This is a genomic window from Spiribacter onubensis (assembly GCF_040838425.1).
In the GTDB taxonomy this organism is placed as follows: Bacteria; Pseudomonadota; Gammaproteobacteria; order Nitrococcales; family Nitrococcaceae; genus Spiribacter; species Spiribacter onubensis.
This window is the reverse complement of the sequence record NZ_JBAKFI010000001.1, coordinates 453,099-508,921: the sequence shown is the minus strand read 5'-3', so window position 1 is coordinate 508,921 and position 55,823 is coordinate 453,099. Positions and strand designations below refer to the sequence as shown.

The 55,823-nt window shown below is 65.0% G+C and carries 49 protein-coding genes and 11 tRNA genes (2 of these 60 cut by a window edge); 41 read left to right on the top strand and 19 right to left on the bottom strand.

The annotated features are described in order from the left end of the window. The 9 genes in view from iolB to V6X63_RS02520 are tightly spaced (at most 15 nt apart) and all read right to left on the bottom strand, a layout consistent with a single transcriptional unit that may run on beyond the window. Window positions 1-507, bottom strand: the 5' portion of a protein-coding gene (gene iolB, locus V6X63_RS02560) for a 5-deoxy-glucuronate isomerase (protein WP_367978025.1). Its footprint begins 300 nt before the window's first position; the window shows 507 of its 807 coding nt (coding positions 1-507); it begins with the start codon at window positions 505-507; its stop codon lies beyond the left edge, outside the window. A gap of 2 nt (window positions 508-509) precedes the next feature. Further along, window positions 510-722 carry a hypothetical protein gene (locus V6X63_RS02555; protein ID WP_367967021.1) on the bottom strand — a complete coding sequence of 71 codons (213 nt, stop codon included), beginning with the start codon at window positions 720-722 and terminating at the stop codon, window positions 510-512. 8 nt (window positions 723-730) lie between these two features. Next, complete coding sequence (locus V6X63_RS02550) at window positions 731-2,641, bottom strand: bifunctional 5-dehydro-2-deoxygluconokinase/5-dehydro-2-deoxyphosphogluconate aldolase (protein ID WP_367978024.1); 1,911 nt, start codon at window positions 2,639-2,641, stop codon at window positions 731-733. After that, window positions 2,641-3,672 carry an inositol 2-dehydrogenase gene (gene iolG / locus V6X63_RS02545; RefSeq protein WP_367978023.1) on the bottom strand — a complete coding sequence of 344 codons (1,032 nt, stop codon included), beginning with the start codon at window positions 3,670-3,672 and terminating at the stop codon, window positions 2,641-2,643. The genes V6X63_RS02550 and iolG overlap by 1 nt, the downstream gene beginning before the upstream one ends. Next, window positions 3,645-4,547, bottom strand: a complete 903-nt coding sequence (locus tag V6X63_RS02540) for a MurR/RpiR family transcriptional regulator (RefSeq protein ID WP_367978022.1) — start codon at window positions 4,545-4,547, stop codon at window positions 3,645-3,647. Before V6X63_RS02540 ends, iolG begins: the two co-directional genes overlap by 28 nt. A 6-nt stretch (window positions 4,548-4,553) precedes the next feature. Beyond that, entirely contained in the window at window positions 4,554-5,678 is a 1,125-nt protein-coding gene (locus V6X63_RS02535; protein WP_367978021.1) for a Gfo/Idh/MocA family protein, read from the bottom strand. Beyond that, window positions 5,671-6,642, bottom strand: coding sequence for a hydroxyacid dehydrogenase (locus tag V6X63_RS02530; RefSeq protein WP_367978020.1), 972 nt, complete (start codon window positions 6,640-6,642; stop codon window positions 5,671-5,673). Before V6X63_RS02530 ends, V6X63_RS02535 begins: the two co-directional genes overlap by 8 nt. Beyond that, window positions 6,642-7,451, bottom strand: coding sequence for an HpcH/HpaI aldolase family protein (locus tag V6X63_RS02525; protein ID WP_367978019.1), 810 nt, complete (start codon window positions 7,449-7,451; stop codon window positions 6,642-6,644). The genes V6X63_RS02530 and V6X63_RS02525 overlap by 1 nt, the downstream gene beginning before the upstream one ends. Window positions 7,452-7,466: 15 nt before the next feature. Then, window positions 7,467-8,903 (bottom strand): NAD-dependent succinate-semialdehyde dehydrogenase, encoded by a 1,437-nt coding sequence (locus tag V6X63_RS02520; RefSeq protein WP_367978018.1) that lies wholly within the window; start codon window positions 8,901-8,903, stop codon window positions 7,467-7,469. Window positions 8,904-9,088: 185 nt separating this feature from the next. Between V6X63_RS02520 and iolD the strand changes: the two genes are divergently transcribed. From iolD to V6X63_RS02490, 6 genes are all read left to right on the top strand, one after another. Beyond that, window positions 9,089-10,948 carry a 3D-(3,5/4)-trihydroxycyclohexane-1,2-dione acylhydrolase (decyclizing) gene (gene iolD / locus V6X63_RS02515; protein ID WP_367978017.1) on the top strand — a complete coding sequence of 620 codons (1,860 nt, stop codon included), beginning with the start codon at window positions 9,089-9,091 and terminating at the stop codon, window positions 10,946-10,948. After that, window positions 10,945-11,850 (top strand): myo-inosose-2 dehydratase, encoded by a 906-nt coding sequence (gene iolE, locus V6X63_RS02510; RefSeq protein WP_367978016.1) that lies wholly within the window; start codon window positions 10,945-10,947, stop codon window positions 11,848-11,850. Before iolD ends, iolE begins: the two co-directional genes overlap by 4 nt. Continuing rightward, window positions 11,847-12,662: an SDR family oxidoreductase gene (locus V6X63_RS02505; RefSeq protein ID WP_367967011.1), complete on the top strand. Its 816-nt coding sequence runs from the start codon at window positions 11,847-11,849 to the stop codon at window positions 12,660-12,662. The genes iolE and V6X63_RS02505 overlap by 4 nt, the downstream gene beginning before the upstream one ends. Before the next feature lie 109 nt (window positions 12,663-12,771). After that, window positions 12,772-13,683 carry a substrate-binding domain-containing protein gene (locus V6X63_RS02500; protein ID WP_367978015.1) on the top strand — a complete coding sequence of 304 codons (912 nt, stop codon included), beginning with the start codon at window positions 12,772-12,774 and terminating at the stop codon, window positions 13,681-13,683. A gap of 112 nt (window positions 13,684-13,795) precedes the next feature. Then, on the top strand, window positions 13,796-14,932 hold the full coding sequence (locus V6X63_RS02495; protein ID WP_367978014.1) for an ABC transporter permease: 1,137 nt from the start codon (window positions 13,796-13,798) through the stop codon (window positions 14,930-14,932). A 1-nt stretch (window position 14,933) separates the two neighbouring features. After that, window positions 14,934-15,716: an ATP-binding cassette domain-containing protein gene (locus V6X63_RS02490; RefSeq protein WP_367967008.1), complete on the top strand. Its 783-nt coding sequence runs from the start codon at window positions 14,934-14,936 to the stop codon at window positions 15,714-15,716. Window positions 15,717-15,747: 31 nt separating this feature from the next. Here V6X63_RS02490 and V6X63_RS02485 read toward each other — a convergent pair whose 3' ends face one another. The 3 genes from V6X63_RS02485 to V6X63_RS02475 all read right to left on the bottom strand — a co-directional run bounded on the left by V6X63_RS02485 (window position 15,748) and on the right by V6X63_RS02475 (window position 18,166). Next, a complete protein-coding gene (locus tag V6X63_RS02485; RefSeq protein WP_367967007.1) occupies window positions 15,748-16,572 on the bottom strand; it encodes a hypothetical protein in 825 nt (274 codons plus the stop codon). A 35-nt stretch (window positions 16,573-16,607) separates the two neighbouring features. Next, window positions 16,608-17,987 carry a glutamate decarboxylase gene (locus tag V6X63_RS02480; RefSeq protein WP_367967006.1) on the bottom strand — a complete coding sequence of 460 codons (1,380 nt, stop codon included), beginning with the start codon at window positions 17,985-17,987 and terminating at the stop codon, window positions 16,608-16,610. Window positions 17,988-18,079: 92 nt separating this feature from the next. Further along, window positions 18,080-18,166 (bottom strand) — tRNA-Leu (locus V6X63_RS02475). 119 nt (window positions 18,167-18,285) lie between these two features. Between V6X63_RS02475 and rnr the strand changes: the two genes are divergently transcribed. From rnr to radA, 10 genes are all read left to right on the top strand, one after another. Beyond that, on the top strand, window positions 18,286-20,583 hold the full coding sequence (rnr, locus tag V6X63_RS02470) for a ribonuclease R (RefSeq protein WP_367978013.1): 2,298 nt from the start codon (window positions 18,286-18,288) through the stop codon (window positions 20,581-20,583). Further along, on the top strand, window positions 20,580-21,341 hold the full coding sequence (gene rlmB / locus V6X63_RS02465; RefSeq protein WP_367978012.1) for a 23S rRNA (guanosine(2251)-2'-O)-methyltransferase RlmB: 762 nt from the start codon (window positions 20,580-20,582) through the stop codon (window positions 21,339-21,341). The genes rnr and rlmB overlap by 4 nt, the downstream gene beginning before the upstream one ends. 102 nt (window positions 21,342-21,443) lie before the next feature. Continuing rightward, the gene (rpsF, locus tag V6X63_RS02460; RefSeq protein ID WP_367967003.1) at window positions 21,444-21,920 is read left to right on the top strand and encodes a 30S ribosomal protein S6; all 477 of its coding nucleotides are present in this window, start codon (window positions 21,444-21,446) and stop codon (window positions 21,918-21,920) included. Continuing rightward, a complete protein-coding gene (gene priB / locus V6X63_RS02455) occupies window positions 21,917-22,234 on the top strand; it encodes a primosomal replication protein N (protein WP_367967002.1) in 318 nt (105 codons plus the stop codon). The genes rpsF and priB overlap by 4 nt, the downstream gene beginning before the upstream one ends. A 12-nt stretch (window positions 22,235-22,246) precedes the next feature. Further along, on the top strand, window positions 22,247-22,471 hold the full coding sequence (gene rpsR, locus V6X63_RS02450) for a 30S ribosomal protein S18 (protein ID WP_367967001.1): 225 nt from the start codon (window positions 22,247-22,249) through the stop codon (window positions 22,469-22,471). Between the two features lie 30 nt (window positions 22,472-22,501). Then, entirely contained in the window at window positions 22,502-23,368 is an 867-nt protein-coding gene (locus tag V6X63_RS02445) for a hypothetical protein (RefSeq protein WP_367967000.1), read from the top strand. A 35-nt stretch (window positions 23,369-23,403) separates the two neighbouring features. Beyond that, entirely contained in the window at window positions 23,404-23,853 is a 450-nt protein-coding gene (gene rplI, locus V6X63_RS02440; RefSeq protein ID WP_367966999.1) for a 50S ribosomal protein L9, read from the top strand. Between the two features lie 16 nt (window positions 23,854-23,869). Continuing rightward, a complete protein-coding gene (gene dnaB / locus V6X63_RS02435) occupies window positions 23,870-25,654 on the top strand; it encodes a replicative DNA helicase (RefSeq protein ID WP_367978011.1) in 1,785 nt (594 codons plus the stop codon). Then, entirely contained in the window at window positions 25,651-26,745 is a 1,095-nt protein-coding gene (gene alr, locus V6X63_RS02430; RefSeq protein ID WP_367966997.1) for an alanine racemase, read from the top strand. Before dnaB ends, alr begins: the two co-directional genes overlap by 4 nt. Continuing rightward, window positions 26,732-28,123: a DNA repair protein RadA gene (gene radA, locus V6X63_RS02425; protein ID WP_367978010.1), complete on the top strand. Its 1,392-nt coding sequence runs from the start codon at window positions 26,732-26,734 to the stop codon at window positions 28,121-28,123. The genes alr and radA overlap by 14 nt, the downstream gene beginning before the upstream one ends. Here the strand turns inward: radA and folD are convergent. Continuing rightward, window positions 28,120-28,974 (bottom strand): bifunctional methylenetetrahydrofolate dehydrogenase/methenyltetrahydrofolate cyclohydrolase FolD, encoded by an 855-nt coding sequence (folD, locus tag V6X63_RS02420; RefSeq protein ID WP_367966995.1) that lies wholly within the window; start codon window positions 28,972-28,974, stop codon window positions 28,120-28,122. The genes radA and folD overlap by 4 nt on opposite strands. Window positions 28,975-29,038: 64 nt before the next feature. On the opposite strand from folD, the gene V6X63_RS02415 reads away from it, so the two are divergent. Then, window positions 29,039-29,115, top strand: a tRNA-Arg gene (locus V6X63_RS02415). 15 nt (window positions 29,116-29,130) lie between these two features. On the opposite strand, the gene V6X63_RS02410 is transcribed toward V6X63_RS02415, so the two are convergent. After that, window positions 29,131-30,255: a DEAD/DEAH box helicase gene (locus tag V6X63_RS02410; RefSeq protein WP_367978009.1), complete on the bottom strand. Its 1,125-nt coding sequence runs from the start codon at window positions 30,253-30,255 to the stop codon at window positions 29,131-29,133. A gap of 113 nt (window positions 30,256-30,368) precedes the next feature. Between V6X63_RS02410 and V6X63_RS02405 the strand changes: the two genes are divergently transcribed. From V6X63_RS02405 to V6X63_RS02395, 3 genes are all read left to right on the top strand, one after another. Continuing rightward, window positions 30,369-30,445: transfer RNA gene (locus tag V6X63_RS02405), tRNA-Pro, on the top strand. Between the two features lie 26 nt (window positions 30,446-30,471). Continuing rightward, window positions 30,472-30,547, top strand: a tRNA-His gene (locus tag V6X63_RS02400). Between the two features lie 10 nt (window positions 30,548-30,557). Continuing rightward, window positions 30,558-30,633: transfer RNA gene (locus V6X63_RS02395), tRNA-Lys, on the top strand. A gap of 71 nt (window positions 30,634-30,704) precedes the next feature. Here V6X63_RS02395 and V6X63_RS02390 read toward each other — a convergent pair. Continuing rightward, window positions 30,705-31,295, bottom strand: a complete 591-nt coding sequence (locus V6X63_RS02390) for a YceI family protein (RefSeq protein ID WP_407826366.1) — start codon at window positions 31,293-31,295, stop codon at window positions 30,705-30,707. Between the two features lie 149 nt (window positions 31,296-31,444). Between V6X63_RS02390 and V6X63_RS02385 the strand changes: the two genes are divergently transcribed. The 11 genes from V6X63_RS02385 to V6X63_RS02335 all read left to right on the top strand — a co-directional run bounded on the left by V6X63_RS02385 (window position 31,445) and on the right by V6X63_RS02335 (window position 43,319). Next, on the top strand, window positions 31,445-31,996 hold the full coding sequence (locus V6X63_RS02385) for a DUF427 domain-containing protein (protein WP_367978008.1): 552 nt from the start codon (window positions 31,445-31,447) through the stop codon (window positions 31,994-31,996). A 21-nt stretch (window positions 31,997-32,017) separates the two neighbouring features. Beyond that, complete coding sequence (locus V6X63_RS02380) at window positions 32,018-34,714, top strand: cation-translocating P-type ATPase (RefSeq protein ID WP_367978007.1); 2,697 nt, start codon at window positions 32,018-32,020, stop codon at window positions 34,712-34,714. A 74-nt stretch (window positions 34,715-34,788) separates the two neighbouring features. Continuing rightward, window positions 34,789-34,876 (top strand) — tRNA-Leu (locus V6X63_RS02375). A gap of 19 nt (window positions 34,877-34,895) precedes the next feature. Next, window positions 34,896-36,221, top strand: a complete 1,326-nt coding sequence (tig, locus tag V6X63_RS02370) for a trigger factor (RefSeq protein ID WP_367978006.1) — start codon at window positions 34,896-34,898, stop codon at window positions 36,219-36,221. 20 nt (window positions 36,222-36,241) lie between these two features. Next, window positions 36,242-36,877: an ATP-dependent Clp endopeptidase proteolytic subunit ClpP gene (gene clpP, locus V6X63_RS02365; RefSeq protein WP_367966990.1), complete on the top strand. Its 636-nt coding sequence runs from the start codon at window positions 36,242-36,244 to the stop codon at window positions 36,875-36,877. Window positions 36,878-36,949: 72 nt separating this feature from the next. Then, complete coding sequence (gene clpX / locus V6X63_RS02360) at window positions 36,950-38,230, top strand: ATP-dependent Clp protease ATP-binding subunit ClpX (protein WP_367966989.1); 1,281 nt, start codon at window positions 36,950-36,952, stop codon at window positions 38,228-38,230. A gap of 38 nt (window positions 38,231-38,268) precedes the next feature. Then, a complete protein-coding gene (lon, locus tag V6X63_RS02355; RefSeq protein WP_367978005.1) occupies window positions 38,269-40,686 on the top strand; it encodes an endopeptidase La in 2,418 nt (805 codons plus the stop codon). A gap of 210 nt (window positions 40,687-40,896) precedes the next feature. Then, the gene (locus tag V6X63_RS02350) at window positions 40,897-41,169 is read left to right on the top strand and encodes an HU family DNA-binding protein (RefSeq protein WP_367966988.1); all 273 of its coding nucleotides are present in this window, start codon (window positions 40,897-40,899) and stop codon (window positions 41,167-41,169) included. Window positions 41,170-41,182: 13 nt separating this feature from the next. Beyond that, window positions 41,183-41,258 (top strand) — tRNA-Val (locus V6X63_RS02345). Window positions 41,259-41,269: 11 nt separating this feature from the next. Beyond that, a tRNA-Asp gene (locus V6X63_RS02340) sits at window positions 41,270-41,346 on the top strand. 59 nt (window positions 41,347-41,405) lie between these two features. Further along, the gene (locus V6X63_RS02335; protein ID WP_367978004.1) at window positions 41,406-43,319 is read left to right on the top strand and encodes a SurA N-terminal domain-containing protein; all 1,914 of its coding nucleotides are present in this window, start codon (window positions 41,406-41,408) and stop codon (window positions 43,317-43,319) included. A gap of 61 nt (window positions 43,320-43,380) precedes the next feature. On the opposite strand, the gene V6X63_RS02330 is transcribed toward V6X63_RS02335, so the two are convergent. Beyond that, window positions 43,381-44,175 carry an enoyl-ACP reductase FabI gene (locus tag V6X63_RS02330; protein ID WP_367966986.1) on the bottom strand — a complete coding sequence of 265 codons (795 nt, stop codon included), beginning with the start codon at window positions 44,173-44,175 and terminating at the stop codon, window positions 43,381-43,383. A gap of 97 nt (window positions 44,176-44,272) precedes the next feature. Here V6X63_RS02330 and V6X63_RS02325 point away from each other — a divergent pair, with 97 nt between their 5' ends. From V6X63_RS02325 to V6X63_RS02300, 6 genes are read left to right on the top strand one after another with little or no spacing between them, the layout of a single operon-like run. After that, the gene (locus V6X63_RS02325) at window positions 44,273-46,102 is read left to right on the top strand and encodes an extracellular solute-binding protein (protein ID WP_367966985.1); all 1,830 of its coding nucleotides are present in this window, start codon (window positions 44,273-44,275) and stop codon (window positions 46,100-46,102) included. 27 nt (window positions 46,103-46,129) lie between these two features. After that, window positions 46,130-47,200: a microcin C ABC transporter permease YejB gene (locus V6X63_RS02320; protein ID WP_367978003.1), complete on the top strand. Its 1,071-nt coding sequence runs from the start codon at window positions 46,130-46,132 to the stop codon at window positions 47,198-47,200. A gap of 6 nt (window positions 47,201-47,206) precedes the next feature. Further along, a complete protein-coding gene (locus V6X63_RS02315; RefSeq protein ID WP_367966983.1) occupies window positions 47,207-48,247 on the top strand; it encodes an ABC transporter permease in 1,041 nt (346 codons plus the stop codon). Beyond that, complete coding sequence (locus tag V6X63_RS02310) at window positions 48,244-49,842, top strand: ABC transporter ATP-binding protein (protein WP_367966982.1); 1,599 nt, start codon at window positions 48,244-48,246, stop codon at window positions 49,840-49,842. Before V6X63_RS02315 ends, V6X63_RS02310 begins: the two co-directional genes overlap by 4 nt. Window positions 49,843-49,883: 41 nt before the next feature. Then, window positions 49,884-51,338, top strand: a complete 1,455-nt coding sequence (gene der, locus V6X63_RS02305) for a ribosome biogenesis GTPase Der (protein ID WP_367978002.1) — start codon at window positions 49,884-49,886, stop codon at window positions 51,336-51,338. Next, entirely contained in the window at window positions 51,335-51,898 is a 564-nt protein-coding gene (locus V6X63_RS02300) for a hypothetical protein (protein WP_367966980.1), read from the top strand. Before der ends, V6X63_RS02300 begins: the two co-directional genes overlap by 4 nt. A 2-nt stretch (window positions 51,899-51,900) precedes the next feature. Here the strand turns inward: V6X63_RS02300 and V6X63_RS02295 are convergent. Beyond that, window positions 51,901-51,977, bottom strand: a tRNA-Arg gene (locus tag V6X63_RS02295). A 140-nt stretch (window positions 51,978-52,117) separates the two neighbouring features. Here V6X63_RS02295 and V6X63_RS02290 point away from each other — a divergent pair. Beyond that, window positions 52,118-53,389, top strand: a complete 1,272-nt coding sequence (locus V6X63_RS02290; protein ID WP_367966979.1) for an MFS transporter — start codon at window positions 52,118-52,120, stop codon at window positions 53,387-53,389. A 5-nt stretch (window positions 53,390-53,394) separates the two neighbouring features. Here the strand turns inward: V6X63_RS02290 and V6X63_RS02285 are convergent. Continuing rightward, window positions 53,395-53,470: transfer RNA gene (locus V6X63_RS02285), tRNA-Ala, on the bottom strand. A 108-nt stretch (window positions 53,471-53,578) separates the two neighbouring features. Here V6X63_RS02285 and V6X63_RS02280 point away from each other — a divergent pair. Beyond that, a complete protein-coding gene (locus tag V6X63_RS02280; protein WP_367966978.1) occupies window positions 53,579-53,731 on the top strand; it encodes an entericidin A/B family lipoprotein in 153 nt (50 codons plus the stop codon). 13 nt (window positions 53,732-53,744) lie between these two features. Here V6X63_RS02280 and V6X63_RS02275 read toward each other — a convergent pair. Further along, window positions 53,745-53,831 (bottom strand) — tRNA-Leu (locus V6X63_RS02275). 27 nt (window positions 53,832-53,858) lie between these two features. Here V6X63_RS02275 and queA point away from each other — a divergent pair. Together queA and tgt are read left to right on the top strand one after the other, a co-directional pair. Further along, entirely contained in the window at window positions 53,859-54,902 is a 1,044-nt protein-coding gene (gene queA / locus V6X63_RS02270; protein WP_367966977.1) for a tRNA preQ1(34) S-adenosylmethionine ribosyltransferase-isomerase QueA, read from the top strand. Next, window positions 54,899-55,823 carry the 5' portion of a tRNA guanosine(34) transglycosylase Tgt gene (gene tgt, locus V6X63_RS02265; RefSeq protein ID WP_367966976.1) on the top strand. It continues 185 nt past the right edge of the window, so only the first 925 of its 1,110 coding nucleotides appear in the window; its start codon is at window positions 54,899-54,901; its stop codon lies beyond the right edge, outside the window. Before queA ends, tgt begins: the two co-directional genes overlap by 4 nt.

Below are 55,823 nucleotides of genomic sequence, written 5' to 3'. Positions count from 1 at the left end.
CGGGTAGGAGGACCAATTGCCCGCGGGCGTGAAGACTTCCGTGACGAGCAGGCTGTCGCAGTAGTCCTCGTGCTCCATGGCGATGTTGTTGATGAACCGGAGGTTCTGGCCCTCGCCACGTTGCAGCAGTTCAATCCCGTCCGGCCCGATCCGTCTTGGCGTATGGCCGCCCCGGCAGGGGGCTGCGCAGACGGCCAGCGTGCAGTGTGTCTCCGCTTGTGCAGTCCATTCCGATCCGCCGGGCAGATAGAGCGAGTGGGGCGGCGTTTTCTCGAAGACATTCATACGCTCGCCGAGCACGCCCCAGTCCTGTCCCGCGCCGCTGATGCGGGCCTTACCCTCAACGAGCACCAGGATCACCTCAGTATCGCCCGTGTGGTCATGGGCGATCTCCCCGGGGCTCAGGCGATAGAGTGAGAAACCGACGTAGGACCAGCCGGCGCTCTGCGGCGTGACGTGGTGCACGCGGCCGCTGCCGGCGCTGGGTTTGATGAGCAGGTCAGACATGGTCAGGCGGCCTCGTCCTTGTCACGGGGTGGCTGGTCTTCCCAGACCACCAGGAAGTGCCAGGCGGTGTAGGCGGTGAGCGCCCCGAAGAAAACCGCCCATCCGATATTGCGCTGCCAGAGATCGAAGATGGTCCAGGCGCCGCAGGACGCGACCACGGCAAGGCGACGCCAGCGTGGGTTGAATACCGGATCCTTGAGCTGCTTGCTGAGCATGTCGGGTTTCAGTCCTTCCTCGCGGCGTTGCGGGCCCGGTCCCAGCATAGGCAGAGTCGGGCGAAGTTCGCCTGCACCGCCGCCGTGGCTTCAGCGTCATCGATTTCGTTGCGCATCCATGCTCGGGCGGCAGCCATGAACACCGTACGGCCTACCGCAAAGCCTTTCACGAGCGGTTGGCGAGCGGCACTGGCAAAGCTGCGGGAGAGGGATTGCTCCGGTGCGTCGAGGCCGAGCACCAGGATGCCCCGGGTCCGGGAGTCGTTGCGCTCAATGGCATTCACCGCCATCTGCCACTCGTGGTCGGTTTCGAAGGGCTCGAGTTTCCACCAGTCGGGATAAACGCCGATCTCGTAGAAACGCTCGATCAGCGTGGCCGTGGTGGTCGGTGTCACGGGCCCCACCTGCGAGGGCACCAGCTCGAGCAGGAACTCCAGTCGGTTGCGCCTTGCGGCATGAAAAAGGCGATGCACCGTGGCCTCCTGCTCCGCCTGCATCGCGGCGTCATCGTCGGGATGGGCAAAGCAGAGGCATTTGACGACCTGGCCGTCAGGCCAGCGCGAGAGCCCACCGAAGTCGGGCCCGAGCTCGGGCTCAAGCGCGAGTGGACGGGATCCCGGCCACTCCACCGGTCGACCTGTCCACAGGTGGGTCTCGGCGGCTTCGTGCAGGGCCTCGCGGCCAAGCCGTTCATCGCAGAGCACGCCATAGCCGGCGGCGCCACCCGCCACGGCCTCCGCCGCGCGAAGGCAGAGGCGTTTGAAATGACCAATGCGCGCCGGTGTGGCGCCAGGCAATGCCTCGAACTGTGCCCGATGGTCGAAGGCCAGCACCCTGAGTACAGCGATCTCGCCCGCCCGATTCGTGCTCCAGTGGACCTGCTCCAGGGCCTCGTCATTGCGAAGATCCGGCCGCCGAACGCCCTCGTGGAGAAAGTAATCGAGCTCCGCTGCGCTGGGATAGGCGGGCGTGCATCCATGGCGACTGACTGCCAGGGCGCCGCACGCGTTCGCTGTCTCAAGCGATGCCGACCAGTCGGCGTCACTCAGCCAGCCCTTGAGCAGGCCGGCCATGAAGCCATCGCCGGCACCCAGCACATTGAATACCTCGATCGGGAAACCCGGCCCGCGCTCACCCGCCTCGATGTCGGCCGGAATGGCGCCGGGGAATGCCACCGCACCGGCGGCGCCACGCTTGCAGACAAGGGCTGCATCGGTGCATTCACGAACCGCGCGGAGTGCGGCAAGGGTGTCGGTCGTGCCGCCGGCGATATGGAATTCTTCCTCGGTGCCCACGATCAGGTCGAACCGGTGCAGATGGCTCTGAAGACGGCTCGTGACCGCGCTGCTCGCGATATAGCGGCTCTCGCCGGCGCCATGGCCGGCCAGCCCCCAGAGATTGGGCCGGTAGTCGATATCCAGCGCGGTTCGCCCTCCACTCTCGCGGGCTGCGGTGATGGCCTTGAGTACGGCGGCCTCGGTCTGCGGGTGGCTCAGATGTGTGCCCGTGACGACGAGGGCCCGGCTGGTGGCGATATACGCCGGGTCGATATCCGCCGGTGTCAGGCCCATGTCGGCGCAGTTCTCGCGGAAGAAGATGAGCGGGAAGCGCACATCGTCGCGAATACCCAGCAGTACCAGGGCGGTGAGGCGTTCCGGATCCACTTTGACGCCGCGCGTATCAACGCCCTCTCGGTGCAGTTGTTCGATGATGAAACGGCCCATGTGCTCGTCACCGACACCGCTGATCAGACCGGAGCGCAGGCCCAGACGGGCCGCCCCGCAGGCAATGTTCGTCGGCGATCCCCCGATATACTTGTCGAAGGTCCGCATGTCCTCGAGGCGACCGCCAACCTGACCACCGTAGAGGTCGATGGACGATCTGCCGATGGCAATGACGTCGAGCGGCTTTCCGGCCATCAACCGGTCTCCTGCGCGTTGATCGCCGTAATGGCGATGGTTTTCTGCTCTGCCAGTGAATGCATGGCCGCTTCAGCGAGCAGCAGCGCATTGACGCCATCGCGTACTGTCACCGGCATCGGACCGCCACTGAGCAGTGCCTCCCTGAAGGCCCGCCACTCTCGATCGAACGCCGTCATGTAGCGCTCGAGAAAGAAATGAACCGGGTTGCTATGGCGAGAACCGGCGGCGCTTCGATGGATGAGCGTGGATTCGGTCACATTCCCCACCTCAATCAGACCGGTGGCGCCCAGCAGTTCGATCCGCTGGTCATAGCCATAACTCGCACGCCGGGTGTTGCGGATCGTCGCCAGTCGGCCATCGGCGTAGTGGAGAATCACGATCGCCGTGTCCGTGTCGCCGGCCTCTCCGATCGCGGAGTCCACCATGCAGCTACCTGTCGCTGTGACGGCGTCGGGCATTCCCCAGAGCCAATTGGCGATATCGAAGTCATGGATCATCTGATCGCGGAACTGACCGCCGGAGGCGGTGATGTAGGTGAGCGGCGGTGGTGCGGGGTCAAACGAGGTGATCATCAGCATCTCGCCCTGACCGATTTCCCCGTTGACGTAGGCCTCCCGGAGCGCCTGGAAATTGGGGTCGAAACGGCGATTGAAACCGATCATCACCCGCTCGCCGGTTGCCTCGACCCGTGTCGCGCAGGCCTCGGCCCGGGCGAGTGCCAGATCCACCGGTTTCTCGCAGAAAACGGCCTTGCCGGCGGCGGTTCCCCGCTCGATGAGATCGGCGTGGGTGTTTGTCGAGGAGGCAATGAGAATGGCATGGATCGCCTCGTCGGCGAGGACAGCCTCGACGTCGCGTGTCTCGACCCCCATCTCTTCACCCAGTGCCCGGGCGGCCTGCGGATCGGCATCGGCGATGGCGGCCAGCCGGGATCCGGCATCGGCACTGATGGTTCTGGCATGAAGCCGACCGATACGGCCTGCCCCGATCAGCGCGACATTCATCGATTGGACGCTTCGGTCACCCATGGTATGCGCGGGTCCTTTTCGTTTTTCTGGAGCTGGGCTGCGGTGGCGACGACCAGTGCCTGGGCCAGGCAGATGGGCGCGGCCAGTGATCGGGCAACACTCTGACGGTGTTCCGGAACAGGGAAGATGACCGTGGCGGAATTCGCCAGTGGCGAGAGGGTGGTGTCGGAGATGGCCACAACGGGAATGCCTGCCTCATGCGCCTCATCCACGATGCTGACGACCTCGGTCGCGTAATAGCGAAAGGACACGCTGAACAGGAGATCGTCGGGAGTCATGGTGCGTGCGATGTGCGTGGCGAGGCCACCGCTGGAATCAAGCAGCACACAGCGCTTGCCGATCATCGTCAGCAGGTAGCGCACGAGAGTGACCACCGGCGCCGAGCGATTCTGCCCGACGAGGTAGATCGTCTCCGCGTCCTTCATGAGCTGAACGGCGTGCGCGAGGTCTTCGGCCGGTATGTCGTCGAGCAGGCCCTCCAGCGAGGCAATATCCTGTACGACGAGTTCGTGTAGAAACCCCGTTTCCGAGAAATCGTCACGGTGGCGCATTCCCTCCCGTAATGCGCGCACTCGGGCACTGAAACCCGGGGCGGCGGTCTCCAGTCGTTTCTGATAGAGAATCTGGATCTCCTTGAATCCGGAATACCCCAGTGACTGCGCAAAACGGACCAGCGATGAGGCATGCACGCCAATGGTCTCGGCAATGGCACTCACCGAGCGGACGGGGATGTCGTTCGGATTCTGGGTCAGGTAGACCGCGATGGCCTGATAATTCCGCGACATCTGCTCGTAGCGATCATGAATGAGGGTGATGAGTCCCTCATAGTCCGCCGGAGGCATGCCGTTGCACGCGTTCGGGTGCCCTGTTTCCATGTCTGTTTACCGTGGTACGTCCAGCCACTTCCCGGCGATGGCGGATTGCTGAATGGTCTCGACCAGGGTCTGAATCCGCAGCCCTTTGCGGAAACCGAAGGGTTCCGGGATATGGCCGGCAATGGCCCTGACAAAGCCGGCGACTTCGATTGCTTTCAGATCATTGAAACCGATCTGATGCCCGGGTGCCACGCAGAATTGCCCGTAAGGCGGGTGTTCTGGCGCGGCCTCGATGCGTCGGAAGCCGTGGCGTCCAGTGCGGCTGGCGGTCTCGTAGAAGTGCAACTCGTTAAACCGTTCCCCGGTATAGAGAATTGCGCCTTTCGAGCCATAGACTTCGAAATCGTGCTGCATCTTTCGGCCGGTCGCCAGCCAGTTGGCTTCGATCGAGCCACTCGCGCCGCTGTCGAACCGCAGGAAAGCGCGTCCGATGTCATCAACCTCGATACGCCGGCTACCGTTTCCGCCGTCCGGTCGGGTCGGAATGTGGGTCACGCAATCGCCCATCACGCGCTCGATCGGCCCGAGCAGGCATTCCGCGGTGGCCAGTGCATGGGAGCCGATATCACCGAGGGCGCCACCCCCGGCCGGGTCATGCCGGAAGGTGAACGGATCCATGGAATCGGCCATATAGTCCTCGGCATGGACACCACGATAGCTGCGGATCTCACCGAGTTCGCCGGCGGCGATCATCTCCCGCGCGAGGCTGAGCATGGGATTGCACAGGTAGTTGAAGCCGACCTGCGTTCTGACGCCGGCGGCCTCCGCGGCCTCGGCCATTTCGCGGGCGTCCGCCGCCATCGGCGCCAGGGGCTTTTCGCAGTAGACATGTTTGCCGGCGGCAATGGCGGCAAGCGCCATTTCCTTGTGCAGCGCATTGGGCGCCGTGATGTCGATCACGTCGATGTCGGGGTCGTGGAGCAACTCACGCCAGTCGCCGGTCGCCTCCGAGAACCCGAAGTCCTCGGCCGCCTGACGAGCCGTTTCGAGGTCGACATCGGCGAGCTTCGACAGCTCGAGTCGGTAGGGCAGATCAAAGGCCCGGTCGGCCGTGGAGAAGCCGAAAACGTGGGCGCGGCCCATGAAGCCCGAGCCGATCAGGCCGATACGCAGGCGGGGTTTGTCAGGCATGGATCGCCTCCCGGTTGACAATGAGGTCGGGGTTGATGGACCCGTCGAGGTAGTCGATGGCGTTGCGTAGACAGGCGATCGCCATGCGCTCGGCCGCCTCGTCGGTAAGCCCGCCGATATGTGGCGAAAGCAGTGTATTGTCGCTGCCGACGAGCGGATGGCCGTCCCCGGGCGGCTCGGTGCCGAAGACGTCGATGCCCGCGAAGGCGACGTCGCCGCGGCTCAGTGCTCCGGCCAGCGCGGCTTCGTCGATGACGCCACCGCGCGCGGTGTTTGAGAGGACGACGCCCGGCTTCATGGCGGCGATTTCCTCGGGCCCGAGCAGGGGTGAGGGGGCCGGGGGCATATGCACCGAGATGAAGTCGGCCGCGCCGAGCGCCTGCCGTAGTGAATCGACGGGCGTCGCCAGGTCTTCCGGCCAGCGACCGACGGGCAGGTAGGGGTCGTAGCCGATCACCCGCATGTCGAATGCGCCGGCCATGCGCGCCAGGCGCTGACCGATACGGCCGAAGCCGATGATCAGCAGGGTCTTGCCCCAGAGCTCCCGCGCCTCCAGTGCATTGCGCCAGCCCCAGTGGCCGGATTCACGCACCGCATGATCCGCTGCCACCGCCCGCTTGGCACCGGCCAGGAGTTGCATCATCGCGTGCTCGGCCACCGAGACAGAGTTGACGTCACCCACCACAGTCAATGCGATATGCCGCTCGTTGAGAGCCTCGACATTCACCGCGTCATAACCGACACCATGACGCGAGACAACGCGTAGCCGGCCTGCGCTTGCGATCATCCCGGCATCGAGTGGCTGCGTCCGGATGGCGAGGGCGTCGGCCTCCGGCAGATAGGGAACGAAGGCCCGCTCGTCCTGGTCCGGGACATAATCCACATGATGCCCCGCCTCGCGCAGCGAATCGATCATCGCCTCGCCGGCAGGATGCAGTTTCCCTGCCACAAGAAGTCTCGTCATCAGTACGCTCCTTCGGTGCTCGTGGCGTGATCGCGTCCGGTCTGCTCACGCCAGTTGGCAACTGCGGTACCCGCCGCGGCGGCCAGGAATCGGGAATCGCCGCTGACTGTGGTCAGCCGATAACCCCACGAGATCGCGCCTGCGGCATAGTCCGCTGAGCCGCAATGCAGGCAGGCAGCGATGCCATGCGCGTTGCAGACACTGGCAATATGCTGAATCAGCTCGATCATCTCGGGCTCCTGGCGGTCGAAACCAGGCGCCAGGCGTCCTTCCTGTGTTCCCAGCGTGAGGTCGGCGGGGCCGACGTAGATGCCATCGAGACCCGGGGTGGAGGCGATCGCCTCGAGGTTTTCGACACCATCGGCGGTCTCGATCATGGCAAGTGCCAGGATCTGCGAATTCGCATCCGGGACGTTGTACCCGGGCAGTCCAAAGGCGGCCCGGGTTGGACCGAAACTGCGCTGGCCCAGTGGGGGATAGCGCAGGTAGCTGACGAACTCCTCGGCCTCGGCCCGGCTGTTGATCATGGGGCAGATGATGCCCTCTGCCCCAGCGTCCAGCGTCTTCATGATCCAGCTCGGATCGCGCCATGGTACCCGTGCCATCAATGTCGCGCCGGATGCCTTCATCGCCTGGAACATCGGAAGCAGGGCGGTGTAGTCCAGCGCGCCGTGCTGAATATCCACAGTGACGCTGTCAAAGCCCTGGGCCGCCATGATTTCGGCGGTCAGCGGATTTCCAATCGAACACCAACCATTCAGGGCCGGCCGTTCCGCCTCCCACAGGGCTCTCAGTCCATTCTTCCTCATCCTTCCTTCCCCCGGTCAGAAAACGATCTGCGCAAGCTTGGTATCGAGGTAGTCCATGATCCCCTCGACACCGCCTTCACGCCCCATTCCCGAGAAGTTTGTGCCACCGAACGGCGCCTCGCTGGCGGCCAGGGCGAACGAGTTGATGCCGACCATGCCGGCATTGAGTGCCGATACGGTGTGGCGGGCACGCTCAGCATCGCGGGTGAAGGCGTAGGCGGAGAGCCCCATCGGCGAGGCATTGGCACGCTCTATCGCCTCGGCCTCCTCACGGAAGGCCGTGATCGCGGCAATCGGACCGAAGTTCTCCTCGGCGAACACCCGCATATCATCCGTGACGCGGGTGAGGACGGTGGGCTCGAAGAAGTGACCGCGCTCGAACGCCATGGCCCGCTGACCTCCACATTCGACGCGGGCGCCTCCGTTGAGCGCGTCGGCCACGATGTTCTCCATTTCCGTGACGCGATTCGCATTGATCAGCGGGCCCATGCCGATGTCTGTATCAAGCCCGTTTCCTAGCCTGATGGCGCGGGTGCGGGCGATGAACCCATCAACGAAGTCGTCGTAGAGGGACTGGTGGACGAAAAAGCGATCCGGTGTCACGCAGACCTGCCCGGCATTGGCGAATTTCGTAGGCACGATGACGTCCAGCGCGGAATCCAGATCCGCATCCTCATACACAATGAGCGGTGCATTGCCGCCGAGCTCCATGGAGACCTTTTTCACGGTGTCTGCGGCATCGCGGATCATTTGCTGGCCGACTCGAGTGGAGCCGGTGAGCGAGACCTTACGGACCCGCGCATCCGCCATCACGGGGGCATAGGTATTCGCCGTCGGGCCTACGATGAGACTGACCGCACCGGCCGGCAGGCCGATCTCATGCAGGCAGTCCACCATGATCATGGCGGTGCCCGGCGTCTGGGAGGACGGCCTGAGAACGACCGGGCAGCCTGCAGCCAGTGCCGGGGCGAGTTTACGGGCGGGTAGGGCAGCCGGGAAGTTCCATGCCGTAAAGGCGCCGACGACGCCGACGGGCGGGTGGTGGACCTCGAAGCGGCCGCCTGGTACCCGGCTGTCGATGATCCGCCCGTCGATGCGACGCGATTCCTCGGCGTACCAGCGGAACTGATCGCAGGCGAGGCCCCACTCCCGAGTGGACTGTGCAATCGGCTTACCCGTCTCGAGGGTGATGATTCGGGCGGCCTCGTCACGACGGTCGACCATGCGATCAGCAGCCCGATGCAATGCATCCGCCCGCGCGAACCCGCCCATCACCTCGAGCGTCTCGCGGGCGGCCGCCGCGCCCTCCAGCGCTGCAAGCGTGTCCTCGATGCTGGCCACCGGAGCGGCGCCGATGGCGGCTTCCGTGACCGGTGAGATGACATCTACCGTCGTGGAGCAGGCTCTCCACCCGCCCTGTGAATAGATGCCGTAATCGACATAGATCGACATCGTCTCTCCTTCCTCGCTGTGTTGCGGCGCTTTGCTCGCCCACTCTCCGGCGCCTAAACCGGTGTGGCGAAAATCTGTTGCAAAGGCCATCGGCTATCTGCAATGATCTTTGCACAACAACGAATATGTCAATAAATGTTTTGCATCCGGTATTTCGCGGATGCAGAGGAAACGAGGAGGCGGAGATGAGTGAACGGACCGTGCGGCTGACCATGGCGCAGGCCCTTGTCCGGTACCTGACCCGGCAGTTCACCGTGATTGACGGCGAGGAGGTGCCACTTTTCGCCGGGGCATTCGGCATCTTCGGTCACGGCAATGTGACCTGTCTTTCCGAGGCGCTGGAGGCCGTGCAGGACGAGCTGCCGACCTGGCGCGGTCAGAACGAGCAATCGATGGCGCTCGCTGCGGCGGGTTTTGCCAAGGCCATGCGTCGCCGGCAGCTCATGATCGCCACCTCATCGATTGGCCCGGGTGCACTGAATATGGTGACGGCGGCGGGCACGGCCCATGCCAACCGTCTGCCGATGCTGCTCATCGCCGGCGACACCTTCACCAACCGGTTGCCGGATCCGGTCCTCCAGCAGGTGGAGCACTACGAGAATCCCACCGTGACGGTGAATGACGCGTTCAAGGCGGTGACCCGCTACTGGGATCGGATCAGCCACCCCGCGCAGATCATCGCCTCGCTGCCTCAGGCCATTGCGACGATGCTTGATCCGGCCGATTGCGGTCCGGCCTTTATTGCGTTGCCGCAGGATACCCAGGAGCTCGCCTTCGACTACCCCGAGGCATTTTTCGAGAAGCGCGTGTGGACCATTCCGCGTCCGCGGCCGGATCGGGATAGCGTCATTCGGGCGGCGGATTTGCTCAGAACCGCTCGCAAGCCACTCATCATCGCCGGCGGCGGTGTCCGTTATTCGGGTGCCGGCGAGACGCTGGCGCAGTTCGCCCGGGAGCGTGGCATCCCGGTGGTTGAGACCGTGGCGGGCAAAGGCACCCTGACGCATTACGATCCGGTTCATGCGGGTCCGATCGGCATCATCGGTTCCACCTCCGCGAACGAGCTGGCCGGTGACGCCGACGTGGTGCTTGCCGTCGGGACGCGCCTGCAGGATTTCACCACCGGGTCGTGGACGGCTTTCGACCATGAGGCCCGGTTCATTGGCGTCAACGCCGCCCGGTTCGACGCCGGCAAACACCGCGCCGTCGCGGTGGTCGGTGATGCCCGGGAGGCGATGACCGAACTGGATGCGGCGCTGGGCGACTGGCGTGCGGACGCGGCGCGCATGGCCCAGGCCAGTGAACTGTTCCGCCACTGGGATGCCGTTGTCGACGAGCATCAGCAGCGCAGCGATACACCGGTTCCCACCTACGCCCAGGTCATCGGCATCGTGAACCGGTCAGCGGATTCTGCCGATCACCTGATCGCGGCCGCCGGCGGCATTCCCGGCGAGGTCCAGAAGGGCTGGCGGGTGAAAAACCCCGACACCTACGACCTCGAGTTCGGCTTCTCCTGCATGGGCTACGAGATTCCCGCCGGCTGGGGGCATGCCATGGCCATGAAGGGCGAGGGCACACCGATCGTGATGATTGGTGATGGCACCTACATGATGATGAATTCGGATATCTACTCGTCGGTGATCACGGGTCACAAGTTGATCGTCGTGGTCTGTGACAATGGCGGATTTGCCGTGATCAACCGCCTCCAGGAATTCAAGGGCACCCCCGGATTCAACAACCTGCTCAAGGACTGCCGCGTGACCGACCCGGACAACGTCCCACACGTTGACTGGGCGGCCCATGCCCGCTCGATGGGGGCGGAGGCCCGTCACTGCCAGGACCTCGACGAGCTCGAGGCAGCGCTCGAGTGGGCCCGCACGACGGACCGGACGACGGTGCTCTCGATTGTCACCGACGCATTCTCCTGGGTGCCCGGCGATGCCGACTGGGATGTCGGTGTGCCGGAGGTCTCGCTGCGAGACAGCGTCCAGCAGGCCCGCGCTCACCAGGAGCAGATCCGGGCGAAGCAGCGGATTGGAGTATGAGCGACATGTTGCATGCCCAGCTTGGAATCGCACCGATCGCCTGGTGGAACGACGATCTGCCGGCGCTCTCGGAGGATGTCAGCCTCGAGACCTGTCTTGCCGAGGCCGCAGAGGCGGGTTTTGCCGGCATGGAGACCGGGCGCCGTTTCCCGATGGATATGGACGCGCTCGGGCCGATTCTCGCCCGCTACGGCATTGCCGTCTGCGGGGGCTGGTTCTCCGGAGAGCTGCTCGATGGCGATCTCGAGGTCGAGAAGGATCGAATCGCCCGGCAGATGGATTTCTTCAAGGCCGCGGGCGCGCCCTGCATCGTCTACGGGGAGACCGCCCGATCGATCCAGGGGGAAAAAGGTACGCCCCTTCAGCGCAAGCCACGGCTTGATGAGGCACAGATGGCGGCCTACGGGCGCCGGATGTCCGATTTTGCCGACTGGTGCAGCGATCAGGGCATGCCGCTGGCCTATCACCATCACATGGGCGCTGTCGTGGAGACCGAGGACGAACTGGATCGATTCATGGCCGTCTCCTCGGTACCGCTGCTCTTTGATGCGGGACACATGGCGTTCGCGGGCGGCGATAATCTGCGTGTCATCGACCATCACCACGCACGGATCAGTCACGTCCACACCAAGGATGTGCGCCGTTCAGTAATCGATGGACTCGACCGCACGCGGGCGAGCTTCCTGGATGCGGTGGTGGACGGCGCTTTCACGGTACCCGGCGACGGAGATCTCGATTTCGGGGCGATCATCAGAGCACTGGCCAGCCACGGCTATGAGGGCTGGTTCGTGATCGAGGCCGAGCAGGATCCGCGCCTGAACCCGCCGCGGGAGATGGCCATGAAGGGCTATGCCGAACTGGATCGCCTGGTCCGGGCGGCTGGTTATGCGGTGGCGTCATGAATCGCATCGACGGCAAGGTGGCGGTCATCACCGGGGCAACCCAGGGGCTGGGTGCGGCGATCGCAAGGACCTTTGCCGATGCCGGAGCCTCTGGACTGTTGCTGGTGGGGCGCAACGCCCAGCGTGGTCGTCAGGTCGCCGATGAGATCGTCCGGCGGCATGGCACGGACGTGATTTTCCGCGCCGTGGATCTGAGCCGGATGGAGGAGGTGGCGTCGGTGATACCCGGCGCCGAGGCGCATTTCGGGCGGGTCGACATTCTGGTGAATGCGGCGGGTCTGACAGACCGCGGCAATCTGCTGGATACCTCTCAGGCGCTGTTCGATCGAATGCTGGCGGTCAACACGCGTGCCCCCTTCTTTCTCATGCAGGCCGCCGCCCGACTCATGGAGCGGATCGGCATACCCGGTTCGATCGTCAACATTGGCTCGGCATCCGAACGTGCCGGGCAACCATTCCTGGCGCCTTATGCGGTGTCTAAGGGTGGCCTGGCCACGCTGACCCGTAACGCGGGTTTTGCCCTCATGCGCAATCGAATCCGGGTCAATCAGCTCGACATCGGGTGGATGAATTCCGATGGGGAACGGGCGTTACAGGCAGCGGAGACCGGTGATCCCGATGCCATCGATCGCGCAGCGGCAAAGATGCCGTTCGGACGCTTGCTTGAACCGGAAGAGGTGGCTCGGGCCGTGCTGTGGATGGCATCGGATGACAGCGGGCTCATGACCGGCTCCGTGGTGCACTTCGATCAATCGGTCTGGGGTGGCTATGACGGTCAGCCACCGGTGCCGGCGCAGAGGCTGGGCGTCTGAGTGACACGGGCAAGAACATGCTCCGGAACACCGGGGCTAGAAGAATCCCGCCTTTCAATGGCGGGCAACAGGCTCTAAGCAGCCGACTTAATGGAGACAGGAGGAGACCATGAAAAAGGTAATCTTGATCACGGCAATGGCCGCGCTCATGGCGGGTGCGGCGAACGCCGAACGCTATGTGATGATCACCCACACGCAGGGGACGGATCCTTTCTGGCCGGTTGTCGAGAAGGCCGCTTCGGATGCGGCTGAGGACCTTGGCGTGGGATTCGAGTACAACTTCGCGCCGAGCGGTGATATGGCCGACATGGCGCAGCTCATCGAGGCGGCTGCAGCGACCGGTCCTGACGGGCTGATCGTCTCGATTCCCGATGCGGATGCGCTCCGCGGGGCGGTCACTGATGCCGTCGACAGTGGGATTCCGGTCATTACGATCAACTCGGGGGCGGATGTATCCGCCGAGCTGGGTGCGCTGATGCATATCGGCCAGCCTGAATACGATGCCGGTGTGGCCGCCGGGGAGCGCGCTGCGGCAGAGGGAGTCACCAAAGCAATCTGCCTCAATCAGGAAGCCTTCAACTCAGGTCTGGTATCCCGCTGCGAGGGCTACTTTGATGCCCTGGGCGAGGAGCTCAACATGATCGACGTCTCCAATGACCAGGCACAGATCGAGACGCGCACAGCGGCTGCGCTAACGGCGGACGAATCCATTGATGGCGCTCTCGCGGTGGGGCCGCACGTCTGTGAGGCGGCGGCGCGGGCCATCGACTCGATCGGGGCAGAGATCCATCTCTCCTGCTTCGATCTGACACCGGGCGTCATCGACCTTATTGAGGCGGGCGAGGTGCAGTACACCATCGACCAGCAGCAGTACCTGCAGGGTTATATGCCGCTGGTCGTTCTGCATCTCTACAACAATTATGCCGGTATGCTGCCGGGCGCCAACATCCCCTCTGGTCCGGGCTTCGTGGATTCCACCAATGCCGCGGAGGTGGGAGATCAGGCGGGCGTGAACCGCTAGCCGGGACACTTCCGCTGCGTCCGGGGGCGATGCGTGCGTCGCCCCCGGACTCTCCAGCCATCGTAGTCTTCGTCGCCCGCGAGTCCGGGGTCCCGTTGGAGGACAGTTGATAATGAATGAAGCCAAAGCCGGTGCTGCGCCAGAGCGCAGCGAGGCCGATCGGTTGCAGAATGGAGGCCTGATCGATCGGCTCAAGCAGCGGCCGGAGGTCGGTGCCTTCGTGGTCATGGTTGTGGTCATCATCGCTATTGGTATTTCCTCCGGCGGTAATGCCTTCAACCCGCTGGGGCTGAAGAACAATCTCTCGATCATCGCGCAGTTCGGTATCATCGCCACCGGGGCTTGCCTGCTGATGATTGCCGGTGACTTCGACCTCTCCATCGGCTCAATGATCGGTTTCGCCGGTATGTCCATGGCGATGATGCTCAAGTGGGGTCTGCCGTTCGGGCTTGGCGAGGCGACGCCGGCGGCGGCGTTTTTCCTGACGCTGGCCATGACCCTCGGTATCGGCTGGTGCATCGGCTTTATCGTCGTGCGGTCGAAACTGTCGAGTTTCATTGTCACGCTTGCGTTTCTTTTCTTCCTGCGCGGACTCACCGAGGTCTGTTTTCGGCTGATCAACCGCTCCACTCAGATTTCGGGACTGCCCGACTTCAAGGAGACAAGCTGGTTTGCCGATCTGTTCGGCGGTGAGGTCTTTAGCTGGTTCTACGATGTCTGGTTCTGGCTCGGTGGAAATATCAACCGGGCCGGTGACCAATGGGTGGATGGGTTTGACTCGCGCGTGATGTGGTGGGTCATCGTCTCCGTCGTCGCCTATTATGTTCTGTCGCGAAGCCAGGTCGGTAACTGGATTTACGCTACCGGAGACAACCGCGAGAGTGCGCGCGCCAATGGTGTCCCCGTAAACAAGGTGCGTATTTCGCTTTTCATGTTCACGGCTTTCTGCGCCACCCTCTTTGCCGCCTGCCAGGTCTTCGAGACCAATACCGCGGATGCCGCGAAGGGCAACCTCAAGGAGCTGGAGGCCATCGCGATTGCCGTTGTTGGCGGTACTCTGATGACCGGTGGATTCGGCTCGGTGCTCGGCGTTGTCTTCGGTGCAGTGACCTTCGGTCTTGTAGCCAATGCCGTATTCTTCATCCCCGCCATCGATGGGGCTTACTACCGTGTCTTCGTCGGCGTTGTCCTGCTGACCGCCGTGTTCCTGAACGAGAGCGTCCGCAAGCGCATCACGGGGGGGATCTGAAATGAGCGAACCGCTTATTCGTGTGGAAGGCCTGATCAAGCGCTTTGGTCCATTCACCGCGCTGAACGGCATTGACCTGGAGGTGTACAAGGGCGAGGTTCATGCGCTGCTCGGTGATAACGGGGCCGGTAAGTCGACCCTGATCAAGACACTATCGGGCGTGCATAAACCCAGCGAGGGTCGGATTTACGTCGAGGGTGAGCCGATGGATTTCTGCAGTCCGCGGGATGCCAGCGAGGCAGGGATTGGCACGGTTTACCAGGATCTCGCCGTGAATCCGTTGATGTCGGTGACGCGCAACTTCTTCATGGGGCGTGAGTTGTATACAGGCCCGAGGCTGTTCGGCAAGCTCCGCATGGAGGAAATGGACGAGATTACCCGCGAGGAGATGATCAAGATCGGCATCGACATCTCTGATCCCGGTCAGGCGGTCGGTACGCTCTCGGGCGGGCAGCGGCAGACATTGGCCATCGCCCGCGCCATCTACTTTGGTGCCAGGGTGCTGATCCTGGACGAGCCCACCTCCGCACTCGGGCAGAAACAGCAGATGGAGGTGCTCAAGACCATGATGCGCGTCCGCGCTCGGGGTGATATCGCCATCATCTTCATCACGCATAACGAAGTGCATTCCAAGCTGGTCGCGGACCGCTTCACTTTCCTGGCACTCGGTGAGGTGATCGGCAAGGGCGCTCATGCCGATCTTGAGGGCGAGGATATTCGACATCTAATGGCCGGCGGTGTGGAAATGGCCGACCTGGAGGGCGAGCTCAAGGCAATCGTCTAGAGGGACGGTGATCGTTCTGAACGCCAAGCACTCACATGTTGTTTTCGCTATGGCTCGCGACCTGACGGCTCTCGAGAATTGTCAGCAGCGCAGCGATGAAAAAGCACGCCCCACCCAGCCAGAGGTGTGAGTTGGCGACGATCCCCAACCACTCGGGGGCGCTGCCATCCGGAATGAAGGCCGTGATCGCCGCGGTCATGAAGAAGATGCAGCCGAGCAGATTGACGGTGACGATCCACCAGTCCAGCGAGGCCGGCCGCCACGACCAGAACCCATGACTCGTCTCCATGAAGGCGAGATAACCCGAGACCAGGAACAGAATCGAGCCGATCATTCCCGGTACCCAGATGGTGATGTCCTGATCATACCAGCCGATAATCGGGTGGATGGCATCGAAGGTGTTGAAGTTGAAGGCAACGGTACCGATGAACTGGGTCACCGTGCTGAGCCAGCCCAGGCTCTCCGGGCGCCAACCGACTGGGTGCAGCCGTCTTCGCGGCTTGCCATCCCCGGATGGCGAGAAATCCGTTGCATTCGCGGCCTGGAAATTCTGCAGGAAACCACCGATCGTGAACGGGATTGATCCCGCGAAGAAGACGATGGCGATCTGCGTCGGGCTCAGCGGGTTCGGGAAAAGCGAAAGCGCCGCCCCCAGCATGAACAGCACGGAGCCGACGGCAAAAAAGCCCGCCATTCCGGCGTTATAGCCCGGCCGCTGCCAGAGTGGCAGTGCCGAGGCCCTGCGGCCATGTGGCTGCAGGCCCTTGCGATGCTGACGCGCCCGCCAGATGATCTCCCTGCCGTGGCGCTGGAAGTGGCGGAACGTGACGAATCCCGCCACGCCCCGGGTGATCATGCCCTGGTGGTCTCTGCGAGCGATGGGACGGCCCCCTAGTGGTGGAATCCCGACGCGTCGTCTTCGTCGAGCGGGACCTGCGCCGGATGCGCCTCAAGGTGGGAGAGGGCTGACTTCATGTCGGCGATGAGCAGCTCAGACAGATCGCGGCTGACGCCATTGCGCACGAGGATGCGCTGGATCGCCTGGTCATCGCACGTCGGCGGCAGGGTATAGGCAGGCACCTGCCAGCCCCGCGCGCGCAGCCGGTCCGCCAGATCGAAGAGGGTGAAACCCGGATCGGTTCCCTCCTTGAGCCGCCAGGAGACCGCCGGGATGCCGCGCGAACGATCGCCGTCATAGATGATCTCGAAGGGGCCCATCGCCGCGATCTCACCGGCGAGATAGGCCGCCGTGTCATAGCAGGCGCCATGGACGCGCTCGTAGCCGTCACGCCCCAGGCGCACGAAATTGTAGTACTGACAGACGATCTGGCCACCGGGCCGGGAGAAGTTGAGGGCGATGTCCTTCATGTCGCCGCCCAGGTAGTTGACCCAGAAGACCATGTTCTCGGGAAGGTCTGCCTGCTCGCGCCAGAGCACCCAGCCGACGCCGAGCGGCGCGAGGCCGAACTTGTGGCCCGAGGCATTGATCGAGCGCACGCGGGGCAGGCGGAAATCCCATTCCAGATCCGGTGCGCAGAAGGGCGCGAGAAAGCCGCCACTCGCTCCGTCGACGTGAATCGGGATGTCGAGGCCGGTATCGCGCTCGAGCTGGTCGAGAGCGTCGCTCACCGCCTTGACGGGCTCGAACTCGCCGGTGAATGTGACGCCCAGGGTGGGGACTACACCGATCGTGTTCTCGTCGCAGTGCTTGAGGACTTCCTCCGGTGTCATCAGCAGGCGGCCGGGCTCCATCGGGATCTCGCGATGCTCGATGTCCCAGTAACGGGTGAACTTGTGCCAGCAGACCTGGACCGGTCCCGTGACCAGGTTGGGCTTATCCGTGCTGAGCCCGGCGGCCTTGCGCCTGGCTTCCCAGCGGCGCTTCATCGCCAGCCCGCCGAGCATCGCGGCCTCGCTGGAGCCAGTGGTGGAACAGCCGGTGGCCGGCCCGGCCGGCGCATTCCACAGATCGGCGAGCATGCGCACGCACCGAGCCTCGATTTCCGCCGTCTGCGGATACTCGTCCTTATCGACCATGTTCTTGTCGATGCAGACGTCCATGAGTTCATGGATCTCGGGCTCTTCCCAGGTCTGACAGAAGGTCGCGAGGTTCTGTCTCGAGTTGCCGTCCAGCAGCAGCTCGTCGCGGATCGCGGCGCTCACCGCCCGCGGGTTGGCCGCGCTGTCGGGGAAGCTGGATTTCTCAAGTGCCAGGGAGAGCGTGTGCGAGGCGTAGAGCTCGTCAGTGGTGCTGTCGGCGCGATCCGTCATGGGTTGATCCCTGTTCAGTCAGACATGGGCGGTACGTCAGACGCGAAGTATTGCCTGAGCGCGATCGGGATTCAATCGGGATGCTGAGAGTGTGGTGCCGAGGAGAGGACTTGAACCTCCACGGGGTTTCCCCCACTAGCACCTGAAGCTAGCGCGTCTACCAATTCCGCCACCTCGGCTTTGCTGCCTGACGGGAACTCGTTGACAGCGGCGCTGAGAATACTGTCGCGCCCTGTTGCTGTCAAATGGCGTCATCTGCGCGTAGGCACCACGCGGCGCATGCCGTATCCTGCGCAACATGTCAAAACGCAAGACTGAAACCGCCGACCCCGGCCGGGATCCTTACCTGGACCGGGAGCGCGAGAAATACGAGTCCCCGGTGCCCAGCCGGGAGTACATCATTGAGCAACTCGAGAACCAGGCGCGGCCACTGTCGCGAAAGGACCTGGCCGAGCTCTTCGGCCTCGAAGACGAAGACGCCCTCGAGGGGCTGCGGCGTCGCCTCAAGGCGATGGAGCGCGACGGACAACTGGTCCGTAACCGACGCAACGGCTACGTCGTTGTCGACAATGAGGAGCTGGTGCGCGGCCGCATTCGCTCTTCCGCGGATGGCTCGGGTGTGGTCCACCCCGATCGACCCGGTCCCAATGTTTACCTTGCGCCGCGGGAGATGCGCCGGCTGCTCAACGGCGATCGCGTCGTCGTCCGTCTGACCGGTGATGACGAGCAGGGCCGCCCCGGGGGTGAGCTGGTTGAAATCATCGAGCACGCCAATCACGAGATCGCCGGCCGTTACTACGAGGAGAGCGGCATCGGCTTTGTCGTCCCGAACAACAAGCGCCTCCACCAGGACCTGATCATCCCGGCCGCCGACCGTAACGGCGCGAAACATGGCGAGCTGGTCACCGCCGAAGTCGTCAGTCAGCCTTCGCAGCGCCGCCAGCCCATTGGCCGGATCATCGAAGTGTTCGGCACGCAGATCGCGCCAGGCGACGAGGTGGCGGTGGCCGCCCGGACCCATGGTATCCCGGTGGAATGGCCTGATGAGGTGTTACGCGAGAGCGAGCGTTTCGGTGATCAGGTCCCGGCGGAAAACAAGACGGGCCGCCGTGACCTGCGTGAACTGCCGCTGGTCACCATTGATGGTGCGGATGCGCGGGATTTCGACGATGCCGTTTACTGCGAACCGACCAGGAGTGGCTGGAAGCTGATCGTGGCCATCGCGGACGTCGCCACTTATGTCACGACGGACTCGGCGCTCGACACCGAGGCCGCCGAGCGCGGCAACTCCGTGTACTTCCCGCGCAACGTCGTGCCCATGCTCCCGGAGACGCTCTCCAACGGACTGTGCTCGCTCAACCCCGAGGTCGATCGGCTCTGCATGGTCTGCGAGATGCAGATCAATCCCGAGGGGCAACTGACGCGCTCGCATTTCTACGAAGGGGTGATGAACTCCTCGGCGCGGCTCACCTATGAGGATGTGGACGCGATCCATAATCACCGCGACCCCTCCCTGCGCCGCCAGCATCAGGGGCTGCTCAAGCACATCGAGCATCTCTACGAGGTGTTCCATGCCATGCGGCGGGACCGGGAGCAGCGCGGCGCGCTCGACTTCGATACCACTGAATCGGTGATCGAATTCGACGGGGCGGGGCAGGTCGCCGATGTGCACCCCGCCGAGCGCACGGATGCCCATCGCCTGATCGAGGAGTGCATGGTCAAGGCCAATGTCGCCACCGCGCGCTTCCTGCGCCGCCATCGCATCCCGGCGCTCTATCGCGTGCATGAACCGCCGGCCGAGGAGCGGTTGAAGAACCTGCGCGAGTTCCTCGCGCAGACCGGCCTCAGGCTGGGCGGGGGCGATGAGCCGACGCCCGGGGACTATGCCGAGCTCATCGAGCAGATCCGCAAGCGACCCGACCGGCATCTGATCGAGACCATCATGCTGCGCTCGATGATGGCCGCTGAGTACCGGCCGGACAACGCGGGCCACTTCGGCCTGGCCCTCGATGCCTATGCGCATTTCACCTCGCCGATCCGCCGCTATCCCGATCTGATCGTCCACCGGGCGATCAAGCACGTGCTATCGAAGCAGCCCATCGAGGCGTTCCAGTACACCGAGGACCAACTGGTCACCGTCGGCGAGCACTGCTCGATGACGGACCGCCGGGCCGAGGAGGCGACCCGCGACGCCACCATGACGCTCAAGTGCCGCTTCATGGCCGCTCGCCTTGGCGAGGAGTTCACCGGCGTGATCAGCGGTGTGACGTCGTTCGGTCTGTTCGTCGAACTGGATGACCTGTTCGTCGACGGGCTGATTCACATCACCAATCTCGAGCAGGACTTCTTTCATTTCGACGCCATCGGCCATCGCCTCGTCGGCGAGCGCACGGGTAAGGAATACCGGCTGACCGACCGCATTCGCGTGCGCCTCGCCCAGGTCAATATCGATGACGGCAAGATCGACTTCGATCCCATCGCCCATCCGCTGGGGCCGGACGGCGAGCCGCTGCCGCAGCCGGCGCGCGGCGAGCGTCCGGATCGCGGCAAGCGCAGTCGCAAGGGCGGCGCCCGGAGTCGCCGGCGCCGGCGATGAGCCGCATCACCCTGATCGGCGGGCTGCACGCCGTGCAGTCCGCCCTGCGCTATGACCCGACACGGGTGACCGAAATCTGGCTGGACCGGCGCCGACGGGACGCCCGTCTGCAGAAGCTGCGACGGCAGGTCGCCGAGCTCCACTGCAAGGTGCACGAAGCCGATGCGCGGACGCTGGATGACAAACTTCCCGGGGCCAATCACCAGGGGGTGGTGCTCGCCTGGCAGGGCCAGGCGCCGCGCGGGGATGTGGAGCTCGCTGATCATCTCGATGGTCTGGGTCACCCGCCACTGCTGCTGGTGCTCGATCAGGTCCAGGATCCGCACAATCTCGGCGCCTGCCTGCGCACCGCCGATGCCGCCGGCGTTGATGCCGTGATCACGCCGCGGGACCGGGCCGTCGGGCTGACGCCGGTGGTCCACCGGGTGGCCGCGGGGGCGGCCGAGATCGTGCCGTTGTTCCAGGTCACCAACCTCGCCCGCTGTCTGCGGGATCTGCGCGATCGCGGAATCTGGCTTTTCGGGCTGGCGGAAGAGGGGGCGACAACGTTTCATGGCGCCGACCTGACGGGCGCGGTGGCCGTGGTCATGGGGGCCGAGGGCAAGGGCCTGCGGCGTCTGACCCGCGAGCATTGCGACACGCTGGTCGCCATCCCCATGGCGGGCCGGGTCGAGAGCCTGAATGTCTCCGTCGCCACGGGGGTCGTCCTGTTCGAGGCGGTGCGGCAGCGGCAGGCTTTCGCCTGGCCGTCCGGTTGAATATACTGATCGGCTAATCGGCTTCAGGCCGGTTTCTCCTTGCTGCCCGTCACGGCGGGTGGCTTTTCCCGGTCAACACCGGATCAACCGAAAGGAGCCACAATGCGGCACTACGAAATCGTCTTCATGGTCCACCCGGACCAGAGTGATCAGGTCCCGGCCATGATCGAGCGCTACCGCGGCCTGATCGAGGGCAACGGCGGCAGCATCCACCGGCTCGAGGACTGGGGCCGGCGCCAGCTCGCCTACCCAATCAACAAGCTCATCAAGGCACACTACGTGCTCATGAACGTCGAGTGTGAGCCCTCGGACATAGAGGAGCTCGAGTCGATGTTCCGCTTCAACGATGCGGTGATCCGCAACATGGTTCTCGCGCGCAAGGAGGCGGTCACCGAGGCCTCGCCGCTCGCCAAGAGCCAGGAAGAGGAGCGTGAGCGGGAGCGTCCGGCACGTCGGGAGCGTCCCGAGTCCGCGTCGGAGGGCGACTCCGGCGCCGAGGGTCGTCGTGGCGACGGCGAGTCCGAGAACGCCGACGATCAGGCCGATACCGAATCCGCGGACAGCGAATCGCAGGCGTGAGCAACCGCGTGGAGCTGACCGGCCGGCTGGTGGATGCCGCCGAGCTGCGTCACTCACCGGCAGGCGTCCCCATCGCGCGGGGTCTGCTCGAGCACGAGTCGACCCAGAGCGAGGCGGGCGCCGATCGCGCCATCCGGTTTCGTGTCGGCCTGAGCGCGGCGGGCAGCCCGCTCGCCGAGACGCTCCGGGGGCTCGAGGTCGGAGAGCCGGTCCGCGTCGCCGGGCATATGCGCCGGTCGCGTCAGCGCACGCCGGAGACCGATCCGATCATTATCAGCGTCAGTCGCCTCGAGCGGCTGACAGACACCGAATAGAGGAATAACGACATGGCCCGTTTCTTTCGTCGCCGCAAGTATTGCCGTTTCACCGCCGAGGGTGTGAAGGAGATCGATTACAAGGATCTCAACACGCTTCGTCAGTACATCACCGAGACCGGCAAGATCGTGCCGAGCCGCATCACCGGTACGCGAGCCAAGTACCAGCGTCAGCTCTCCACCGCCATCAAGCGTGCGCGGTATCTGGCGCTGCTGCCTTACACCGACAGCCACTAGGCGGTCGGCAGGCGGTCAGGAGCGAGCGGCATGCAGTCCTTCCTCGCCTTTGTCATGCGCACCCGCCTGGGGGCCATTGGCATCGTGGCGCTCGGGGCGCTGCTGCCGCTGCTGTTCTGGCTCAGTGGCGGCGTGCTCGCGCTGGTCACCCTGCGTCGCGGGCTGGCCGAGGGCGCCATCGTGCTCGCGGGAGCGGTGGCGGTGCTAACACCCATCTATGCCGTTCTGCTGGGCGCGCCCACGGCGGTGCTGCAGCCGCTGGCACTGGTCTGGCTGCCCGTGCTGGCGCTGGCGCAGATCCTGCGCTCGACCGTGTCACTGGCATCGACGCTGCAATGGGGCACGCTGCTCGCTGCCGCCGGTGTCCTGGCCTTCTATGGCCTGCATGGGGATCCGGCGGCCTTCTGGGAGGGCACGCTGCAGGCCATTGCCGAGGCGCTGACCGGCGGCCAGCCGGGGCCGGAATGGAACCAGGCGGCGGCACAGCTTGCGCCGCGCCTTACCGGTCTGTGGGTGACCAACCTGCTGGCGGTGGCGTTCCTCTGCCTGCTGCTGGGGCGATGGTGGCAGGCGGTGCTGTACAATCCGGGAGGCTTTCGCAGCGAGTTCCACGGCCTGCGTTTCGCCCGCTGGTTCGCCGGCTTGGGCGTCGCGGCGGTGCTGGCCGGCATGTTCGGCCCGCCCGGGCTGGCTGCCGATGTGGGCGTGGTCATTGGGGCGGTGTTCCTGCTCCAGGCACTGGCGGTGGCGCATGCGCTGGTCGCTGCGCGGAACTGGCATGTGGGCTGGCTGATCGGGTTCTACCTGATCCTGCCGCTGCTGCTTCGCCCGGTCGCGCTGCTCGGCCTGGCCGATACGTTCGTGGATTTCCGGGCGCGATTCGCGCCCGCGGCGTAATATCGAAAAAAGACTTTGAGTCGGGGTTAAATACAATGGAAGTCATTCTGCTGGAGAAAGTGGCCAATCTGGGTGGCCTGGGCGATACGGTGCGGGTCCGTGCCGGTTATGGTCGGAACTATCTGATCCCCCAGGGCAAGGCGAAGCCGGCGACGGCCGAGAACGTGGCCTACTTTGAGGCGCAGCGCGCGGAGCTCGAGCGCAAGGCCGCCGAGGAACTCGCCGCCGCCGAGGCACGTGCCGAGAAGCTCAATGCCCTGGAAGTCACCATCACGGCCAATGCCGGCGAGGAGGGCAAGCTCTTCGGCTCGGTCGGGCCCCAGGATGTCGCCGACGCCGTGACCGCGGCGGGTGTCGAAGTGGGGCGGCATGAAGTGCGCATGCCCGAGGGACCGATCCGCGCGGTGGGCGAGTATTCGGTGGAGCTTCATCTGCACGCCGATGTCAACGCCACGGTGAGCGTCAACGTCACCGGCGAAGACTGAGTCGACTGCATCCGGTATGGCTGAGGCCCGCAACCCGTCGCCGGCGGAGGCGCTCAAGGTGCCTCCGCACTCGATCGAGGCGGAGCAGGCAGTACTCGGCGGGCTCATGCTGGACAACAACGCCTGGGACCAGATCGCCGATCGGGTCGGAGAGGAGGACTTCTACCGGCGTGACCATCGGCTGATCTTTCGTGCCCTTGAGTCACTGGCGGAATCGGGGCGTCCGATGGACGCGGTCACCCTGTCGGAGTGGCTCAAATCCAACGATGAGCTCGACAATGCCGGCGGGCTCGGCTATCTGGGGCTGCTGGCGCGGGATACGCCAAGCGCGGCCAACATCCGCGCCTATGCGGACATCGTCCGGGAGCAGTCCGTGCTCCGGCAGCTCATCGAGGCGGGGACCGAGGTCACCAACGCCGGCTTCAACCCCGAGGGACAGACCTCCGCGGATCTCCTCGACAGCGCCGAGCGGCTCATCTTCCAGATCGCCGAGCAGTCGGGACGCAACCGTCGCGGCTTTGTCGGCGTGCGCGATGTGCTCCCCGAGGTGGTGGACCGGATCGATACCCTCTACCACCAGGACAGCGATGTCACGGGCCTGGCAACGGGTTTCAGCGATCTCGACCGCATGACCTCCGGCCTGCAGAACGGCGACCTGGTCATCGTTGCCGGCCGACCCTCCATGGGCAAGACCACCCTCGCGATGAATATCGCCGAGGCGGCGGCACTGCAGCAGGGGCCACCCACGGCGGTGTTCAGCATGGAGATGCCGGCGGATTCCCTGGCCATGCGCATGCTCTCATCGCTGGGTCGGGTGGAGCTGCAGAAGATCCGCTCGGGGCGTCTGAGTGATGATGACTGGCCGCGCCTGACCAGCACCATGAATCTGCTCTCGCAGGCCAATCTGTTCATCGATGACACACCGGGGCTCACGCCGACCGAGATGCGGGCCCGCTGCCGACGTCTGAAGCGCGAGCATGGCCTCGGGCTGGTCATGGTCGATTACCTGCAGCTCATGCAGTTGCCGGGTTTCAAGGAAAACCGCGCCGCCGAGATCTCCGAGATCTCCCGCGCCCTCAAGGGCATGGCCAAGGAGCTGGGCGTGCCGGTGATGGTGCTCTCGCAGCTCAACCGGAGTCTTGAGCAGCGGCCGAACAAGCGCCCGATCATGTCGGATCTTCGCGAATGCGTAACGGGCGACACGCGCGTCATGCTGGCGGATGGCTCGCGCAAGCCGATCGAAGCGCTCGTCGGGCAGCGGCCCGAGGTGCTCACGATCGATCACCGGGGCATGCTCGCGACGGCCCGCTCCGATCTCGTATGGGAGGTTGGCAGGCGTTGTGTTTTCCGTATCAATCTGGCTAGCGGCCGCTCGATAAGGTGTACGTCCGAGCATCGGCTTCGATCTTCTGAAGTTTGGCGCGAAGCCGGCAATTTATCGGTTGATGACGAGTTGATGGTGGCTGACGCGGCGCTGACGTCTGATCGCGTCGTGTCCATCGAGGACGCTGGCGAAGAAACGGTCTATGACCTCACGGTCCCGGAGACGGAATGTTGGCTGGCGGACGGTATTGTCAGTCACAACTCGGGCGCGATTGAGCAGGATGCAGACGTCATCGTGTTCATTTACCGCGACGAGGTCTATAACGAAGAGAGTCCCGACGCCGGGACGGCCGAGATTATCATCGGCAAGCAGCGTAATGGCCCCGTCGGCACGGTACGCTTGACGTTCCTCGGCCAGTACACGCGCTTCGAGAACTTCATCGCCGACTCCGGTTACGGGGGCGGGGGCTGGCAGTGAGCCGGTTGGCCCGGGCGACGGTGGATCTCGACGCCCTCCGGCACAATCTTTCCGTGGCCCGATGCCGGGCCCCCCGATCCAACCTCATGGCGGTCCTCAAGGCCGACGCCTATGGCCACGGCCTGCTGCCGGTGGCCCATGAGCTCGCCGATGCCACCGACGCCTTCGCCGTGAGCTGCCTTGAGGAGGCGCTGCCACTTCGACTGGCGGGGCTCGCGCATCGCATTGTCCTGCTCGAGGGCTTTTTCGATGCCGGGGAGATCAATACGTTTGCGGCGCGGCGGCTCGACGCGGTCATTCATCAGCCCTGGCAGATCGAGGCGCTGGCCCAGGCGGACATCGCCGCCCCGATCGACTGCTGGCTGAAGGTGGACACGGGCATGGGGCGCCTCGGTTTTCTGCCCGAAGAGGCCCCGGCGGCACTGGAGCGGCTCCGCCGTCTCCCGGGCGTGGGTGCGGTGCGATGGATGACCCATCTGGCCAGTGCTGATGTGCCGGGCAGCCCGGAGACGGCGGCACAGCTCCAGCGTTTCGGCGCCTTCGCCGGAGCCTCCGCCGAGGCCACGGCGGCCAACTCGGCCGCAACGCTCCATGGACGCGAAGCCCATGCTGACTGGGTGCGGCCCGGCATCATGCTCTACGGCGCATCGCCGTTCGAGGATGCCACGATTCACCCGGCGCTGCGTCCGGTGATGAGGCTGGAGGCTGCGCTGATCTCCGTCAAACGCCTGCCCGCTGGCCACGGGGTCGGCTATGGCGCCCGCTTCGTCTGCCCCGAATCCATGCCGGTGGGAGTGGTGTCCATCGGCTATGGTGACGGCTACCCACGGCAGGCGCCGGATGGGACGCCGGTACTCGTCCATGGCCAGCGCTGTGCGGTGATCGGCAAGGTCTCCATGGACATGGTCTGCATTGATCTGCGCAACGCGTCGAACGCCCGTGTCGGCGATGTCGCCACGCTGTGGGGTGAAGCACCGCTGGCTACTGAGATCGCCGGTCACTGCGGCACCATCAGTTATGAGCTTTTCTGCCAGCTCACGCCGCGTGTGCAGCGTGTCTACCGTCGCGGAGGCAATCATGGCCAAGGCTAGCGTCAAGAGCCGTTACGTCTGTACCGCCTGTGGTGGCATCTCCATGCAGTGGGCGGGGCAGTGCCCGGAGTGCGGGGAGTGGAATACGCTCGAGGAGCAGGTGCAGGCCACGGCGCCCGCCGGCGGGCGCGGCTCGACCCGCGTCGGCGCCCAGTACGCTGGCGACAGCGGCATCAAGCGGCTGTCGGAAGTCCCGCGCGATCAGGAGACGCGTTTCCCCACCGGGATTGGCGAGTTCGATCGCGTGCTGGGCGGTGGCCTGGTCGCCGGCGGCGTCGTTCTGCTGGGTGGCGATCCGGGAATCGGTAAGTCGACCCTGCTGCTGGAGGCCGTCGCGCGGGTCGCCGGTCGCCATGGGGCGCTGTACGTCACCGGTGAGGAGTCGCTGCGCCAGGTCGGTATGCGCGCCGAGCGCCTGGGCGTAGAGGATGATGGGCTCAGGCTGCTCGCGGAGACCAGGGTCGAGACCATCATCGAGCTCGCCGCCCGCGAGCGCCCGGAGGTGCTGGTGGTGGACTCCATCCAGACCATTCACAGCGATGCGCTGGGGTCCGCGCCGGGCGGCGTCGCTCAGGTGCGGGAGTCGGCGGCCCAGCTCGTCCAGTTCGCCAAACGCACCGGGACCGTGCTGTTCCTCGTCGGTCATGTCACCAAGGAGGGCCAGCTTGCCGGGCCACGCGTGCTCGAGCACATGGTCGATACGGTGCTCTATTTCGAAAGCGACTCCGGCAGCCGCTACCGGTTGCTGCGCGCGGTCAAGAACCGCTTTGGTGCGGCCAACGAGCTGGGCGTGTTCGCCATGCTCGATACCGGGCTCAAGGAGGTGAAAAACCCCTCGGCGATATTCCTCTCGCGCCATGAGCAGCCGGTGCCCGGCAGCGCCATTCTGGTGACGCGCGAGGGGACCCGACCCCTGCTGCTGGAACTCCAGGCGCTGGTGGCGGAGAGCCCGCTGTCCAATCCCCGCCGCCTGGCGGTGGGGCTGGATGGCAATCGGCTGGGTATGCTGCTGGCGGTGCTCCAGCGCCATGCCGGCGTGAGCACCTACGGAGCGGATGTCTTTGTCAACATCGTCGGTGGCGTGCGCATTGCCGAGACGGCCAGTGACCTGCCCACCCTACTGGCGGTGAGCTCCAGTCTGCGTGACCGGCCCATTCCCCAGGACTGGGTGATTTTCGGCGAGGTAGGCCTCGCCGGGGAGATCCGTCCGGTGCCGAACGGTCCCGACCGCCTGGCGGAGGCAGCCCGTCACGGGTTTCGCCGCGCGCTCGTGCCGGCCAAGAACTGTCCCTCGCCGGGGGATCGGCCGAAGGGGCTGGAGGTCATGGGGGTGGAGCGCCTCGATGCGGCGCTCGAGATCGTCCGCGAGGCCGACTAGTCGGCGATCGCCCGTGCGGCCTGCAGGGTGTTCTCGAGCAGCGTTGCCCGGGTCAATGGGCCCACGCCTCCCGGGACGGGCGTAATCCAGGCTGCCCGTCGCGCCGCGCCGGCATAGTCGACATCGCCCACCAGGCTCCCATCCGGCTGGCGGTTGATGCCCACGTCAATGACCGTTGCGCCGGGCTTGATCCAGTCGCCGGGGATGAAGGCCGTCCGGCCAACGGCGGCCACCAGGATATCGGCCCGCTCAACCTCGGCGCGCAGATCCCTGGTGCGGCTGTGGCAGATCGTGACGGTGCAGCGCGCATTGAGCAGCTCAAGCGCCATGGGGCGGCCGACGATGTTCGACTGTCCGATGACGACCGCATGGGCACCGCTGAGCGCTACGCCGGTGCGATGGAGCAGGGTCATGACCCCATGGGGCGTACAGGAGCGCAGACCCGGCAGGCGAAGGACCAGTCGGCCGACATTCTGCGGATGGAAACCATCCACGTCCTTGGCAGGATCGATGCGCTCGATCACGGCCTGCTCGTCGATATGATCCGGCAGCGGTAACTGGACCAGGATGCCATGCGTCTCGGGACTGTCATTCAGCCGGTCGATGAGGGCGAGCAGTTCGTCCTGGGTGGTCTGTACCGGCAGATCGTAGTCCTGGGAGATAAAGCCCACCTCGGCGCAGTCGCGCCGTTTCATGCGCACATAGACCGAAGAGGCCGCGTTGTCGCCGACCAGCACAACCGCAAGCCCGGGCGCGGCGCGGCCCGCCGCCACCCGTTCCGACACCTCGCCACGGATGGTCTCGCGGATATCCGCGGCGATCGCCTTGCCGTCGATGATGCTTGCGCTCATTGCCCCCTCGCTCCCGTCATCCGTCATGATCCCGACGCGGATTGATTGTACAATCCACGGCGACGCGCCCGTAGCTCAACCGGATAGAGCATCGGCCTTCTAAGCCGAGGGTTGCAGGTTCAAGTCCTGCCGGGCGCGCCATTCATCAGCCGCGCCTCAGGCGGTGGCGCTGGCCCGCTCGAGCGGCCGCTTGAGCAGTCTCTCGATGCCTTTCAGCAGCTTGGCCTCATCGGGTGCCACCAGCGAGATCGCCTCGCCGCTGTTGCCGGCGCGGCCCGTGCGGCCGATGCGATGGACATAATCCTCGGCGACGTGGGGCAGGTCATAGTTGACCACATGAGGAAGCTGATCGATGTCGAGCCCGCGGGCGGCGATATCGGTGGCCACCAGGACGCGGACCTTGCCCTGCTTGAAGCCCTCCAGCGCCCGGGTGCGTGCCGACTGACTCTTGTTGCCATGAATGGCGGCGGCGGTGAGCCCGTCGCGGTCAAGCTGGCGGCTGAGGTTGTTGGCCCCGTGCTTGGTGCGCGTGAAGACCAGTACCTGCTGCCAGTCGCCCTCGCGGATGAGCCGGCTGAGCAGGGGGCGCTTCTCGGCCTTGTCGAGACGGTAAACGCGTTGATCCACGGTGTCGGCTGCGCTGTTGCGCGGCGCCACGTCTATCTCCACCGGCTGGGTCAGCATCCCCGAGGCAAGGCGACGGATTTCCTTCGAGAACGTCGCCGAGAATAAAAGCGTCTGGCGCTCGGCCGGGAGCTGCTTCATCAAGCGACGGATGTCGTGAATGAAACCCATGTCGAGCATCCGGTCGGCCTCGTCGAGGACGACGCTCTCCACCCGATCCAGGCGGACGTTGTCGCGCTGCAGATGATCCAGCAGCCGCCCCGGGGTGGCGATGAGGATATCCACGCCCTTGCGCAGCCGGTCGATCTGCGGCTGCATGCCGACGCCGCCGAAGATGACCGCGGAGCGCAGCGGCAGGTGGCTCCCATACTGCTTGACGCTGTCGTGGATCTGAGCGGCCAGCTCGCGGGTTGGCGCGATCACCAGCAGGCGCACCGGGCGGCGTTTTCCCTCCGGTCGGCGGCTGGCGAGGCGCTCGAGCAGCGGCAGTGTGAAGGCGGCGGTCTTGCCGGTTCCCGTCTGCGCGGCGGCGAGCAGGTCGCTGCCTGCCAGCACGGCGGGAATGGCCTGTTCCTGAATCGGGGTCGGGTTGGTGTAGCCCGAGGCCCGGACGGCGTCGAGCAGCTCGGCACGAAGGCCGAATTGATCAAAAGTCATGTAAGCGTTACTCCTTGCGCTGGGCGGAGTATACGCGCATTGACCACGAAGGGGGCGCTGAGTATTATTCCGCATCTCTCTGCGGCTCGCCGCGGGAGCGCCTGCGGTCGAGGCGGGGTGTAGCGCAGTCTGGTAGCGCGCCTGCTTTGGGAGCAGGATGTCGGGGGTTCAAATCCCTCCACCCCGACCAGCTTGCTGGCAGGGATCGTGACAATGGTGGGCGTAGCTCAGTTGGTAGAGCTCCGGATTGTGGCTCCGGTGGTCGTGGGTTCAAGTCCCATCGCTCACCCCATCCTCTCGATGGGCCGTTAGCTCAATTGGTAGAGCAGCTGACTCTTAATCAGTAGGTTCGGGGTTCGAGTCCCTGACGGCCCACCATCTCTCCCAATAAAAAAGCCCGAAGCGGTGGCTTCCGCTCCGGGCCGGTTCCGTCGCCTGATCGCCAGGCGTTACTGCTGGATGCCTTCCACCTCGAGCTCGAGGTAGACGGTCTCACTGGCCGGACCGAGGTTGTAGTCGATGCCGTAGTCGGCCAGCGCGAACTCCGTCTCGCCACTGAAGCCCACGCGATAGCCGCCCCAGGGATCCTCTCCCTCACCGATCTTCTCGACGTCGATGCTGATCGGGCGGGTGACGCCGTGCAGGGTGAGCTCACCCTCCAGCGTTGCCGTGCCGTCGCCGTTGGGGATGTAGTCGGTACTCACGAAGCTCGCCTCGGGGTACTGCTGGACATCCAGGAAGTCGGCACTGCGCAGGTGCTTGTCGCGCTCGGCATGGTTGGAGTCGATGCTCGCGGTGTCGATGTTCACGGCGATCTCCGAGTCGCCGGGATTGGCCGCGTCATACTGGAACTCGCCGCTGAAGTCGTTGAACCGCCCCTTCAGCCAGCTATAGCCCAGATGGCTGATGCGGAACTGGATGGAGGCATGGGCGCCGTCGGTATCGATGACATAGTCTGCGGCGACGGCCTGGCCGGTCGCGGCCATACCGGTGAGTGCGATGCCGGCGATCGCCGGGCGGAGTGCGCGGGGGATGTTCATGGGTTGGTCTCCTTTGCGGGTCTGAGCATGCGGGACAGCTTATCGTGCCCGATACCTGACGCGCTGCAATCGGCCAGCTTCCCCATGTACCTGTACTGGCACAGCCGCCATCATGGGGATCCCATGCACGGGAGAAACGGGGAGTCCGCATGAACGAGCCGAAGGACCTGCAGAAACACCGTGATGCCTGGGTCTATCGGGGCGGCCAGCGTCCTGACTTCGCGGTCGAGCCGGGCCCGGGGCAGGAGTCCGTCTGGGACTATCCGCGCCCGCCTGCCTACGCTCATGACGACCGGCCGGTGCGCATCGCCGCCAATGGTGCGGTGATTGCCAGCAGCACGCACAGCATCCGGGCGCTGGAGACCGGCAGCCCACCAGCCTTCTATCTGCCGCCGGAGGCGATGGACATGTCGCGGCTGCGCCCGTCTGACCATCGAACCTTCTGCGAGTGGAAAGGCGAGGCGGAGTATTTCGACGTGGTCACGGCCACCGGGATCGTCGAGGCCGCCATCTGGCGCTATACCCGGCCCCTGCCCGGGGCAGAGGCGATCGCCGGCTGGTTCTCGGCCTATCCCGAGAAGCTCGACTGCCGGGTTGGCGATGAACCGGTTCGTGCGCAGGCCGGTCGATATTATGGAGGCTGGGTGACCCGCGAGCTGGTGGGTCCGTGGAAGGGGGAGCCCGGTACCGGACACTGGTAGGTTACTCGGCGGAGCAGGGATATGGCCGCAGCGTCGCAGAAGCAGGACACGGAATCGGGTGATCAGTCCGCCTGGCACGCCCTGGATGCCGAGGAGGCGCTCAGCCGCCTCGACGCCAGCACCGCCGGGCTTGACGCGCAGGAGGTGCGCCGCCGCCTGGCGGTCTACGGCGAGAATCGCCAGCGTCCACCCCGGCGGCGTGGCGGCCTGGCCCGCTTTGCCAGTCAGTTCCGTAATCTGCTGATCTACCTGTTGCTGGTGGCAGCGCTGGTCACGGCGGCCCTCGGGCACTGGATCGACACGGCGGTGATCGTTGCCGTCGTGCTGATCAACGCGATCATCGGCACCATCCAGGAGGGCAAGGCGGAAAGCGCGCTCGAGGCCATCCGCGGGCTGCTGGCGCCGGAAGCGACCGTGCGCCGCAGCGGACGCCGCGAGAGCATCGACGCCGCGGGCCTCGTTCCGGGGGACATTCTCATCCTCGAGCCCGGCGCCAAGGTGACGGCCGACGTGCGTCTGTTCAGCGCCCGGGGCCTGGCCATCGATGAATCGGCGCTCACCGGCGAGTCGGTGCCGGTGAGCAAGACAACCGATCCGGTGCCGGCGCAGTGTGGTCTGGGTGACCGGCATTCCATGGGGTTTGCCGGCACGCTGGTGACGGCGGGTGAAGGCCTGGGGGTGGTTGTCGCCACCGGTGAGCGGACCCAGCTTGGGCAGGTCACCGAGATGCTGGCCGAGGTCGAGACCCTGACGACGCCCCTGCTGCGCCACCTCGACCGGCTTGGCCGCCAGCTCGCGCTGATTATCGTCTCCACCGGGGCGCTGACGGCGCTGGCGGGCATCCTGCTGCACGGATTTTCGATCGTCGAGATGTTCATGGCGGCGGTCGGGCTCGCCGTGGCGGCGATACCGGAAGGGCTGCCGGCCATCGTCACGATCACCCTGGCACTCGGCGTGCAGCGTCTGGCCTCGCGCAACGCCATCGTCCGACGGCTGCCTGCGGTGGAGACGCTGGGTGCCGTGACGGTGATCTGCTCTGACAAGACCGGCACCCTGACCCGCAACGAGATGACGGTGCAGGAATTATTGCTGGCCGATGGTCTGCATGTGCTGCGCGACAGGGCAGCGCCATCCGATGGGGCGGCGGATGCGCTGGCCCGCGCGGTGGCGCTCTGCAGCGATGCCGCCGTCGAGCCGGCGGGCGGCGAACGGGGGCGGATCAGTGGCGATCCGATGGAGGTCGCGCTGCTTGCGCTCGCCGAATCGGCCGGCGTCGACATCGAGGCTTATCGGTCAGCCCATCCCCGGCTCGACGGGATCCCGTTCGATTCCGGTCATCGCTACATGGCGACGGTCAACGCCGATGATGACGGGCATCGCCTGATCGTCAAGGGTGCGCCGGAGGCGGTCGTGCCGCGCTGTGACCGGGTTTTGACCGGCTCGGGTACGGCGGCGCTGGACGAGGCGGCCTGGCACCGTCAGGCCGAGCACATGGCGGCGCGCGGGCTGCGGTTGCTGGCGGTCGCCGAGCGTCGGCTGGACGCCGGCCCGGCGGATATCCATCACGGTGACGGACCGGAGGGCCTTGTCCTCATCGGGCTGGTGGCGATCATTGACCCGCCCCGGGACGAGGCGATTGCGGCGGTGGCGGCCTGTCAGCGGGCCGGCATCGAGGTCAAGATGATCACCGGCGATCACGCCGTCACCGCCGCGGCCATCGGCCGTCAGCTTGGCCTGGCGACGGACGAGCGCGGCGTCACGGGCGATGACCTCGACGATCTGGACGAGGCGGCATTCCGCAGGACCGCCCGGCAGCGCTCGGTCTTCGCCCGCGTCTCGCCGGCGCACAAGCTGCGCCTGGTCGAGGCCCTGCAGGCCGACGACGAGGTGGTGGCCATGACCGGTGACGGGGTCAATGACGCCCCGGCGCTGAAGCGGGCCGATGTGGGTGTGGCCATGGGGCGGGGCGGGACCGATGCGGCGCGGGAGTCGGCCGAGATCGTGCTCGCCGACGATAATTTCGCGACCATCGAAGCCGCGGTCCACGAGGGGCGCGTCATCTACGACAACATCGTCAAGTCGATCCTCTTCATTCTGCCCACCAACGCCGCCCAGGCCCTGCTGCTGGTGGTCGCCGTCATCGCCGGTCTGATGCTGCCGGTCACGCCGGTGCAGATCCTCTGGGTGAACATGATCACCGCGGTCACCCTGGCACTGGCCCTTGCCTTTGAGCCACCCGAAGACGCCATCATGGCGCGCCCGCCGCGACGGACGAACGCCTCGCTGATTCCGGAGGGGCTGGGCTGGCGGGTCATCATTGTCGCCGTGGCCATGCTGATCGGTACGCTGGGGCTTTTCCTGCGGGAGCTGGCGGCGGGTCGCGATCTGGCGGAGGCGAGAACACTCGCGGTCAATACCCTTGTGCTCTTCGAGGTCTGGTATCTGTTTTCGGCTCGGCGCCTGCGCGAGAGCGCCCTGAACCGCTCCGGTTTTTTCGGCAATCGAACCGTGCTGATCGCCGGCGCGGTCATTCTCCTGGCGCAATTGCTCTTTACCTACGCGCCGCCCATGCAGCTGCTCTTCGATACGCGGCCGCTCGGCCTCGCCGAATGGTTCCTCGCCATCGCCGTGAGTCTGCCCATCATCGCGGTTGCCGAGGGGCACAAGGCGTGGCAGCGTCGGGCTGGTGTCGGTGTGCCGGGCGGTGCGGGCCGTTAGCGGTCATCGATCCCGGGCGCTTGCTTTTGCCCACCGCGGCATGCCGGTATACTGGTGTGCTTGAGTCTTAAAGCGCGAAAGTGGCGGAACTGGTAGACGCGCTGGGTTTAGGTCCCAGTGGGGTTGTCCCCCGTGCGAGTTCGAGTCTCGCCTTTCGCACCAGTTACCTCAGAGGTGGGCAATGCAAGTATCGGTGGAGTCGGGCGAGGGCCTGAAGCGCAAGTTGAAGGTCCAGATCCCGTCCGAGCGGGTGGACGAGCAGGTCGACAGGAAGCTGCGCGAGATGCGCGGCCAGGTCCGTCTGCAGGGGTTCCGGCCCGGCAAGGTGCCCATGAAGGTCGTGCAGAAACGCTATGGACCCCAGGTGCGCGGCGAGGTCCTCGACGAGGTCGTCCGCAGCACCTACGCGGAGGCGCTGGAGCAGGAGTCGCTGCGGCCCGCAGGCACGCCCGACATCCAGCCGCTGACCGTCGAACCCGGCAAGGATCTGGAGTACGAGGCGAGCTTCGAGGTCATCCCCGACGTTGAGGTCCGGGGCGTCGAATCCATCGAACTCACCCGCCCGGCGGTGGATATCGAGGCCGCGGACGTGGATCGCATCCTCGAGCGGCTGCGCAAGCAGCATGCCGAGTACACCGAAGTCGACCGGGCCGCGGCGGACGGCGATCGTGCCACCATTGATTTCCACGGTCAGGTCGACGGTGAGGAATTCTCCGGCAACAGCGGCGAGGATGTGCCGGTGCCACTGGGCGAGGGTCAGATGCCCGGGCCCTTCGAGGAAGAGCTGGTCGGCATGAAGGCCGGTGACGAGAAGACGGTGCGATACACCTTCCCGGAGGGGTTTCCTGACGCCGATATTGCCGGACGGGAGGCCGAGTTCTCGGTGACCATGAAAAAGGTCGAGGCGCCTGAACTCCCCGAGGCGGATGATGCGTTCGCCGAGAAGCTTGGCATCGAGGGCGGCCTTGAGGCGCTGCGCGAGCGCATTACCGAGAGCCTTGAGCGCGAACGGGAACAGGCCGTTCGCACGCGGGTCAAGAACCAGGTGATGGATGCGCTGGTCCAAAGGAACGAGATCGAGCTGCCGCAGACCCTGGTGGACAGCGAGATCGAGCAGCTCCGTCAGCAGACGCGGGAGCGGATGCGTCAGGCCGGAGCCGAGGGCGAGGAGCCGGATCTGCCCGCCGATCAGTTCGAGGAAGAGGCGCGGCGCCGGGTCAAGCTGGGGCTGCTGGTCAACGAGATCGTCCGGGCCAATGAAATCCAGCTCGAGCCGGAGCGGATGCAGGCGGCCCTGCAGCGGGTGGCTTCGGGCTACGAGCAGCCCGAGCAGGTCATGCAGTACTACCTGCAGAATCAGGAGATGATGCAGAGCCTTCAGCTCCAGGTGATGGAAGACCAGGTGGTTGACTGGGTCATGGAACAGGCGCAGGTCACCGAAAAGCCGATGAGTCTCGATGCGCTGACCAGTGGCGTCGAGGACGAGGAAAACACCGAGGCCTCATAGGGCCGGGAGTATCATTGATCATGAGCGAACAGCGCCGCGAAGACACCCCCATGGCAACGGGCCTGGTCCCGATGGTCGTCGAGCAGACGGCGCGGGGCGAGCGTGCCTTCGACATCTACTCGCGCCTGCTCAAGGAGCGGGTGATCTTCATGGTCGGGCCGGTGGAGGACCATCAGGCCAATCTGTTGATCGCCCAGCTCCTTTTCCTGGAGTCCGAGAACCCTGACAAGGATATCCACTTCTACATCAACAGCCCGGGTGGCGTCGTCACCGCCGGGCTGGCGATCTACGACACCATGCAGTTCGTCAAACCCGACGTGAGCACCGTCTGCATCGGTCAGGCGGCCAGCATGGGATCGCTGCTGCTGGCCGGCGGCGCGGCCGGCAAGCGCTTTGCCCTGCCCAACTCGCGGGTCATGATCCATCAGCCGCTGGGCGGCTTTCAGGGGCAGGCCACCGATATCGATATCCATGCCCGGGAGATTCTGAGCATGCGTGAGCGGCTCAACCAGATCCTGGCGCATCACACCGGCCAGGATCTCGAGACCATCGCCCAGGATACCGAGCGCGACAACTTCATGTCGCCGGAGGCGGCCCGGGACTACGGGCTGGTCGACCAGGTCCTGACCGATCGCAGTAACCTGCCGCTCGAGTGAGAGTGGTTGCGTGGTCTTTGAAAAGCGGGCATGGTCGAACGTGTCCATTTCTCGCATGCGCAAGGGTAGCCAATGACTGACAGAGATAACGGCGGTCGCGGCGACGACAACGGCAAGCTGCTCTACTGCTCTTTCTGCGGCAAGAGCCAGCATGAGGTGCGCAAGCTCATTGCGGGGCCCTCGGTGTTCGTCTGCGATGAATGCGTGGAGCTCTGCAACGACATCATCCGCGAGGAGATGGAGGAGAAAAGCGCCGAGGCCGGCGCCAGCCTCCCCAAGCCTCACGAGATCAACGCGGCGCTCGACGAGCATGTCATCGGGCAGGATCATGCCAAGAAGGTCCTGTCGGTGGCGGTCTACAATCACTACAAGCGCATGCAGGCGGCGCAGGGCCGTGATGATGTGGAGCTCAGCAAGAGCAACATCCTGCTGATCGGACCCACGGGGTCCGGGAAGACGCTTCTGGCGGAGACCCTCGCCCGGCTGCTGGACGTCCCGTTCACCATTGCCGACGCCACCACGCTGACCGAGGCGGGGTATGTCGGCGAGGACGTCGAGAACATCATCCAGAAGCTGCTGCAGCGCTGCGACTACGATGTCGAGAAGGCTCAGCAGGGCATCGTCTACATCGACGAGATCGACAAGGTCTCGCGTAAGGCGGAGAACCCGTCGATCACGCGGGATGTCTCGGGTGAGGGCGTGCAGCAGGCGCTGCTCAAGCTCATTGAGGGCACGACGGCTTCGGTGCCGCCGCAGGGGGGGCGCAAGCATCCCCAGCAGGAGTTCCTCCAGGTGGACACCGGCAACATCCTGTTCATCTGCGGTGGTGCGTTCGCCGGGCTGGAGAAGGTCATCCAGCAGCGCTCTGAGAAAGGCGGTATCGGCTTCTATGCCGAAATCAAGGGTGAGTCACAGCGTAAGGCCGTCGGTGAGACCCTGCGGGACGTGGAGCCCGAGGACCTCGTCCGCTACGGGCTCATTCCCGAGTTCGTCGGCCGGCTGCCGGTGGTGGCCACGCTAAACGAACTCGACGAGGAGGCCCTGGTGGAGATCCTCCGCGAGCCGAAGAACGCGCTCGTCAAGCAGTTCCAGCGGCTCTTCGAGATGGAGGGCGTCGAGCTCGAGTTCCGTGATGAGGCGCTGTATGAGGTGGCGCGCAAGGCCATCGCGCGTAACACCGGCGCCCGTGGGCTGCGTACCCTCGTCGAGCATGTGCTGCTCGATACCATGTACGACCTGCCGTCGCTCGAGAACGTCGGCAAGGTCGTGGTGGATGACGCGGTGATCCGGGGCGAGACCTCCCCCTATCTGATCTATGACGGCTCGGAGCAGCCCGCCGCGGCATCGGATTGATCCGCGGCCGGGCATCCCCGGCCTCCAAGAGGACTCCTATGAGTGAGGAAACGACGCCGATCAGCGGGTCGGTGACGCCGGTGCTGCCGCTGCGTGACGTGGTGGTCTACCCGCATATGGTCATTCCGCTGTTCGTCGGCCGGGAGAAGTCCATTCAGGCGCTTGAGGCCGCCATGGCCGAGGACAAGCGCATCTTACTGGTCGCCCAGCACTGCGCCGAGGTGGATGACCCCACGGCAGCGAATCTCTATGGCGTCGGCACGATCGCCAACATCCTGCAGATGCTCAAGCTGCCCGATGGCACCGTCAAGGTATTGGTCGAGGGTGCGGAGCGTGCCCGGGTTGAAGGCCTGGATGACACGGCCGAGTATTTCACCGCCAATGCGGTGGCACTGACCGATGAGGCGGTGGATGGCGATCCGGAAGTCGAGGTGATGACCCGGTCGCTGCTCTCGTTGTTCGATCAGTACGTCAAGCTCAACAAGAAGGTCCCGCCGGAAATCCTCTCCTCGCTGCAGGGCATCGAGGAGCCCGGCCGTCTCGCGGACACCATCGCCGCGCACATGAGCCTCAAGATCGACGAGAAGCAGACGGTGCTCGAGATCGAGCATCCGGCGCGGCGGCTTGAACATCTCATGGGCCTGATCGAGGGCGAGCTCGATATCCTCCAGGTGGAGAAGCGCATCCGTGGCCGCGTCAAGCAGCAGATGGAGAAGTCACAGCGCGAGTACTACCTCAACGAGCAGATGAAGGCGATCCAGAAGGAGCTCGGCGAGCTCGAGGATGCGCCAAACGAGCTCGAGGACCTGGAGCAGAAGATCGAGGCCGCGGGGATGTCCCAGGAGGCCCGGGAGAAGGCCGACCAGGAGCTCGGCAAGCTGCGCATGATGTCCCCGATGTCCGCCGAAGCGACGGTCGTGCGCAACTATCTGGAATGGATGGTGGCGCTGCCCTGGAAGAAGCGCAGCCGGGTCCGTCACGACCTGGAGCGGGCAGAGAAGATCCTCGATACCGATCACTATGGGCTGGAGAAGGTCAAGGAGCGCATCCTTGAGTATCTCGCGGTCCAGCAGCGGGTGCGCAAGCTCAAGGGCCCCATCCTCTGCCTGGTGGGACCGCCCGGGGTGGGCAAGACCTCGCTGGGAGAGTCCATTGCGCGCTCGATCAATCGCAAGTTCGTGCGCATGTCACTGGGCGGCGTCCGGGACGAAGCGGAAATCCGCGGACACCGCCGGACGTACATCGGCTCGCTGCCCGGCAAGATCGTCCAGAAGCTCTCCAAGGTGGGAACGCGCAACCCGTTGTTCCTGCTCGATGAGATCGACAAGATGGCCATGGACTTCCGGGGCGATCCGGCGTCCGCGCTGCTTGAGGTCCTCGATCCCGAACAGAATGCCACCTTCAACGACCATTATCTTGAGGTGGACTTCGACCTCTCGGATGTCATGTTTGTCTGCACCGCCAACACCATGGATATTCCGGGGCCGCTGCTGGACCGCATGGAGGTGATCCGGCTCTCCGGCTACACCGAGGAAGAGAAGGTCAATATCGCGCGCAACTATCTGTTGCCCAAGCAGATCAAGGCGAATGGCCTGAAGGATGGCGAGCTTGAGGTCAGCGATAATGCGCTGCGCGATATCGCCCGTTACTACACGCGCGAGGCCGGTGTGCGGAACCTCGAGCGCGAGGTGGCGAAGATCGCCCGCCGGGTGGTCAAGGAGGTGCTGATCAAGCCCCGCGATAGGGCGGTCCAGGTCAGTACGCAGAACCTTGATAAGTATCTCGGCGTGCGTCGGCACCGATACGGGGTCGCCGAGTCGACCGATCAGGTGGGGCGTGTCACCGGACTGGCTTGGACCGAGGTGGGTGGCGAGCTGCTCACCATCGAGAGCGCTGTCGTCCCCGGCAAGGGGCGGCTGCAGAATACCGGCCAGCTCGGCGATGTCATGAAGGAGTCGATCCATGCCGCCCTGACGGTCGTGCGTAGCCGTGCCCGGGCCCTTGGCATCGACCCGGAATTCCACCAGCACCATGACATTCACATCCATGTGCCCGAGGGTGCGATCCCGAAGGACGGCCCCAGCGCTGGCACGGGCATGTGTACTGCGCTGGTCTCGGCGCTGACCGGGATCCCGGTTTCCGCCAGTGTCGCCATGACCGGCGAGATTACGCTGCGCGGCGAGGTGCTGCCGATCGGCGGGCTCAAGGAGAAGCTGCTGGCGGCGCTGCGTGGCGGCATTCAGACGGTGCTGATTCCGGAGGACAACCGCAAAGACCTTGCGGACATCTCGCGCGATATCAAGGGTAAGCTTGATATCCGCACGGTCCAGTGGATTGACCAGGTGCTGGAGGTGGCGCTCACGTCGTCGCCGGTGCCGCTTCCGGAAGCCGAGGAGGCGGTCAGCGAGGCCGCGTCCAAAGGCGAATCCGGCACCGAGTCGGTCCGCCCGCATTGACGAGTGCGTTGGGCATGGTTTCCAGGTCTTTTGTTTGACAGTGGTCCATAGGCATTGCTATACCCATGCTGCGGATCGTTACAGGAGGCCCGGGCAACTGGCCGGGCACGGGCACACGATCATTGTCGGGGAGCCCTCCAGGCGATAGCATGCGGAAGATTCGTCTTCGTTGACGATGATCGAGAGAAAAACTTTCAAGGGGATCGATTAATGAACAAGTCTGAACTGATTGACGCCGTTGCCGAATCGGCCGGCCTGTCGAAGGCTGACGCCACCAAGGCCGTCGACGCCTTCGCGTCGACCGTGACCGACGCGCTGAAGCAGGGTGACCAGGTGACGCTGGTAGGATTTGGCACCTTCACGGTCCGCGAGCGTGCTGCGCGCACCGGGCGCAACCCGCGGACGGGGGCATCGATCAACATCCCGGCCTCGAAGGTTCCGGGTTTCAAGGCTGGCAAAGCCCTGAAGGATTCGGTAAACTAAGCGCCGCTTTCCCGGGTGGTTAGCTCAGTTGGGAGAGCGTCGCCCTTACAAGGCGAATGTCGGGGGTTCGAACCCCTCACCACCCACCAAAAATGACAACGGAGCGGTAGTTCAGCTGGTTAGAATGCCGGCCTGTCACGCCGGAGGTCGCGGGTTCAAATCCCGTCCGCTCCGCCAAACAATCCCATCATCAGGAAGGCGCCCGTTGGCGCCTTTTTGATTTACGGTGCTCGAACATGCTGCTAGCCATCAGAGACCGGACCCGAGGCTGGATCGCCTATCTGATCGTCGCCCTGCTGGTCATTCCCTTCGCCCTGTTCGGGCTCTACAACTACGTCGGTGGCGGTGGGCCACAGATCGTGGCCACCGTGAACGGCGAGGAGATCACCCGCGCCCAGCTCGATCAGGCCTATCAACAGCGCCAGGCGGAACTGCGCCGGATGCTGGGGGAGCGTTTCGATCCGTCCCTTTTCGACACCGGTCAGCTCCGGCGCCAGACATTACAGCAGCTGATCGATCGCCAGGTGCTGGTGGACTACGCGCAGACCAACGGGCTGCGGGCCAGTGACACGGATGTCGCCCGCTCAGTGCGCAGCCAGTCCATCTTCCAGGTTGACGGCCGCTTTTCCATCGACCGCTACCGCACGATCCTGGAACAGAACGGGCTGACGCCGGAGGCCTACGAAGCGCAGCTACGCCGTGACCTCTCCATCACGCTGCTGCAGCGGGCAGTGGAGACAAGCGCCTTTACCACCGACCGCGCGCTCGACCGCCTGCTGGAACTCCAGGGACAGCGCCGTGAGCTGGCCTGGGCCACCGTGCCTGCGGCTGACTACCGGGACGACGTTGAGGTCACCGAGGCCGCTCTGCAGACCTGGTATGACGAGCATGCCGACCGGTTCCGGGTCCCGGAGCAGGTGCAGTTGCGTTATCTGCGGCTGTCGCCGGAGCCGATCGCCGAAGACATCACCGTCTCGGCAGCGGATGTCGAGGCCCGGTACGAAGAGCGCAGCGCCAGCACGCGCAACGCATCCGCCAGAGAGGTTCGCCATATCCTGGCGAGCGTCCCGCCGGAGGCCGATGATGCTGAGGTACAGAGCGCCCTCGAGGAGATCGAGGCGGCGCGTGAGCGCATTCGGGAAGGCGAGGCATTCGCGGCGGTGGCCGAGTCGGTATCCGACGACCCCGGCTCGGCGGCTCAGGGTGGGTCGCTCGGGACCATCGAAAGGGGTGATGTCGATGCGGCCTTTGCGGATGCCGCCTGGGGGCTGACACCGGGCGAACTGAGTGAGCCCGTGCGCACGCCCTTCGGCTGGCACCTGATCGAGGTGACCGATGCGCCGGCGCCGGAAATGCCGCCGCTCGATCAGATGCGTGATCAGATCCGCGAGGAAATCGCCCTGGAGCGCGCCGAGCGCCGGGTCTTCGAGCTGGCTAACGAGGTCGATACGCTGGCCTTCGAGAATCCTGCGAACCTTGAGCCGGCGGCGGAAGCGGCGGGCATCGAGGTTGAGGAGACCGGTTGGGTCTCGGCTTCCGGGACTGAGGAGGGAATCGCCAGCGAAGCGGCGGTCCTGCAGACGGCCTTCAGTGAGGACATGCTCGAGAGCCGGGAGAACAGCGGACTCCTCGAGCTCTCCGACGGCGGATATGCGGTCATCCGGGTGATGGATTATCGACCGGCGCGGACCGAGCCGTTCGAGACCGTGCGGGACGACGTCGAGGCGGCGTATGTACGCGAGCAGGCGCGGGCTTCCGCCCGCGCAGCGGCCCAGTCCATCGCGGATGCGGTGCAGTCGGGTGAGTCGCTGGAGGCGGCGGCGGCGGGTGTTCCTGCCGCCGCGCTCAATCCGGCCCAGTGGAGTGAACGCAATGCGCGCGCCCTGCCGGCGGGTGTACGGGAGACCGGCTTCCGACTGCCATCCGGCGATGATCAGGGGCCACGTGTGGGTGTGGCGACGCTTCCCGAGGGCTTTGCCGCGGTTGTGGTGCAGTCGGTAGAGCCGGGTGACCCGGCGTCCGTTGATGCCGAACGGCGGGCCGAGTTGCGCCGGACGCTGAATGATCTTGATGGTCAGGCGAGTGTGAGTGCCATTGTGGAGGCGCTCAGGGACCAGGCTGAGATCCGCATCCGCGAAGATAATATCTAGCCATCGACATGCCGGGCGGGGTCGCCGACCCGCCCGGCGTCATCCATGGGCCCGGGCCGGATCAGCTCTCGAGCATGCTGTTGGACAGCGCCACGGCGTGGAAACCGCCATCCACGTGGACCACTTCACCGGTAATACCCGAGGCGAGCTCCGAGCACAGGAAGGCACTGGTGTTGCCCACTTCCTCGATGCCGACATTGCGCCGGATGGGCGCGGCGGCGGCGTTGTAGTCGAGCATCTTGCGGAAATCGCCGATGCCCGAGGCGGCCAGGGTACGGATCGGTCCCGCCGACACCGCATTGACACGGATACCCTCCGGTCCCAGATCGTTCGCCATGTAGCGGACGGCGGCTTCCAGGCTGGCCTTGGCCGGGCCCATGACGTTGTAGTTGGGAAGGGCGCGTTCACCGCCAAGATAGGTCAGCGTCAGCAGGCTGCCGTTGCGTCCCTGCATGAGCGGTCGCGCCCCGCGGGCCAGGGCGACGAAGCTGTAGGCGCTGATATCGTGCGCCATGGCATAGCCGCCGCGGGTGGTGTTCTCCACGAACGACCCTTCGAGCTCCTCGCGGGGGGCGAAGCCGACCGCGTGGACCACGATATCGAGATGCCCCCATACGGCCTCCAGCTCCGAGAAGACCGCGTCTATCTGGTCATCATCCGTGACGTCCAGCGGCAGTACCGGTCCGCCCCCGCAGGCCTCGGCGCATTGCTCGACGCGCTTCTTGAGTTTTTCGTTCTGGTAGGTGAGCGCGATCTCGGCGCCCTCGCGATGCATGGCCTCGGCAATACCCCAGGCAATGGAGCGATTACTGGCCACACCGACGATGAGTGCCTTGCGATTGGAAAGAAAACCCATGGGAACCCCTTTGCCCCTGAAACAATCCGAAGTACGTTACTGAAAAGCATTGTAACGGCCAAGCGGCCGAAGATGATGAAAAGCAGGGGATGAGCGCATGAGGAAATTCGAAAGGGCCCGGTGGACGGCGGCCTCGGTCATGCTGATGTTCTTCTCGGGTGTGCCTGGACTCTCGTTCGCGGCGCCGGAGCATGCCATGGCGCTGCATGGCGAGCCGAAATACGGGCCGGATTTCCAGCACTTTGACTACGTCAATCCGCAGGCGCCGAAGGGTGGCGAGCTCAAGATGGCCAATGTGGCCGCCTCCACCTTCGACAGCCTCCATCCCTTCATCCTGCGCGGTACCGCCGCCGAGGGGATTGGGCTGATCTATGACACGCTCACCGAACGTTCCCTCGATGAGGCATTTACGGAATACGGCCTGATTGCGGAGTCGATGGAGGTCGCCGACGACAACGGCAGCGTGCGCTTCAACCTGCGTGAGGAGGCACGGTTCCACGACGGCGAGCCGGTGACCGCCGAGGATGTCGCCTGGACCTTCCGGGCGCTCCGCGAGGACGGCCACCCCCAGTATCGGGCCTACTACCAGGACGTCGACCGGGTGGAGGTGGTCGATGACCACACGGTGGTCTTCCATTTCGCCAATCCGGGGAACGCCGAACTGCCGATGATTCTCGGTCAGCTCCCGGTGCTGCCCGAGCACTACTGGGCCGATCGGGATTTCAGCGCGACCACCCTCGAGCCGCCGCTCGGCAGCGGTCCGTACCGGGTGGCCGAAGTGGATCAGGGCCGGCGAGTGGTCTACGAGCGGGTCGATGATTACTGGGCGGAGGATCTGCCGGTCAAGGCCGGTCGTCACAATATCGATCGCATCAGCTACGACTACTACCGCGACGGGACGGTCGCGCTGCAGGCGCTCAAGGCTGGCGAATACGATCTGCGCCAGGAGAACGTCTCCCGCAACTGGGCGACCGCCTATGACATACCGGCCGTTGAAGCGGGGCTCCTGCAGCTCGAGGAGATTCCGCACGATCGACCCGCCGGCATGCAGGGGTTCTTCTTTAATACCCGCCGCGAGATCTTCGCCGATCCCAGGGTGCGCGAGGCACTCGCCTATGCCTTCGATTTCGAGTGGACCAACGAAAACCTGTTCTACGGGGCCTACGAGCGCACCCGCAGTTTCTTCGAGAACTCGGAACTGGCGGCAACCGGGCTGCCCTCAGAGGCGGAGCTTGAGGTGCTCGAACCCTACCGCGGGCAGCTGCCAGAGCGCGTGTTCACCGAGGCCTATGAGCCGCCGAGCACGGAGACCGGGAGCCTGCGGCGCAATCTGCGCAGGGCGCTGACGCTCCTGAATGAGGCTGGCTGGCAGGTCGAGGACGGCGTGCTTACGAACACCGAGACCGGCCGCCCCATGGCCTTCGAGATCCTCCTCGTCTCACCGTCGTTCGAGCGTGTCGTCCTGCCCTTCAAGCGCAATCTCGAGCGCCTGGGCATTGAAGTGACCGTGCGGACGGTGGATCCGACCCAGTATCAGAACCGGATGGACGAGTTCGACTTCGACATGACGGTGCATGTCGCCCCGCAGTCCCTCTCGCCCGGCAATGAGCAGCGCGACTTCTGGAGCTGTGAGGCGGCCGACGTCAGTGGTAGCCGTAATGTCGCTGGTCTGTGCGATCCGGTGGTCGACGAGCTGATTCAGAAGATCATCGATGCGCCGAACCGCGAGGCGCTCGTGACCCGGGCGAGGGCGCTGGACCGGGTCCTGCAGTGGAAGTTCATCGCCATCCCCAACTGGTACATCGACCGCTTCCGCGTGGCCTACTGGGATCGCTTCGGCCGACCGCCGGAGAATCCGCCCTACGGTCTGGCACTGGATACCTGGTGGGTGGATCCTGAGCGGTCGGCCCGCGTAGACGACCGCTAGTCCGCCGCTTCACGGGAGCGCACCGCGTTGTACGCTTACATCGCCCGCCGGCTGCTGTTGATGATTCCGACGCTGATCGGCGTGCTGCTGATCAATTTCGTGATCGTTCAGTTCGCGCCGGGCGGCCCGGTGGAGCAGATCATGGCCCAGGTGCAGGGCACGGCCGACCTCTCGACCAGCCGTTTTTCGGGCGTCGCTGGAGACGAGGTCTCCGGCGACAGCCGGGGGGGGCGCGGTCTGGATCCAGCCTATATCGCCGAGCTGGAGGCGCAGTTCGGATTCGACCGGCCGGCCCACGAGCGCTTCCTGAAGATGCTGGGCGACTATGCGCGGTTTGATTTCGGCGAGAGCTTCTATCGGGACCAGACCGTGCTCGAGCTGATCGCCGATAAGCTGCCCGTGTCCATATCGCTCGGTGTCTGGACGCTTTTATTCACCTACCTGATTTCCATCCCGCTGGGCATTCGCAAGGCGGTACGCGACGGCTCGGCGTTTGATATCTGGACCAGTGCCGTGGTGATTGTCGGCTATGCGATTCCCGGTTTCCTGTTCGCCATTCTGCTCATCGTGGTCTTTGCCGGGGGGAGCTACCTGGACTGGTTCCCCCTGCGCGGAATCGTCTCTGATGACTGGGAAACGCTCTCCTGGCCGGCCCTGATTCTCGACTACCTCTGGCATATGGTCCTTCCGGTACTGGCGATGGTGATCGGCGGGTTCGCCGGCCTGACCATGCTCACCAAGAACTCATTCCTCGAGGAGATCAACAAGCAGTACGTCATCACCGCCCGCGCCAAGGGGGTGAGCGAGCGCCGCGTGCTCTACGGACATGTCTTCCGCAACGCCATGCTGATCGTCATCGCGGGCTTTCCAGCGGCCTTCGTGGGCGTGCTTTTCACCGGTGCACTGCTGATCGAGGTCATTTTCTCCCTCGATGGCCTGGGCCTGCTCGGCTTTCAATCCGTGGTCAATCGCGACTATCCGGTGGTATTCGGCAGCCTGTTCATCTTCACGCTGGTGGGTCTTCTGCTCAATCTGCTCGGCGATCTGATGTATGTACTCGTGGATCCGCGGATCGACTTCGAGCGGCGGGAGGGCTGAGTCGGCATGGCACGGCTCAATCCCATCAATCAGCGGCGCTGGGCGCAGTTTCGGGCCAACCGTCGTGGCTGGTGGTCGCTATGGCTGTTCCTTGTGCTGTTCGGTCTGTCGCTGGGTGCGGAGTTCATCGCCAACGACCGGCCACTGATCGTGCATTATGACGGCGGCTGGTACTTTCCGGTGCTGGTCAGTTATCCGGAAACCACCTTTGGCGGTGATTTCCCCACCGAGGCGGAGTACCGCGACCCGTTTGTCGCCGATCTGATCAAAGCGGATGGCTGGATGATCTGGCCGCCGATCCGCTACCACTACGACACGATCAACTACGCGAGTGAGTCCGCGGCGCCGGCGCCCCCGTCGGCGGAGAACTGGCTCGGCACCGATGATCAGGCCCGGGATGTGCTGGCCCGCCTGATCTACGGCTTCCGCATTTCGGTACTGTTCGGGCTGGCGCTGACCGTGGCCAGTTCGGTGATCGGTGTGGCCGTGGGCGCGCTGCAGGGCTATTTCGGCGGGCGGATCGATCTGTTCGGCCAGCGTTTCATCGAGATCTGGGCCGGCCTGCCGGTGCTCTATCTGCTGATCATCATGGCGGGGTTCGTGCAGCCCAACTTCTGGTGGCTGCTGGGGATCATGCTGCTTTTCAGTTGGACGCAGCTGGTCGGCGTGGTCAGGGCGGAGTTCCTGCGGGTGCGGAATTTCGACTACGTCAAGGCGGCGAGGGCACTGGGTGTATCGGATGGCGTGATCATTGTCCGTCACGCCCTTCCCAATGCCATGGTGGCCACGGTCACTTTCATGCCGTTCATCCTCACCGGCTCAATCACCACGCTCACCTCGCTGGATTTCCTGGGCTTCGGTCTGCCACCGGGCTCGCCCTCGCTGGGCGAGTTGCTGGCCCAGGGCAAGGCCAATCTGCAGGCGCCCTGGCTGGGGCTGACCGCCTTTTTCACCCTGGCGATCATGCTCTCCCTGCTGGTGTTCATCGGCGAGGCGGCGCGCGATGCATTCGACCCCCGCAAGACACTGGGGGGTCAGGGCGGATGACCACCCCACTGCTGCGGATCGAGGACCTGGCCATTGCCTTCGGCGCGGGCAACCGGGAGACGCCAACGGTACAGGGCGTCAATCTCTCGCTGGATGCCGGCGAGACGCTGGCGCTGGTGGGCGAGAGCGGATCGGGCAAGTCGATCACGGCACTCTCCATCCCCCAGCTCCTGCCCTATCCGCTGGCAAGTCATCCGGCCGGCAGCGTCCAGCTCGACGGCGAGGAGCTGATCGGCGCGACGACGGCGCGTCTCAGGGCGCTGCGTGGCGGGACACTGGGCATGGTCTTCCAGGAGCCGATGACCTCGCTCAACCCGCTGCATACGCTGGAAAAACAGATCGGCGAAACGCTGCGTATCCACCAGGGCATGACGCCAGTCGCCGCCCGTGACCGGATTGTCGAGTTGCTGGAGCTGGTCCGTCTGCCGGAGGCCTCGGCGCGGCTGGGGGCGTTTCCTCATCAACTCTCCGGGGGGCAGCGCCAACGGGTCATGATCGCCATGGCCATCGCCAACAACCCCCGGCTGCTGATTGCCGATGAGCCGACGACCGCGCTGGATGTGACCATCCAGGCGGAAATCCTCACATTGCTGGGCGACCTCAAGCGCCGGCTCGGTATGGCCATGCTATTCATCAGTCATGACCTGAACGTGGTGAGACGCATTGCCGACCGCGTAGCGGTCATGCAGCAGGGCAAGGTGGTCGAGCAGGGCGAGGTGGAGGCGGTGTTCAGCCGCCCGCGGCATGGCTACACCCGTATGCTGCTCTCCGCCGAGCCCACCGGGCGACCGGCGGCGGTGCCGGACGCTGATCCGGTGCTCTCGGTCCGCGATCTGCGGGTGTGGTTCCCCCGCCGGGCGGGTCTGCTCCGGCGGGTGAACAGCCATCTGAAAGCCGTGGATGGGGTGAATCTGACCGTGCGCCCGGGCGAGACCCTGGGCGTGGTCGGTGAGAGCGGCTCCGGCAAGACCACCCTTGGCATGGCGTTGCTGCGCCTGCAGTCCGCGCGCGGGGAGATCCTGTTCCAGGGCCGTGATATCAGCGCCCTCGACAAGCGGAGTCTCCGCCCGCTGCGGCGCGAACTGCAGGTGGTCTTCCAGGACCCCTTCGGAAGCCTGAGCCCGCGGATGTCCGTCGAGCAGATCGTCGGCGAGGGGCTGGGCGTCCATGGCATCGGCAGGGATGCCACGGAACGGGGTCAGCGCGCCCGCGGAGCACTCGAGGAGGTGGGGCTGGACCCGGCGGTCGCCGAGCGCTTCCCGCACGAACTCTCCGGTGGTCAGAGACAGCGCGTCGCGGTGGCACGGGCGATTGTCCTCAAGCCCCGCCTGATCGTGCTGGACGAACCCACCTCGGCACTCGATCGATCGGTACAGAGTCAGCTCGTGGAACTGCTCCGGACGCTCCAGAGCCGTCATGGGCTTGCCTACATCTTCATCAGTCACGACCTGAAGGTGGTCCGGGCGATGAGCCATCGGATGATCGTTATGCAGGCCGGGCGCGTGATGGAATCCGGTTCGGCGGAACAGGTGTTCACCGATCCGCGCGACCCCTACACGCAGCGACTGCTGGCGGCGGCGCTGGAGACGAGCTGAGCCGATCCCCCGGGCGGAGCGACGACTGCTATCATTCGCGGATGGAACAACCCGTCATCGCCCTGGTGGGCCGGCCCAATGTGGGTAAGTCCACCCTGTTCAACCGGCTGACCCGCACACGGGATGCCCTCGTCGCCGACTTTCCCGGGCTGACGCGGGATCGTCAGTACGGGGTTGGCCGGGTCGGGCCGCTCCCGTATGTGGTCGTCGACACCGGCGGGCTTGGTGAGCCCGATGACGTCACCTATCACCACATGCAGCGCCAGGCCATCCGCGCGTTGGACGAGGCCGATGCCATCCTCTTCCTGGTGGACGCCCGGGTCGGGGTGACGCCGGGTGATGAGACGCTGACCGCCGAGCTGCGGCAGCGGGGCAAGCGGGTCTGGCTGGTGATGAACAAGGTCGACGGTGTCGACCCCGATCTCGCGGCAGCGGATTTCCATGGCCTTGGTCTGGATGCACCATGGCCGATCGCCGCGGTCCACGGGCGCGGCGTCACGCGGCTCATGACAGCCGTCCTCGAGGATCTGACCGGCGGGTCCGTCGACCCGCAAGCGCTCATGCCCGATCCGGATGCGGAGTCCGGCATGACGGATGAGACGGTGTCCGACCACTCGACACCCCGATCCATCGAAGTCGCGATCATTGGTCGGCCGAACGTAGGCAAGTCGACGCTGGTGAACCGCCTGATCGGCGAGGAACGGGTGCTCGTCTATGACATGCCGGGGACAACCCGGGATGCCATCCGGGTGCCGTTCGAGCGCGACGGCCAGGCCTTTACGCTGGTCGACACCGCCGGTGTCCGGCGGCGCAGCCGCGTGCGGGAGAGCATCGAGAAGTTCAGCGTCGTCAAGACGCTGCATGCCATTGAGGCGGCCCAGGTGGTCATCATGGTGCTGGACGCCCGACAGGAGATCTCCGAGCAGGATGCCCATCTGATCGGTCATGTCATCGAGTCCGGCCGGGGACTGGTGCTGGCGGTGAACAAGTGGGACGGGCTGGCACCGGATGCCCGTGAGCGGATCCGGCGGGAGCTCGACGTCAAGCTCGGTTTTCTGGACTTCGCGCGGCCACGGTTCATCTCGGCATTGCATGGCACCGGGGTGGGGCGGCTGCTCGAGGAAGTGGCACATGTCTATCGGGCGGCCCGCCGAGAACTGCCGACATCGGCGCTCAACCGTGTGCTGGAAGAGGCCGTCGAGGCCCATCAGCCCCCCATCGTGCGAGGCCGGCGCATCAAGCTGCGCTATGCGCACCAGGGCGGGCAGAATCCGCCGACCATCGTTGTCCATGGCAACCAGACCGGCGAGCTGCCGGGCGCCTATCGGCGCTATCTGGTCAATCGCTTCCGCCGGGCCTTCGGGCTGCAGGGTACGCCGATCCGACTTGAACTGCGCACCGGCGAAAACCCGTTCGCCGGCCGCCGCAACAAGCTCACGCCACGCCAGCAACGCAAACGTGAGCGTATGATCCAGCGGAGGAAAGGTAGATCGTGAGCAAAATCAGTGTGCCGGGTGTCCACCAGATCCGTTTTGCCTACTCTGGTCTGGAGGATCGTCTCGCGGTGGTCCTGACCATGGCGTCGGGGGAGGGTCGTATCGCCTGGATCAGCCGCCGCGCAATGGTTGGTCTGATGCAGAATATCAATGCCGTGCTCAAAAAGAGTCATCCCGCTGGAGAGGGAGGCGAGGCACATGATGCGGTGATGGCGCTGGAGCACATTGGTGCGCGGTCGCAGGTCGCGGCGCAACGTAATCAGGAAAGAGAGGCTAGCGAGGGCGGTGAGGGTGATCCGGTAGAGGCGCCGACGCAGTGGGCCAATTACCTTGTCACCCAGGCCCGCGTGGAACCGCAGGCCGAGGGCATTGTGGTCGCGCTCTTCGGGCAACCACTGCCCGGAGAGCCTGACAGGCGCTTTGAGCCTGCACCGGTGGCCGGGCTTGCGCTGTCCCGGCCGCATGCCCACGAGGTCCTGCGGCTCATGCAAGCCAACGCCGAGAAGGCGGAGTGGCGGGTCGAGTCGCCCATGGGCTGGCTGGGTGGCGATGCCGGCTGAACTGGTGCCCCGAGCAGGATTCGAACCTGCGACCTATCGCTTAGGAGGCGATCGCTCTATCCAGCTGAGCTATCGGGGCGCGCAAGCCACCAACGGGCGTGTCCACCCGGTAATGGTGGCACTGAATACCACCGGGAACAATCACCGGTGGCGGTACTGGCACGGGCCTGTTGAGGCTATGATGCTTCTTCCTGAAATCCATCAGTGGAAAGTATTGTGATGTCCAGAGTCCGCACCCAGATGGCCGGCGCCGTAGGCAGCGTCCTCGAGTGGTATGACTTCGCCGTTTTCGGTTTCCTGGCGCCGTTCATGGGGCCGCTGTTCTTTCCGGATTCCGATCCGGTCGTGGCGCTCATTCAGACCTATGGGGTGTTCGCGGCGGGCTATCTGATGCGGCCTCTGGGGGGTGTCATCTTTGGTTATATCGCCGATCGGCTGGGCCGACCCCGGGCGCTGCGCTGGTCGATACTGATGATGGCCGGGCCGACGGTTCTTGTCGGGTTGCTGCCCACTTACGAGAGCATCGGCGTGATGGCTGCTGCGCTGTTGATTCTCCTGCGGCTGGTTCAGGGCGTCTCCGTTGGCGGCGAGCTGGTTACTTCGATCACCTTCCTGGTTGAAGGCGCGCCCCATCATCGGCGGGGGTTACATGGCAGCTGGGCTCTGTTCGGCGCTGTCGGGGGCATACTGCTGGGCTCCGGCGTGGTGGCGGTCACCGAAGCGGTGGTCAGTTCGCAGGCGATGGCGGAGGACGGCTGGCGCATTCCGTTCCTGCTCAGCGTGGTGATTTTCGTTTTTGGACGCTGGCTGCGCCGTGCGCTGGCGGATGAGCCGATCGCTGTCGGGCGTAAACAGGAAACGCCGCTCCGCCAGGTGCTCACACGCCATCCGATTGATGTTCTGCACCTCATGACCTGCATGCTGCTCTTCTGCGGAGGCTTCTACACCCTCTTCGTCTGGATGCCGACCTACCAGTCGAAGGTCATCCCGAATCCGATCGACCATGCGATCGACCTGAATACGCTCTCCATGCTGGTGCTGGTGTTGCTCCTGCCGGTCGGCGGTCTGATGGGGGATCGATTCGGCTTTCGCCGCATGATGCTCTGGGGGATCGGAATCACCGGCGTTGGCGTCTATCCGCTATTTCTGTGGATCGATACCGGCAGCTTTCTCGGTGCACTGGTCAGCGGCCTGATCTTCGCCCTTGCCATCAGCTGGGTCCAGGGCCCGATGCCGGCGATGCTGGCGCACACCTTCCCGCGGGACATCCGCAACACCGGCGTGGGCATCGCCTATAACCTCGCCATGGGTCTGTTCGGCGGAACCGCTCCCATGGTCTGCACGTGGCTCATCGATGCCACGGGGGATATCGCCGCGCCGGCTTATTACCTGCTGGCGCTGGCCGTGATCAGTGCGGTGGCACTCATCACCTTCCGGCCGGGTCGCGGTGCGGATCAGACAGGGGAAGGAGTCGCCGGGTCGGCGCCGTGAGAGAGTGGTGGAGCCGAGGGGAGTCGAACCCCTGACCTCTAGAGTGCGATTCTAGCGCTCTCCCAACTGAGCTACGGCCCCGTTCTCTTCAGATTGCGAAGTCTAGCATCACTATTTGCGGGAGTGCCACATCACCCGGCCACGTTGCTATGATGAGAGCTGTATCTACCCCTTTTTGGAGGAACGGGCATGTCATCCAGTACCCCGAGATTGGTTGCCGTGATGGCGCTCATGGGCGTCGTCAGTCTGTCGCTTGCGGGCTGCAATACCGTGGAAGGTCTTGGCAAGGATATCCAGTCGGCCGGTCAGGCCGTGGAGAAGACCGCCGAGAAGGATAAATAGCGCGCCAGACTGATGGTGCCGGGGGCGGGAATCGAACCCGCACTCTCTCGCGAGAACCGGATTTTGAGTCCGGCGCGTCTACCAGTTCCGCCACCCCGGCGTTGGGGGGCGAGTATAACAGGCCCGCATGAAAGTCAGCGATTTCAATTACGACCTCCCGGAGCGACTGATTGCCTCTGAGCCGCTTCGCAACCGGACCGACAGCAGGCTGTTGGTGCTTGATCCCCGAACCGGTGATGTGACCGACCGCCAGTTCCCGGCGATCCGGGATTATCTGCGCAATGGCGATCTGTTGGTGATCAACGACACGCGCGTACTGCCCGCACGTCTTCATGGTCATAAGGCTAGCGGCGGCGCCGTCGAGATCCTGCTGGAGCGACTGACCGGCGGTCCTGAGGCGCTTGCCCAGGTCCGCGCGAGCAAGACGCCGAGACCCGGATCCGAGATTCTGCTCGAGGGGGGGATCAGCGTCGAGGTGCTGGAGCGCGCGGGGGAGTTCTTCCGGCTGCGCTTTCCTGCCGAGCCACCCCTGCCGCAGCTCCTTGAGCGCCACGGGCATATGCCGCTACCGCCCTATATCAAGCGGCAGGATACGGACGAAGACCGCGAGCGGTATCAGACGGTTTTCGCCGACAAGCCAGGCGCCGTGGCGGCGCCCACGGCCGGATTGCATTTTGACGGACCGCTGTTGGCCGCGCTGCGGTCGGACGGGATCGAGACGGCCTCGCTCACCCTGCATGTGGGTGCGGGGACCTTCCAGCCGGTCCGCAGCGAGACCATCGAAGGCCACCGGATGCATGCCGAGTGGCTCTCGGTACCCGCGTCCCTCTGCGAGGCCATCCAGCGCACCCGGGCGCGCGGTGGTCGGGTCATTGCCGTTGGCACAACCGTCGTGCGGGCCCTGGAGGCCGCCGCCGCGCAGGGGGAACTGGCCCCCTTCGAGGGCGAGACGGAGATCTTCATCTACCCGGGCTTTGAGTTCCGCGTGATCGACGGGCTGATCACCAACTTCCACCTGCCGGGCTCGACGCTGGTCATGCTGGTCAGCGCACTGGCGGGCCGCGAGGAGATCCTCGGCGCCTATCGCCATGCGGTCAGTGAGGAGTACCGGTTTTTCAGCTATGGCGATGCCATGCTCATCCTGCCAGGGGAAGGAGGGGAGGCGCCGTGAGTCTTCGCTTCGAGAGACTGGGCGGCGATGGGCTGGCGCGTCGCGGCCGACTGCATTTTGACCGTGGCGTGGTGGATACCCCCGCCTTCATGCCCGTCGGGACCTATGGCACCGTCAAGGGTGTAACGCCGGAAGAGGTGAGCGACACCGGTGCTCAGATCCTCCTCGGCAACACGTTCCACCTGATGCTGCGACCCGGCACCCGGATCATCGCGGAGCATGGCGATCTGCACGACTTCATGCATTGGCATGGTCCGATCCTGACCGATTCGGGCGGCTTCCAGGTATTCAGCCTCGCCGAAGGCCGCAAGGTCAGCGAGGCCGGCGTCGAATTCCGCTCGCCCGTGGATGGCTCGCGGGTGTTCCTGGATCCGGAGCGGTCGATGGCCGTGCAAAGGGCGCTGGGCAGCGACATCGTGATGATATTCGACGAATGTACGGCATGGCCGGTCGAATGGGCCGAGGCCAAGCGCTCGATGGAACTGTCCCTGCGCTGGGCCGAGCGAAGCCGGTCAGCCCATGCCGGCAATCCCGCGGCCCAGTTCGGCATCATCCAGGGCGGGATGTTCGAGGACCTGCGCGCTGCATCGCTTGCGGGGCTTGCCGATATCGGCTTCGAGGGATACGCCATCGGCGGGCTGTCGGTGGGGGAACCGCCGGAGGAGCGCATCCGCGTGCTCGATGCGCTCGGTCCGCGACTGCCGGCGGACCGGCCGCGATACCTGATGGGCGTCGGAAAGCCGGAGGATCTTGTCGACTGTGTGGCACGGGGCATCGACATGTTCGACTGCGTGCTGCCCACGCGGAACGCCCGTAATGGCTTTCTTTTCACCGATGGTGGGACGCTGCGGCTGCGCAACGCGCGCTTTGCCCACGACACACGGCCGGTTGAGGCCGCCTGCGACTGCTATACCTGCCGCC

Excerpts from the sequence above, each read along its gene's own strand:
- dnaB (WP_367978011.1), top strand. The coding sequence starts at position 23,870 with ATGGCTGAGGCCCGCAACCCGTCGCCGGCGGAGGCGCTCAAGGTGCCT.
- V6X63_RS02350 (WP_367966988.1), top strand. The coding sequence starts at position 40,897 with ATGAACAAGTCTGAACTGATTGACGCCGTTGCCGAATCGGCCGGCCTG.
- rpsF (WP_367967003.1), top strand. The coding sequence starts at position 21,444 with ATGCGGCACTACGAAATCGTCTTCATGGTCCACCCGGACCAGAGTGAT.
- V6X63_RS02380 (WP_367978007.1), top strand. The coding sequence starts at position 32,018 with ATGGCCGCAGCGTCGCAGAAGCAGGACACGGAATCGGGTGATCAGTCC.
- V6X63_RS02390 (WP_407826366.1), bottom strand. The coding sequence starts at position 31,295 with ATGAACATCCCCCGCGCACTCCGCCCGGCGATCGCCGGCATCGCACTC.
- radA (WP_367978010.1), top strand. The coding sequence starts at position 26,732 with ATGGCCAAGGCTAGCGTCAAGAGCCGTTACGTCTGTACCGCCTGTGGT.
- V6X63_RS02280 (WP_367966978.1), top strand. The coding sequence starts at position 53,579 with ATGTCATCCAGTACCCCGAGATTGGTTGCCGTGATGGCGCTCATGGGC.
- V6X63_RS02335 (WP_367978004.1), top strand. The coding sequence starts at position 41,406 with ATGCTGCTAGCCATCAGAGACCGGACCCGAGGCTGGATCGCCTATCTG.
- clpX (WP_367966989.1), top strand. The coding sequence starts at position 36,950 with ATGACTGACAGAGATAACGGCGGTCGCGGCGACGACAACGGCAAGCTG.
- V6X63_RS02490 (WP_367967008.1), top strand. The coding sequence starts at position 14,934 with ATGAGCGAACCGCTTATTCGTGTGGAAGGCCTGATCAAGCGCTTTGGT.
- V6X63_RS02555 (WP_367967021.1), bottom strand. The coding sequence starts at position 722 with ATGCTCAGCAAGCAGCTCAAGGATCCGGTATTCAACCCACGCTGGCGT.
- V6X63_RS02505 (WP_367967011.1), top strand. The coding sequence starts at position 11,847 with ATGAATCGCATCGACGGCAAGGTGGCGGTCATCACCGGGGCAACCCAG.
- folD (WP_367966995.1), bottom strand. The coding sequence starts at position 28,974 with ATGAGCGCAAGCATCATCGACGGCAAGGCGATCGCCGCGGATATCCGC.
- V6X63_RS02410 (WP_367978009.1), bottom strand. The coding sequence starts at position 30,255 with ATGACTTTTGATCAATTCGGCCTTCGTGCCGAGCTGCTCGACGCCGTC.
- rpsR (WP_367967001.1), top strand. The coding sequence starts at position 22,247 with ATGGCCCGTTTCTTTCGTCGCCGCAAGTATTGCCGTTTCACCGCCGAG.
- V6X63_RS02530 (WP_367978020.1), bottom strand. The coding sequence starts at position 6,642 with ATGACGAGACTTCTTGTGGCAGGGAAACTGCATCCTGCCGGCGAGGCG.
- rnr (WP_367978013.1), top strand. The coding sequence starts at position 18,286 with ATGTCAAAACGCAAGACTGAAACCGCCGACCCCGGCCGGGATCCTTAC.
- iolG (WP_367978023.1), bottom strand. The coding sequence starts at position 3,672 with ATGGGTGACCGAAGCGTCCAATCGATGAATGTCGCGCTGATCGGGGCA.
- tig (WP_367978006.1), top strand. The coding sequence starts at position 34,896 with ATGCAAGTATCGGTGGAGTCGGGCGAGGGCCTGAAGCGCAAGTTGAAG.
- V6X63_RS02290 (WP_367966979.1), top strand. The coding sequence starts at position 52,118 with ATGTCCAGAGTCCGCACCCAGATGGCCGGCGCCGTAGGCAGCGTCCTC.
- rplI (WP_367966999.1), top strand. The coding sequence starts at position 23,404 with ATGGAAGTCATTCTGCTGGAGAAAGTGGCCAATCTGGGTGGCCTGGGC.
- V6X63_RS02485 (WP_367967007.1), bottom strand. The coding sequence starts at position 16,572 with ATGATCACCCGGGGCGTGGCGGGATTCGTCACGTTCCGCCACTTCCAG.
- V6X63_RS02495 (WP_367978014.1), top strand. The coding sequence starts at position 13,796 with ATGAATGAAGCCAAAGCCGGTGCTGCGCCAGAGCGCAGCGAGGCCGAT.
- V6X63_RS02310 (WP_367966982.1), top strand. The coding sequence starts at position 48,244 with ATGACCACCCCACTGCTGCGGATCGAGGACCTGGCCATTGCCTTCGGC.
- clpP (WP_367966990.1), top strand. The coding sequence starts at position 36,242 with ATGAGCGAACAGCGCCGCGAAGACACCCCCATGGCAACGGGCCTGGTC.
- V6X63_RS02535 (WP_367978021.1), bottom strand. The coding sequence starts at position 5,678 with ATGCCTGACAAACCCCGCCTGCGTATCGGCCTGATCGGCTCGGGCTTC.
- V6X63_RS02445 (WP_367967000.1), top strand. The coding sequence starts at position 22,502 with ATGCAGTCCTTCCTCGCCTTTGTCATGCGCACCCGCCTGGGGGCCATT.
- der (WP_367978002.1), top strand. The coding sequence starts at position 49,884 with ATGGAACAACCCGTCATCGCCCTGGTGGGCCGGCCCAATGTGGGTAAG.
- V6X63_RS02520 (WP_367978018.1), bottom strand. The coding sequence starts at position 8,903 with ATGTCGATCTATGTCGATTACGGCATCTATTCACAGGGCGGGTGGAGA.
- lon (WP_367978005.1), top strand. The coding sequence starts at position 38,269 with ATGAGTGAGGAAACGACGCCGATCAGCGGGTCGGTGACGCCGGTGCTG.
- V6X63_RS02325 (WP_367966985.1), top strand. The coding sequence starts at position 44,273 with ATGAGGAAATTCGAAAGGGCCCGGTGGACGGCGGCCTCGGTCATGCTG.
- rlmB (WP_367978012.1), top strand. The coding sequence starts at position 20,580 with ATGAGCCGCATCACCCTGATCGGCGGGCTGCACGCCGTGCAGTCCGCC.
- V6X63_RS02550 (WP_367978024.1), bottom strand. The coding sequence starts at position 2,641 with ATGGCCGGAAAGCCGCTCGACGTCATTGCCATCGGCAGATCGTCCATC.
- iolE (WP_367978016.1), top strand. The coding sequence starts at position 10,945 with ATGAGCGACATGTTGCATGCCCAGCTTGGAATCGCACCGATCGCCTGG.
- V6X63_RS02330 (WP_367966986.1), bottom strand. The coding sequence starts at position 44,175 with ATGGGTTTTCTTTCCAATCGCAAGGCACTCATCGTCGGTGTGGCCAGT.
- iolD (WP_367978017.1), top strand. The coding sequence starts at position 9,089 with ATGAGTGAACGGACCGTGCGGCTGACCATGGCGCAGGCCCTTGTCCGG.
- V6X63_RS02385 (WP_367978008.1), top strand. The coding sequence starts at position 31,445 with ATGAACGAGCCGAAGGACCTGCAGAAACACCGTGATGCCTGGGTCTAT.
- V6X63_RS02480 (WP_367967006.1), bottom strand. The coding sequence starts at position 17,987 with ATGACGGATCGCGCCGACAGCACCACTGACGAGCTCTACGCCTCGCAC.
- V6X63_RS02315 (WP_367966983.1), top strand. The coding sequence starts at position 47,207 with ATGGCACGGCTCAATCCCATCAATCAGCGGCGCTGGGCGCAGTTTCGG.
- queA (WP_367966977.1), top strand. The coding sequence starts at position 53,859 with ATGAAAGTCAGCGATTTCAATTACGACCTCCCGGAGCGACTGATTGCC.
- V6X63_RS02525 (WP_367978019.1), bottom strand. The coding sequence starts at position 7,451 with ATGAGGAAGAATGGACTGAGAGCCCTGTGGGAGGCGGAACGGCCGGCC.
- V6X63_RS02500 (WP_367978015.1), top strand. The coding sequence starts at position 12,772 with ATGAAAAAGGTAATCTTGATCACGGCAATGGCCGCGCTCATGGCGGGT.
- V6X63_RS02540 (WP_367978022.1), bottom strand. The coding sequence starts at position 4,547 with ATGGAAACAGGGCACCCGAACGCGTGCAACGGCATGCCTCCGGCGGAC.